At 70.9% G+C, this 50,759-nt stretch carries 43 protein-coding genes and 3 pseudogenes; 20 read left to right on the top strand and 26 right to left on the bottom strand.

Annotated features, from left to right (window positions below):
- From ABZ260_RS04525 to ABZ260_RS04440, 18 genes and pseudogenes are all read right to left on the bottom strand, one after another.
- Nucleotides 1–239: pseudogene (locus tag ABZ260_RS04525) on the bottom strand (hypothetical protein); the annotation flags it as partial.
- 3 nt (nt 240–242) lie between these two features.
- Nucleotides 243–1,916, bottom strand: coding sequence for a class I adenylate-forming enzyme family protein (locus tag ABZ260_RS04520; RefSeq protein WP_355612945.1), 1,674 nt, complete (start codon nt 1,914–1,916; stop codon nt 243–245).
- 14 nt (nt 1,917–1,930) lie between these two features.
- Nucleotides 1,931–3,694, bottom strand: coding sequence for a CoA transferase (locus ABZ260_RS04515; RefSeq protein ID WP_355612942.1), 1,764 nt, complete (start codon nt 3,692–3,694; stop codon nt 1,931–1,933).
- Nucleotides 3,685–5,292, bottom strand: coding sequence for a class I adenylate-forming enzyme family protein (locus ABZ260_RS04510; protein ID WP_355612939.1), 1,608 nt, complete (start codon nt 5,290–5,292; stop codon nt 3,685–3,687). The genes ABZ260_RS04515 and ABZ260_RS04510 overlap by 10 nt, the downstream gene beginning before the upstream one ends.
- 66 nt (nt 5,293–5,358) lie before the next feature.
- Nucleotides 5,359–6,693, bottom strand: coding sequence for an FAD-dependent oxidoreductase (locus tag ABZ260_RS04505; protein ID WP_355612936.1), 1,335 nt, complete (start codon nt 6,691–6,693; stop codon nt 5,359–5,361).
- Entirely contained in the window at nt 6,690–7,673 is a 984-nt protein-coding gene (locus ABZ260_RS04500) for a UbiA family prenyltransferase (RefSeq protein ID WP_355612933.1), read from the bottom strand. The genes ABZ260_RS04505 and ABZ260_RS04500 overlap by 4 nt, the downstream gene beginning before the upstream one ends.
- The gene (locus ABZ260_RS04495; protein WP_355612930.1) at nt 7,670–8,821 is read right to left on the bottom strand and encodes a DegT/DnrJ/EryC1/StrS family aminotransferase; all 1,152 of its coding nucleotides are present in this window, start codon (nt 8,819–8,821) and stop codon (nt 7,670–7,672) included. Before ABZ260_RS04495 ends, ABZ260_RS04500 begins: the two co-directional genes overlap by 4 nt.
- Nucleotides 8,818–10,023: a DegT/DnrJ/EryC1/StrS family aminotransferase gene (locus ABZ260_RS04490; RefSeq protein WP_355547461.1), complete on the bottom strand. Its 1,206-nt coding sequence runs from the start codon at nt 10,021–10,023 to the stop codon at nt 8,818–8,820. Before ABZ260_RS04490 ends, ABZ260_RS04495 begins: the two co-directional genes overlap by 4 nt.
- 162 nt (nt 10,024–10,185) lie before the next feature.
- Nucleotides 10,186–10,713 (bottom strand): EF-hand domain-containing protein, encoded by a 528-nt coding sequence (locus ABZ260_RS04485; protein WP_355612927.1) that lies wholly within the window; start codon nt 10,711–10,713, stop codon nt 10,186–10,188.
- A 247-nt stretch (nt 10,714–10,960) separates the two neighbouring features.
- Entirely contained in the window at nt 10,961–11,425 is a 465-nt protein-coding gene (locus tag ABZ260_RS04480; protein WP_355612924.1) for a hypothetical protein, read from the bottom strand.
- Entirely contained in the window at nt 11,422–12,342 is a 921-nt protein-coding gene (locus ABZ260_RS04475) for a Gfo/Idh/MocA family oxidoreductase (RefSeq protein WP_355612921.1), read from the bottom strand. Before ABZ260_RS04475 ends, ABZ260_RS04480 begins: the two co-directional genes overlap by 4 nt.
- Nucleotides 12,339–13,487: an Ldh family oxidoreductase gene (locus ABZ260_RS04470; protein WP_355612918.1), complete on the bottom strand. Its 1,149-nt coding sequence runs from the start codon at nt 13,485–13,487 to the stop codon at nt 12,339–12,341. The genes ABZ260_RS04475 and ABZ260_RS04470 overlap by 4 nt, the downstream gene beginning before the upstream one ends.
- Nucleotides 13,484–14,797: a M20/M25/M40 family metallo-hydrolase gene (locus ABZ260_RS04465; RefSeq protein WP_355612915.1), complete on the bottom strand. Its 1,314-nt coding sequence runs from the start codon at nt 14,795–14,797 to the stop codon at nt 13,484–13,486. Before ABZ260_RS04465 ends, ABZ260_RS04470 begins: the two co-directional genes overlap by 4 nt.
- On the bottom strand, nt 14,794–15,714 hold the full coding sequence (locus ABZ260_RS04460) for a TIM barrel protein (protein ID WP_355612912.1): 921 nt from the start codon (nt 15,712–15,714) through the stop codon (nt 14,794–14,796). The genes ABZ260_RS04465 and ABZ260_RS04460 overlap by 4 nt, the downstream gene beginning before the upstream one ends.
- Nucleotides 15,695–16,729, bottom strand: a complete 1,035-nt coding sequence (locus ABZ260_RS04455) for an oxidoreductase (RefSeq protein WP_355612909.1) — start codon at nt 16,727–16,729, stop codon at nt 15,695–15,697. The genes ABZ260_RS04460 and ABZ260_RS04455 overlap by 20 nt, the downstream gene beginning before the upstream one ends.
- A 430-nt stretch (nt 16,730–17,159) precedes the next feature.
- The gene (locus ABZ260_RS04450; protein WP_355547482.1) at nt 17,160–17,477 is read right to left on the bottom strand and encodes a hypothetical protein; all 318 of its coding nucleotides are present in this window, start codon (nt 17,475–17,477) and stop codon (nt 17,160–17,162) included.
- A 144-nt stretch (nt 17,478–17,621) separates the two neighbouring features.
- Entirely contained in the window at nt 17,622–19,910 is a 2,289-nt protein-coding gene (locus ABZ260_RS04445) for a polysaccharide lyase 8 family protein (protein ID WP_355612906.1), read from the bottom strand.
- Between the two features lie 165 nt (nt 19,911–20,075).
- The gene (locus ABZ260_RS04440; RefSeq protein ID WP_355612903.1) at nt 20,076–20,480 is read right to left on the bottom strand and encodes a hypothetical protein; all 405 of its coding nucleotides are present in this window, start codon (nt 20,478–20,480) and stop codon (nt 20,076–20,078) included.
- 463 nt (nt 20,481–20,943) lie between these two features.
- On the opposite strand from ABZ260_RS04440, the gene ABZ260_RS04435 reads away from it, so the two are divergent.
- Nucleotides 20,944–21,825: an NBR1-Ig-like domain-containing protein gene (locus ABZ260_RS04435; RefSeq protein WP_355612900.1), complete on the top strand. Its 882-nt coding sequence runs from the start codon at nt 20,944–20,946 to the stop codon at nt 21,823–21,825.
- 260 nt (nt 21,826–22,085) lie between these two features.
- Here the strand turns inward: ABZ260_RS04435 and ABZ260_RS04430 are convergent, their stop codons facing one another.
- On the bottom strand, nt 22,086–22,355 hold the full coding sequence (locus ABZ260_RS04430; protein ID WP_355612897.1) for a hypothetical protein: 270 nt from the start codon (nt 22,353–22,355) through the stop codon (nt 22,086–22,088).
- Between the two features lie 319 nt (nt 22,356–22,674).
- Here ABZ260_RS04430 and ABZ260_RS04425 point away from each other — a divergent pair, with 319 nt between their 5' ends.
- The 10 genes and pseudogenes from ABZ260_RS04425 to ABZ260_RS04380 all read left to right on the top strand — a co-directional run bounded on the left by ABZ260_RS04425 (nt 22,675) and on the right by ABZ260_RS04380 (nt 33,296).
- Nucleotides 22,675–22,920, top strand: coding sequence for a DUF6400 family protein (locus ABZ260_RS04425; protein WP_355547491.1), 246 nt, complete (start codon nt 22,675–22,677; stop codon nt 22,918–22,920).
- Nucleotides 22,910–23,140, top strand: a complete 231-nt coding sequence (locus tag ABZ260_RS04420) for a hypothetical protein (RefSeq protein WP_350913499.1) — start codon at nt 22,910–22,912, stop codon at nt 23,138–23,140. Before ABZ260_RS04425 ends, ABZ260_RS04420 begins: the two co-directional genes overlap by 11 nt.
- Before the next feature lie 28 nt (nt 23,141–23,168).
- On the top strand, nt 23,169–23,438 hold the full coding sequence (locus tag ABZ260_RS04415) for a DUF2795 domain-containing protein (RefSeq protein ID WP_355612894.1): 270 nt from the start codon (nt 23,169–23,171) through the stop codon (nt 23,436–23,438).
- 1,134 nt (nt 23,439–24,572) lie between these two features.
- Nucleotides 24,573–25,346 carry a hypothetical protein gene (locus ABZ260_RS04410; protein ID WP_355612891.1) on the top strand — a complete coding sequence of 258 codons (774 nt, stop codon included), beginning with the start codon at nt 24,573–24,575 and terminating at the stop codon, nt 25,344–25,346.
- Between the two features lie 63 nt (nt 25,347–25,409).
- Nucleotides 25,410–27,350 carry a hypothetical protein gene (locus ABZ260_RS04405; RefSeq protein WP_355612888.1) on the top strand — a complete coding sequence of 647 codons (1,941 nt, stop codon included), beginning with the start codon at nt 25,410–25,412 and terminating at the stop codon, nt 27,348–27,350.
- On the top strand, nt 27,347–29,278 hold the full coding sequence (locus ABZ260_RS04400; protein ID WP_355612885.1) for a hypothetical protein: 1,932 nt from the start codon (nt 27,347–27,349) through the stop codon (nt 29,276–29,278). Before ABZ260_RS04405 ends, ABZ260_RS04400 begins: the two co-directional genes overlap by 4 nt.
- Nucleotides 29,279–29,401: 123 nt before the next feature.
- Nucleotides 29,402–30,307: pseudogene (locus ABZ260_RS04395) on the top strand (MinD/ParA family protein); the annotation flags it as partial.
- Complete coding sequence (locus ABZ260_RS04390; RefSeq protein WP_355612882.1) at nt 30,307–31,068, top strand: hypothetical protein; 762 nt, start codon at nt 30,307–30,309, stop codon at nt 31,066–31,068. The pseudogene ABZ260_RS04395 and the gene ABZ260_RS04390, both read left to right, overlap by 1 nt.
- A gap of 138 nt (nt 31,069–31,206) precedes the next feature.
- Nucleotides 31,207–32,511, top strand: coding sequence for a hypothetical protein (locus tag ABZ260_RS04385; RefSeq protein ID WP_355612879.1), 1,305 nt, complete (start codon nt 31,207–31,209; stop codon nt 32,509–32,511).
- A gap of 2 nt (nt 32,512–32,513) precedes the next feature.
- Complete coding sequence (locus ABZ260_RS04380; protein ID WP_355547513.1) at nt 32,514–33,296, top strand: glycoside hydrolase family 16 protein; 783 nt, start codon at nt 32,514–32,516, stop codon at nt 33,294–33,296.
- Between the two features lie 100 nt (nt 33,297–33,396).
- On the opposite strand, the gene ABZ260_RS04375 is transcribed toward ABZ260_RS04380, so the two are convergent.
- Complete coding sequence (locus ABZ260_RS04375; RefSeq protein WP_355612876.1) at nt 33,397–35,094, bottom strand: ABC transporter ATP-binding protein; 1,698 nt, start codon at nt 35,092–35,094, stop codon at nt 33,397–33,399.
- Between the two features lie 144 nt (nt 35,095–35,238).
- Complete coding sequence (locus tag ABZ260_RS04370; RefSeq protein WP_355612873.1) at nt 35,239–35,751, bottom strand: GNAT family N-acetyltransferase; 513 nt, start codon at nt 35,749–35,751, stop codon at nt 35,239–35,241.
- Between the two features lie 149 nt (nt 35,752–35,900).
- Here ABZ260_RS04370 and ABZ260_RS04365 point away from each other — a divergent pair, with 149 nt between their 5' ends.
- Nucleotides 35,901–37,325 (top strand): LCP family protein, encoded by a 1,425-nt coding sequence (locus tag ABZ260_RS04365; RefSeq protein ID WP_355612870.1) that lies wholly within the window; start codon nt 35,901–35,903, stop codon nt 37,323–37,325.
- Nucleotides 37,326–37,334: 9 nt separating this feature from the next.
- Here ABZ260_RS04365 and ABZ260_RS04360 read toward each other — a convergent pair whose 3' ends face one another.
- Nucleotides 37,335–37,472 carry a hypothetical protein gene (locus ABZ260_RS04360; protein WP_355612867.1) on the bottom strand — a complete coding sequence of 46 codons (138 nt, stop codon included), beginning with the start codon at nt 37,470–37,472 and terminating at the stop codon, nt 37,335–37,337.
- Nucleotides 37,473–37,618: 146 nt separating this feature from the next.
- Here ABZ260_RS04360 and ABZ260_RS04355 point away from each other — a divergent pair, with 146 nt between their 5' ends.
- Together ABZ260_RS04355 and ABZ260_RS04350 are read left to right on the top strand one after the other, a co-directional pair.
- The gene (locus ABZ260_RS04355) at nt 37,619–38,953 is read left to right on the top strand and encodes an ATP-binding protein (protein WP_355612864.1); all 1,335 of its coding nucleotides are present in this window, start codon (nt 37,619–37,621) and stop codon (nt 38,951–38,953) included.
- A gap of 99 nt (nt 38,954–39,052) precedes the next feature.
- On the top strand, nt 39,053–40,048 hold the full coding sequence (locus ABZ260_RS04350; RefSeq protein ID WP_355612861.1) for a helix-turn-helix domain-containing protein: 996 nt from the start codon (nt 39,053–39,055) through the stop codon (nt 40,046–40,048).
- On the opposite strand, the gene ABZ260_RS04345 is transcribed toward ABZ260_RS04350, so the two are convergent.
- From ABZ260_RS04345 to ABZ260_RS04335, 3 genes are all read right to left on the bottom strand, one after another.
- Entirely contained in the window at nt 40,034–41,458 is a 1,425-nt protein-coding gene (locus ABZ260_RS04345; RefSeq protein WP_355612858.1) for an extracellular solute-binding protein, read from the bottom strand. The two genes, ABZ260_RS04350 and ABZ260_RS04345, sit on opposite strands and share 15 nt — an antisense overlap.
- A 128-nt stretch (nt 41,459–41,586) precedes the next feature.
- The gene (locus ABZ260_RS04340) at nt 41,587–41,967 is read right to left on the bottom strand and encodes a metalloregulator ArsR/SmtB family transcription factor (RefSeq protein WP_350913531.1); all 381 of its coding nucleotides are present in this window, start codon (nt 41,965–41,967) and stop codon (nt 41,587–41,589) included.
- Between the two features lie 73 nt (nt 41,968–42,040).
- The gene (locus ABZ260_RS04335) at nt 42,041–43,480 is read right to left on the bottom strand and encodes an MFS transporter (protein WP_355612855.1); all 1,440 of its coding nucleotides are present in this window, start codon (nt 43,478–43,480) and stop codon (nt 42,041–42,043) included.
- Nucleotides 43,481–43,636: 156 nt separating this feature from the next.
- Between ABZ260_RS04335 and ABZ260_RS04330 the strand changes: the two genes are divergently transcribed.
- From ABZ260_RS04330 to ABZ260_RS04310, 5 genes are read left to right on the top strand one after another with little or no spacing between them, the layout of a single operon-like run.
- The gene (locus ABZ260_RS04330; protein ID WP_355612852.1) at nt 43,637–44,596 is read left to right on the top strand and encodes a ketoacyl-ACP synthase III; all 960 of its coding nucleotides are present in this window, start codon (nt 43,637–43,639) and stop codon (nt 44,594–44,596) included.
- Nucleotides 44,596–45,327, top strand: coding sequence for a glycosyltransferase (locus ABZ260_RS04325; RefSeq protein WP_355612849.1), 732 nt, complete (start codon nt 44,596–44,598; stop codon nt 45,325–45,327). Before ABZ260_RS04330 ends, ABZ260_RS04325 begins: the two co-directional genes overlap by 1 nt.
- Nucleotides 45,324–46,445 (top strand): cytochrome P450, encoded by a 1,122-nt coding sequence (locus ABZ260_RS04320; protein WP_355612846.1) that lies wholly within the window; start codon nt 45,324–45,326, stop codon nt 46,443–46,445. The genes ABZ260_RS04325 and ABZ260_RS04320 overlap by 4 nt, the downstream gene beginning before the upstream one ends.
- Entirely contained in the window at nt 46,442–47,947 is a 1,506-nt protein-coding gene (locus ABZ260_RS04315; protein WP_355612843.1) for a class I adenylate-forming enzyme family protein, read from the top strand. The genes ABZ260_RS04320 and ABZ260_RS04315 overlap by 4 nt, the downstream gene beginning before the upstream one ends.
- Nucleotides 47,940–48,920 (top strand): NAD(P)-dependent oxidoreductase, encoded by a 981-nt coding sequence (locus ABZ260_RS04310; RefSeq protein ID WP_355612840.1) that lies wholly within the window; start codon nt 47,940–47,942, stop codon nt 48,918–48,920. The genes ABZ260_RS04315 and ABZ260_RS04310 overlap by 8 nt, the downstream gene beginning before the upstream one ends.
- On the opposite strand, the gene ABZ260_RS04305 is transcribed toward ABZ260_RS04310, so the two are convergent.
- A complete protein-coding gene (locus ABZ260_RS04305) occupies nt 48,875–49,783 on the bottom strand; it encodes a hypothetical protein (protein WP_355612837.1) in 909 nt (302 codons plus the stop codon). The two genes, ABZ260_RS04310 and ABZ260_RS04305, sit on opposite strands and share 46 nt — an antisense overlap.
- Nucleotides 49,784–50,011: 228 nt before the next feature.
- Here ABZ260_RS04305 and ABZ260_RS04300 point away from each other — a divergent pair.
- A pseudogene (locus ABZ260_RS04300) lies at nt 50,012–50,759 on the top strand (LytR family transcriptional regulator); the annotation flags it as partial.

The raw sequence follows: 50,759 nt of genomic DNA, 5'->3' as shown, positions 1-50,759 counted from the left end.
GCCACCACGCTCCCGGTGGGACTCACCCGCCGAGCCAGCCACACCGCCACACTGCCGCCGCCCGCCCCCACCTCCAGACACCGCCACCCCGGAGCGACCCCGGCCTGGGCGAGGCGGTCCGTGGTCATCGGGTCGTAGGCGCGGGCCAGGCAGCGGTGCTGGTCGAGGGCGTGCTCACCGTGATTGTCGAAGACGTAGCGCGACGCGCTCGTCCCGGCGGCGGTGACGGTTGGGTGCATGGGTCACTCCTCGGTCGGTATGAGAGAGCCGGGGACGGCGGACTCGGCCGCGATGCGGGCGAGGGTGGCGGCGCAGACCTTGCCGGTCGGGCCGAGCGGCAGTTCGGGCAGCACCACGAACCGTTCGGGCAGTTTGCGCGGCTCCAGGCCACGCTCGTCGCGCAGGTAGGCGGTCAGTACGGCCGGGGACGGCGACGGGACGCCGTTCTTCGGGGCCACACACGCGCACAGGCGCTCACCCAGGTCCGGGTCGGGGATCGGCACACAGCACACGTCCGCGACATCGGGGTGGGTGCCGAGCTCGCGCTCCACTTCGAGCGGAGAGATGTTGAGCCCGCCCCTGACCACCACGCGCCGGATCCGGCCGACGACCCACAGCGTGTCGTCGGCTTCCAACCGGCCCAGGTCGCCGGTGCGTACCCACCCGCCCGCGGCCCGGTAACGGTCGTCCAGTTCGGGTGCCGCCACGTGGCACAGCGGGCTCATCGGTCCCAGCGCCCAGATCTCCCCGATCTCCCCGGCGGGCACCGGTCGCCCTTCGCGGTCCCGAACGGTCACCTCGGTCACGTCGGGGTCGGGGCGACCGGCCAGCCCGGGACGCCACCGGCCGGGGTCGCCTCCGGTATGGCAGTTGACACCGTCGGTGGACCCGTAGACGTTGACGACGGGCCGGTCGAACCGCCGTACGCAGGCGTCCCACGCCTCCTGATGCAGCGGCGCCCCGCTGGCGATCACGGCCCGCAGGGACGACAGGTCCGCGTCGGCGTGACCGTCGAGATCGGCCATGCGGCGCAGCATCGTGGGTACGCCGAGCAGGTGGCTGGGGCGGTGCCGCTCGATCGCGCGCAGCGCGGCGGCGGGGTCGTAGCGGGACAGCAGCACGAGGGTGCCGCCGTGCCTGGCCAGGGTCACCGAGGTCCCGCAGGACCCGAACGAGGACGCCAGGGAGACCAGCAGCAGATTGCGCATCGGCTCCGGGCCGAACCGCAGCGCCGCCAGGTAGTTGCCCCGCCCGCCCGCCATCGCGTTGTGCGAGTAGGCGACCATCTTGGGCTCGGCCTCCGAGCCCGAGGAGACCAGGATGCGTGCGGGCGCCTCCGGGTCGGGGCGGGTGGGACGCCAGCGCCGGACCTCGTTCGCTGCGGGACGGTCCAGGCCGCGCGCCCCTGTCACGGGCCGGCCGAACGTCCACAGTTCGCGAAGGTGCGGCATCTCGCACCGCCGGTCGCGGGTCGCCTCGACCGTGGCCGGGACGGTGATGAGGGCTCCGGCCCGGGACCTGGCGAGCAGGGCGACGACGTCGCGAAGCCCCCGGGCGTCGGGAATGGGCAATGCCACGGCGCCGATCGCCGCGACCGCGAGCTCGGCCACCACCGCGTCGCGTCCGTTGGGCAGCAGGACGCCGATGATGTCAGCCGAGCCCCAGCCCGCCCCGGACAGGGCGGCGGCGGCGCGGCGGACCCGGATATCCAGCGCGGCGTAATCGAGGGTGCCCGCCTCGTCGATGACCGCGGGGCGGCCGGGCGCCGTCCGGACATGCTCACCGAACAGGGTGTACAGATCCCGGCCGGGGCACAGTCCACCCGCGGTCCACTCCGCGCGCAGCCGTCCGGGAACACGATCGGTCAGGACGATGCCGTTGGCGGAGGTCCAGGGCGGCGCATTGACGGGTCTCATCGGGCGTTCTCCAACTAAAGGGGCGCGGTTGCCGGGACGAACGTCCACGGCGCGCGGCTGTAGACGGCCTCGCCGCCGATGTCGAGCGCGGCCGAGAACGCGGGGTCGGCGGCCATCTCGGCCAGCTCGGTCACCACGGTGACGGCGCCGGTCCTGCCCGGCCACCGGGCGGGTGAGCAGGCGGGCACGGCGCCGATCTCGGTGCCGGTGCGCGTGGCATCCCCCCTACCGTGCGGGACGGTGGTGTCGCGGATGAGGCGGGCCGCGTCGACCAGGGCCGTCTCGGCGCGCACCCCCGCGCCGGTGCGGGCGCGGGCCAGCAGCGCGGCGACGATCCCCTCCGCGCTGATGAGCCCGCCCAGCACATCGGTGAGGGTCAGCAGGGACGGCGCGGGCGGCTCGCCGGGGCCACCGACCAGGGCCGCCACTCCGCAGTACGCCTGCACCAGGTAGTCGGTGCCCAACGGCTGGGGGTCGGGCAGGAGGTCCGCCCACCCCCCCGCGTGCGCGTGAACCAGGCAGGGCCGCACGACGGCGAGGGCCTCATGGTCCAGGCCGAGCCGGGCCGCACGGCCCGGCGGCCAGTTGTGCAGGAACACGTCCGCGGCGGCGACGAGCCGCAGGGCGGCACGACGGCCAGGCGCGGACTTCAGATCGGCCTCGACCACCCGCTTTCCCCGGTTCAGCGCCTGGAACCTGGCCGAGCACTCTCCCGCCATGGGCGGAACTCCCCGCATGGGGTCACCTCCTGGCGGTTCGAGCCGGACGACCTCGGCGCCGAGCAGGCCGAGCAGGTGTCCCGCGAGCGGACCCTGCACCCTGCTGGTGGCCTCCACGACCCGCAGCCCGGCCAGCGGGGCGTGGTCATGCGGACCGAGTGGCGGAAGGGCGGACGCCGGGGCGGTGACGGCCCGCCCGCGCAGCCGCCACGGCGACGCCGGTGCGGGGGGAAGAAGACCGGGGGCGTCGGCGGCCCGCACCGGCAGCACGCTGACGCCGCTGCGCTCGGCCACGGCTCGCACGGCCCGGTAGTCCAGCGCGGCCGCCGCCGTCCCGAGCGCGGCGGGCAGTGGGCACGTCGCGGTGGCGAAGCGCTGCTGGAACGGTGGCCAGCCCGCCGCGACCGCGGCGGGGCCGGCACCCAGTTCCGTCCAGAAGCGCCTCCAGTCCTCGGCGTCGAGCGTCTCGATCTCGAAACGCACGCCGTCCGCCGAGCGGAAGGGCGGGGCACCGTACCCCGCCGGCCCGGCCGGGCCGGGTGAGCCGAGACCGAGCTCGGCGGTGGCCGCCGCGACGTACTGGGTGAGGGCCAGCAGCGCCGCCTGGGCGGCCGAGGTGGCCGCCGCCAGGGCCGGCCCACCGCGCAGCAGGGCCAGCACACCCGCGCTGACCGCCTGGACCGCGAGCACCCCGGCGCACACGGAGACGTAGTCCACGCACAGCGGTCGTGGCCCGCCGGCGGCCCGCCCGTGGACCTGCATGATCCCGCAGGCGGCCTGCACGTCGCGTTCGCCGGCCATGGGCACGGCCACGGGTCCTGACCAGCCGATCCGGCACTCGGGCAGCGCACCGCCCATCGCCGCGAACGGAAGGCGGGTGACGCCCAGCCACCCCGCGGGTGCCCCGTCCGGCGGCGACTCGTTCCCCGTCTCGACGGCGCAGCCCAGCGCGCGCAGCCGCCGTACGGCGACCCGCAGCGCGGGTGAGTCGCCGAGCGCGCGCACGGCCGTCCCCGCCAGCGGCCGGCCTGCCGCCACCCCGGACCGGATTACGTCCACCGGCCCGTCCCGTGGGTCTCCCGCATCTCGCCGAGCCGGTCGCGCAGAGCCATCCGGCGGACCTTGCCGGTGCCGGTGCGCGGTATCTCATCCCAGGTCAGCACCACGGGGTCGGCCAGCCGCGGCAGATCGGCGGTGGCGCGCCGCCACGATCCGAGATCGAGTGCACCGTTCTCGGTGACCACGACGGGCAGGGAGGGGCGCTCGGGAACGCTCAGGATGACGCACTCCAGCACCTCGGGGATACGGTCGTCGATGACGTCCTCCAACTCGACACAGCTTCCCTCGGGGATGGCGTCCACCTCCCGATCCACGAAACGCATGCCGCCGCTGCGGGTGAGGGCGCCGACGTCGCCGGTGTTCCACCACTCGCCCGCCCGCTTGTCCTGCCAGCGGCTCTGTTCGCCGACGTATCCGAGGCACAGTGCCTTGGTCCGGCAGTACACCAGGCCGGTGGTGCCTCGCGGCACCGGTCGCAGCGTCTCGGGATCCACGACGCGCAGCCGGGTGCGGGTGGGGATCGGATGACCGAGGTCGCGGGTGGTGGGATGCCGGTCGTGCGCGGTGGCCATGGCGCGCCGGGTGAGGAACCGGAAGGTCAGCGGACCGGTCTCGCTCTGCCCCCACCCCTGCAACCACACCGGGCGACGGTGCCGCGTGGTGTGCAGGAAGGCGCGCACGGTGGGCGGGTGCATGGCGTCGAAGGTGCTGATGTAGAGGCGGACGCGCTCGAACGGACCGCCCTGCTCCTCGGCGTGGCGCTGCCAGCGCACATAGGTCGCGGGCAGTGCTTCGAGGGTGGTGGGCCGATGCCGGTGCAGGAACGGGCCGGCCTCGGCCCAGTCGGGGGCGCAGACCGCCAGGAGTTTGGCGGGGGCCAGCCACAGCACGCTCGCGGCCTGGGCCAGCGCGCGGCCGTGCGCGAAGGAGATCGCACTGGCCACGGTGTCGCCGGGACGGCTGCCGAGCACCGGCCAGCGGTGCGCCTCGAACCCGGCCAGGCGACGCATGATCGTACGGGTGGAGTGGACGACGAGTTTGGGCACGCCGGTGGTGCCGGAGGTGTGCATGATGGCCAGCGGGTCGTCGGCGGGCGGGCGGTACGCGGGCGGTGCGGCATGGCCGCGTACATCGTCGATGGACAGGGTGCCCTCGGCCGCGCCGTCGACGAGCAGGGTCCTGGTGGCGAAACAGGTCAGGTCGGTGCCGGCCTCGCGGCTCGACGCCAGCAGCGCGGAATCGGTGATCAGGAGGGCCGGCTCCAGTCGCTTCAGCAGCGTCTCCAGCACGTCGGGGGCCAGGTTCGCGGAGAGCGACGCGGGCACCGCGCCGATGCGCGCCGCCGCGCAGTTCAGCAGCACGTAGTCCCAGTGGTTGCGCTTGGCGATGGCGACCCGGTCTCCGCGCCGCACCCCGGCGGCTGCGAGCCACCCGGCGACATCGCGGACGAGCCCGGCCAGGCCGGGAATGTTCAGCGCGGAACCCAGCGCGGGCGCGATGTCCAGCGGCCGGCTCAGGTGCACGGACGTGGCGTGGCCTCGGTCGGCCAGATCGTCGAACAGGGTGCCCAACTCGATGGGCTTGGTGAGGAGTGCCATCTGCTCGCCTTCCGGTTCGGGGATGGGGACGGGAAGCCGCGGCGCGGCCACGGCGGACGACCCCGGTCAGCCGGCGGGCGACAGGTGGGCGAGCACCCGCGCGGCGGCCCGCGCGGCGGAGGCGACCGCCCCCTCGCTGCACGGGCGTAGCGCCGTCCAGTCGCCCGCGTACTCCACCGCCGAGGCCGGACGGGCCTCGAACGCGGCGCGCAGTTCGAGGGCACGCGGTGTCGCCTCGGGCAGGCCGTACCGGAACCGATGCACATGGGCGGAGGTGACGCACGCGGCCATCCCGGGCACGAAGTGTTCGGCACGGGCGGTGAGACGGTCCTTCACCTCCTCGTCGGGGGCGTCGATCAGTTCGGCGGTACCCCGGGGTGAGGCGACGAGCGACACCAGGCCACGCCCTGCGGGCACCCGCCCGGGATGCTTGTGATGATCCACGGTGATCACGTTGACCAGGGGGTCCTCGGCGGCGGGGACAAGGGTGGCGAAGCCGCGCCGTACGCCCGTGGGGGCCATCGGCCGGTCCAGGACCAGGGTGAGACGGAGCATGGGCGCGTAGCCGCACGCATCCCGGTAGGCGCGTTCGACCGGCGGGGCGTCCGTGTGCAGGCGTGCCGCGACGGGGGCGGGCACGGCCAGTACCGCCGAGCGCGCGGTGACGGTGCCGCCGGGCGACTCCAGCCGGACCTCGCCGGAGTCCGCGACCACCCGGGTCACGGTGTGCCCGGTGACCACGTCGAGCCGCGCGGCCAGCGCGCGAGCGAGGGTGTCCATGCCGTCGCGGTAGGTGTGCCAGCCGTTCGTGCTGCCCGAAGCCACCAGATGCGCGGCGAACGGGGCCGCCGCGGCGCGCTCGGGATCCCATCCGAAGAATCCGGCGACCAGCGGTTGGATGAGGTAGTCGCGAAGGTCGGGGTGATAGCGCCTGACGAGGTCGGCGACGGTGGCGGAGCCCAGTGGGCCGCGCTCCGGGCGGTCAGGGTCGAGGTCGCCGAGCCGGGCCAGGCGCGTCTGGAGGCGGAGCAGGTCCACTCGCGCGCGTGGCGGCAGCCCCGCCCCGGTGAGCAGTCCCAGCAGGCGGCCGGCGTGTGGCCTGGATCGGCCGCCACGCCACACGGCGAGCGCGTCGCGCACCCGGGGCACGGCCTCGGGGTCGGCGTCGAGACCGAGGGCGGCGATGAGCCTCCAGGTGGCCGGGTAGCCCGCGGCCGAGGGGAGCATCTCGGCCCCGGTGTCGATCAGACAGCCGTGGGCGCGCAGGGTGCGCATCCGCCCGCCGACCGCGTCGGCGGCCTCGAAGACTCTTACCGAGCACCCCGCCTCGGCGAGCGCGTAGGCGGCGGCCAGCCCTGCGGGACCCGCGCCGACCACCGCGACGTCCAGTGCGGAGGTCATGTGGCGGTGCCGGCGAGCAGGGGAGCGGCCAGGTTCGCGATGACCAGCAGGATCACCGTGACACGGTGGGCGCGAATGGCGATCCGCCGGGCGCGCAGGATGTCACCTTGCACGGAGCCGATTACCAGGTGGGTCGCGCGCATGGCGAGAACCGGCACCAAGACGATCGGTAACCACCAGGGCGCGGCGCCGAGGAGGGGGCCGACGACGATGAGCAGGCCCGCGGCGGCGGTCATCACGGTGATGAACGCCGTGTTGACCCCGGCGGGCACCAGGGCCGCGACGGTGACGCGCCCGGCGCGACGGTCGCCGTCGATGTCGTGGGTGTTGGAGTAGAGCCCGAACAGCATCGGCCCGAATCCGAACAGCAGGGCCTGCACGAGAACCAGCTCGGTCACCTCGCCGGTGAGCAGGCCGTACGGCACCAGCACCCAGCCGACGCCCAGACCGATCAGGAAGATCTCCTGAAATCCTCGGTAGCTGATCTTCAGTCCCCAGGAGTACTGCACCGACGCCACGACGCACACCGCCGCCAGAACGACCGCCCACGGCGGGCGGTGTGGCGCGGCGGCCACCGCCAGCGCCCACAGCAGCACGCCGAGCGCGGTCGCCGCCCAGGCGAAACGGAGCGCCTGCGCCTCGGTGAGGGTGCCGGCGACCAGCGGTTTCCTGGCCAGGCGTCGCTTGGCGGCATCGGCGCCGTAGTTGGCCGCGTCGCTGCCGTCGCGGTAGCCGGTGATGTCGTCGAAGCCGACCATGGCGGCCACCACGGTGACCTCGGCGAGGCAGATCAGCACCAGCAGGCCGATGACGCCCGGCTCCCACCGGTCGGCGGGGGCGAGCAGCGTCCACACCAGTGGCAGGCCGATGTAGTAGTCGTAGACGTCGAGCTTGGCCAGGCGCGCGTAGGCCCCGAGAGTGCCGCGTGCGGTCGTGGCCGGAGCGGACTCCGCTTCCCTGCCGGTGAACTGATCGGTCATCGTGCTCCCCGGGTTTCGTGGGCGAAGGCGCAGACGGTGTCGGCGATGTGTTCCAGCTGGATGTCACTGAGGTGCGGATACAACGGCAGGGCGAGGTTGCGCCAGGCGGCCGAGGCCGCGTTGGGCCAATGTGTGTCGCGAGGCGCGTGCGGCGCGAACGCGGGCTGGGCGGGAAGGGTGCGCGGGTAGTAGACGTGCGAGTCGACGCCATGTGCGGCCAGGTGGGTTCTGAGCGCTTCGCGGTGGGTGGCCAGCACCGCGTAGACGTAGTGGCAGCGGCCGTCACCGCCGACGGGAGGTGCCGACACCCCGAGGGCGGCCAGGGAGGCGAACCGGGTGGAGTAGTAGTCGGCGATATCCGCCCGGCGTGCCAGCCGTCGGCCCAGACCGGCCAGCCGATGTGTCTGGAAGGCGGCCATCACCTCGTCGAAGCGGCTGTTGTGCCCGATGCGGTGGTGGACGAATCGGCGCGTGCCGTCCTGGCCGTGATTGCGCAGCATCCGCACGCGCGTGGCCAGGTCGGCGTCGTCGGTGACCACCACACCGCCCTCACCCGGCATCCCGAATGTCTTGACCTGTACGAACGAGTAAACGCCCGCGTCACCCCAGCGACCCGCGGGACGTCCCAGCAGCGTGCCGCCCTGCGCGACCGCCGAGTCCTCCAGCAGGCGTAGGTCGTACCGGTCGGCCAGCTCACGGAAGCGGGGCATGTCCGCCATCGTCGAGAACATGTGCGCCGGCATCAGCGCCTTGGTACGCGGGGTGATGAGTGCCTCGGCGGCGGCGGGGTCCATGGTCAGCCGTACCGGGTCGACGTCGGCGAAGACCGGCCGGGCACCGATGTTGACGACGGTCGCGGCCAGTGGCGCGCAGCCGAAGGCGGGCACCACCACCTCGTCGCCGGGGCCGACCCCCATGGCGTTCAGCACCAGGGTGAGGGCGGCCGTGCCGCTGGAGCAGGCGACGACGTCGCCGGCACCCAGCCGATCGCGCAGTTCCCGCTCGAACCGGGCCGTGTGCTCGCCCAGGATGAATCTTTGGGGGGCGGCGGTGCCGATGGTGCGCACCGTCTCCAGCAGTGCGTCGCGGTCCTCCTCGAACAGGTCGGGTGGGAAGAAGGGGATGGTCGTGGTGGTCGGGGCGGTCACCGTCGTCCTCCCGCGTAGAAGTTCTCGATCTCGTCGCACACCCGGTCCACCTGCCACTCGGCCAGGTCTGGATAGAGCGGTAGCGCGAGGGCTCTCGCGCAGGCCGCCTCGGCGCGTGGGAAGTCGCCGGGGGCGTGTCCCAGATGCGCGAAGCACGGCTGGAGATGCATCGGAACCGGGTAGTAGGTTTCGGACTCGATCCCCTTGGCGGCCAGATGCGCGACGAGGGCGTCGCGGTCCCCGGCCTCGATGAGATGGACGTAACAGACCCGGTTGCCGCCGGGGTGCGGCGGGACGGCGCCGGGAACCGCGTACACCCCCGGGACACCGCGCAGCCGGTCGTCGTAGCGCGCCGAGAGCTCGTCTCGGCGGACGATGTCGGCGTCGAGGCGAGCGAGTTTGGCGAGCAGGACGGCGGCCTGGATATCGTCCATCTTGCTGTTGAGGCCGGAGAGCACCGTGGGGTTGGCGATACCGGGAAAGTGGTCCAGGGTGTGTCCACCGCGACCGTGGTGGCGTAGCGCCCGCGCGGTCTCGGCGACGGCGTCGTCGTCGGTGAGCAGCGCCCCGGCGTCGCCGATGGCGCCGAGGGTCTTGGTCGGGAAGAACGACAGCACCCCGCCGACGCCGAGCAGCCCGGCGTGCGTGCCGTCCAGACGCATGCCGATGGCTTCGGCGCTGTCCTCCAGGACGGTCAGCCCGTGTCTTCGCGCCACCTCGTGCACGCCCCGCATGTCCGCGAGGCGGTCGAACAGGTGTACCGGCATCACCATCCGGCTGCGGGGGGTCACCACGGCGTCCACGGACCGCGGATCGATCCCGTACCCGTGCTCCTCGATGTCCGCGAAGACGGGCACGCCTCCGGCGAGCACCACCGAGCCGGCCGTGGCGATGAAGGTGTAGGCGGGGACGATGACCTCGTCTCCGGGGCGCAGCCCGGCCGCGCGCAGCAGCAACACCAGTGCGTCGGTGCCGGAGTTGACACCGACGACGTGTCTCGCGCCGGTCCACCGGGCGAGCGCCCCCTCGAACTCCGCGACCTTGGCGCCGTGCGAGAACTTGCCCCGGTCCAGGATGTCGACGCAGTGAGCGCGGATCTCGGGCCACAGCTCATCGAACGATGCGGCCTGGGTGAAGAAGGGGATGGGCGCGGACTCGGTTCGCGCCGGGGATGTCGCGGGAGGAGGGAGGGGTCTCTCCATGGCTCTCTTCCTGTGCGGCATGGTCGGGGAGATCAGGTCCAGAGAGCACAGCGGCATGGCGCGGGAGGCCATGTGTCGGTTTCGCGCGTCCGGTCGCACCAGCCGTGGGCTGTCCGGGGCGCCTCCGGGCAGCCGCACGGCGGGCGCGCGGCGGACGCTGGGTCAGCGGCCCAGCAGGGGGATGTCGTTCTTGCCGAGGTGGTAGTCGCGAACCGCGTCGATCAGCTCCGTCACGGAGAGCCGGCCGGTGCCGTCGGTGTCCAGCTCCCGGAACGCCTGGTCGGCCACGTCCGGCTCAAGGCCGATGGCCTCGAACCACTTGGTCATCTCCGTCTGGCTGACCTCGCCGTCGCCGTCGCTGTCCAGAACGTTGACGATGGCCTGGATGGTGGGGCCGACCACGCTGGCGAATCCGGCGTCGCCCTTGCTGATGATCTCCTGGTTGGCGGCCTGGATGAACTGGCCCTTGTCCATCTGGGGGGTGCCCGCGGCCCTGGACAGGCGGTCGAACATGGCCAGGTAGACCTGCCTGAGCTCGGCGCCCTTCGGGGTGCCCTGAGCGCCCAGGCCGGTGATGATGTCGTCGGCCTCGGTTTCGAAGTCCGAGCGCTCGATCACACCGTCGCCGTCCGAATCCCAGAGACGGAAGCGCTCTTCCAGACGGCTGCTCTCCTTGGTACCTGCGGCCATTCCAGTCCTTTCCCGAGAATTTTGGGCAGCTCAATGAATGAGCGCCCGGGATGAGCAGAGTCGGCAGCAGAATTCCATTCTTTGGAATTCGCCACTCTCCGCAACGGAGATATAGCCATGCGTGACGACTTGTAAACACAGGATCAAGAAAGTCCCATGGCTCTACCTGGTGGGGGAACCAAAAAGGAAACAGCTGGACATAAATCTGTTGTCCGCTGATATCTGAATATCGAGGATCGGCCAATTCTCATAGCCCGATCACCGTGAAATCACGCACGCCGGCACCGGACTCATCCATGCCCCCGGGCTCGCCCTGCCGGAACACCAGCGACATCTCAGGTGCCAGATTCAGGTCCCGGCCGGTGACCATCGGATCGGCGTGGATGAGCACGTTGTAGTGATTGGGGAAGTGGCAGCCGTCGAACCCGAGCAGCACGCCGATCCGGCGCCGGCCGATCCAGACCTCGTCACCACGGTCGAGCACACCCGCCGTGTCGATCTCGACGAAGCCGAGAAAACCGACACGGTCGATCCTGGCTCCGGCTGCGGTCTCGGTGTGGTCGGTGACGACCAACTCGTGTACCTCCCCGGCTCGCACGCACCGGCTTGCGTACGGTTCGAGTCGCATGCCCCGGTCCGTCCGACGGTGGACCAGCAGCTTCACCAGGGTCGCGGTGACCTCGCGCTTGGGACCGTCCTCGTCCGGGTTCACACCGTCTCCTTTCCGGTGGCCGCCAGCCGATAGACGTCCTCGACGAGACGTAGGGCGGGCAGCCCGCCGTCACCGTCCCCCGCACCGTTCCGGATCCGCCCTTCGAACGCGCGCAGCACCCCCACGTATTCGTGCCACAGGGAGTTCTTGAACCCCGGATGGCCCGTCAGCATGTCGGCGTAGAGCGTTCGGCCGTCGGCCAGCAGGACCTCGATGTCCTTGCGCTCGCCCGGATAGGACCAGTCGAGCAGCACCCGCACCGACGCCGCCCCGGCGCGCAGCCCGATGTCGGCCCGCCGATCGGTGTCCGCCGCGTCACGGGTGATCCGCGCGGACACCACCTCGGCCGGCCCCAGCAGCAACTCGACCAGATCGAACGCGTTGGGGCCGTTGTCGGCGACACATCCGCCGCCGCACCGCCGCGCGTCCAGGTACCAGGTGTCCGCACCCGCGTGCTCCTCGATGCGTTCCAGGTAGCGCACCGTCAGCTTCTCGACCCGTGCCCCGGCGAGCCCGGCTCGCAACCGCCCGACCGCGTGGTTGTACCTGCGGTGGAAGGCGGTGAACAACGGGGCGTCCCCGCGCGCGGCCAGCCGCGTCAGCGAGGCGCCCTGCTCCGTGTCCAACGCGAGCGGCTTCTCCACGCACACGGCCACTCCGCGCTCCAGCGCGTCCGCGCACACCCGCGCGTGCGCGTCGTTCGGCACGGTGACCACCACCGCGTCCGGACGTGCCTCGTCCAGCAGCCGCAGATGGTCGGTGTAGACGGGCACCGAGCCGGTCCGCGCGGCCAGCACCGCCGGATCGCGGTCGCACACCGCGCTCAGCCGCAGCGTCACCGAGCCGCGCAGCGCCGCGAGGTAGAAGCGGGAGATCACGCCGAGACCGACGACCCCGATCCGCAGCGGGACCGTCATCGCTCCGCCAGGACGTCCGGTACGGCAAGACCGGTATGTGCTGCGACCTCCGCCAGCTCGGCGTATACCGTCGCGTCCAGCGGGACTCCCGTACTCAGGTGCTCCTCGGCACGCCGGTGTTCGTGCCATCCGGGGTAGCGCACCGGCTTCGCCCGGTCGACGGGCGGGCAGGCCAGCAACGCGCCGAACAGGGCGTTCGCGTCGGCCTCGGCCCCCTCGCGCAACGCACCCGGCGCGACGGCCGCCACGAAGAAGCCGATGTCGTCGTCGCGCCCGCCCGGTCCGCCGTCACCCGCGAGCGCGTCGGGATGCGCGCCCAGCCCCGCGCCGGGCACCAGCGCGGCCAGCACCTCCACCGCGATGCCCAGCCCGAACCCCTTGTACTGCCCGGCCTCGCCCCCCAGCCACATCAGGTGTGCCCGCCCGGCGTCGAAGGCGGCGGGGTCGGTGACGGAGTCGCCCCCGTCGTCGCGGAGCAGTCCTTCGGGGACGGGTCGCCCGGCGCGGGCGGCCTGGCGGATGCGGCCGGTGGGGGCCGCGGTGGTGCTCATGTCGAGTACGAACGGGGGATGGTCGCCCGCCGGGGCGGCCACGCTGAGCGGGTTGGTACCCAGCATCGTCACCGCACCGCCGGGTGGCCTGGCGATGCGCTGGCCGCCACAGTTGCTGGCGACCAGTCCGATCATGCCGCGGCTGACCGCGCGCAGCGCGTGGTGCCCGGCGCAACCCAGATGGGTGGCCCCACGCACGGCCGCCACACCGATCCCGTACTCGGCGGCGCGTTCGGCCGCCACGTCCATCGCGACCCCGGCGACCCACAGGCCAAGCGCCCGGTCGGCGTCGATGAGCACGGCCGCGCCGCGGTCGGCGACCGTACGGGGCTCGGCATGGGGGTTGACCCGCCCCTCGTCGAACAACGGCAGATAGAGCCGGGTCAGGTTGACCAGGCCGTGCGAGTTCAGGCCGGTGAGGTCGCCGTAGCAGAGCGCCCGCGCGGCCTCGTGCGCCCGCTCGGGTGCCAGGCCCCGGGCGGCGAACACCGCCGAGGTGAAACCGAGCAGGTCGGCGTGGCGCACCCGTACGGTCCCCGGCACCGACGACGCGGGCTCGGGGTGCGGTCGCGCGGCTGACAGGGTTTGGTTCACGGTCGTCCGTTCGTGTCGTCGGTGAAGGCCAGCAGCAGTCGGGCCACCGCGGCGGCGAACTCCGCGAGCTCGTCGACTCGCGCGAACTCGCCGTCGGCGTGGGCGTTGTTGGCGGCGAGGTCACCGGGTCCCAGCACCACGGTGCAGGCCCCGGCGACCTCCGACATCCAGATGGCGTCGCAGGTGAAGGCGGGCTCGTCGGACGGCCACGGCACGATCCCTGCCGCGTCACGCAGGAGCGCGTGCATCCGGGGGTCACGATCGTCCAGGACGGGCAGGCCGCGCTTGAGCCACTCCAGCCGGGTGATGACGTGCGCCTCGGCGGCGGTTCTGGCGAACAGCGTCGTGCCGGCGAAGGCCGTGACGAACGCGTCGAGACCGTCGTCCAGGGCGGTTCGCAGGTCCCGCTCCAGCCGCCGCCCGGCGGCGGCCGAGGCGTAGGCGAGGTTGAGCAGTAGCGACCCGCCGCCATAGACCTTGTTGTGCAGGGTGCCCGTGTGCAGGCCCGCCACGCACACCGCGCCCTCGGCGGTGTGCCGGTCGAGCGCCCGGCCCAGGTGCTGGGCGAGAAAGCCCAGCAGGACGCTGGCGTTGTGCCCGTGGGCGGGGTGGTCGTCGATGGCGTCCATCCCGTCGACGACCACCCGTGCGGTCATCGCCGCCGTGCCGCGCGGCAGGAACCGCAGCCGGGTGGGCTCGCAGAAGACGTTCAGTCGCCCGGTGTAGCCGCGCTCCACCAACGGCCTGGTGCCGAAGACGCCCATGGCACCGCCCTCCTCCCCCGCCACGGCCTGGATCAGAATCCCGATGTCGCGGCCGATGGCAGGGCGCAGCGCCCGCGCGGCGCGCACCCCGGCGAGCAGTGCCACTGCGGGCCCCTTGGCGTCGATCGCGCCGCGACCGTAGAAGCACTCGCCGTCGAAACGGACGGGTTGCCATCCGGCGACGGTGTCCAGGTGCACGTTGAACATCACGGTGCGGGCGACCGGCAGGGCGGGCCCCAGCAGCAGCACCAGGCTGGGCTGGTGTTCGAGGAAACCGGGGATGTCCAGCGCCGCGCGCACGGGTGCCGGGACATCGGGGCGGTCAAGCTCGGCCCTCTCGGCGGGCGCATGGTGTACGCCGCGAAAGCCGATCGCGGCGGCGGCGCGGAGATAGTCGGCCTGCGCCTCGCGCAGCCTGGGCACGGGCGCCTCCGGGCCGGTCTCCAGCGGACCGGCGGTGGGCAGCCGCAGCAGTCGCAGCAGCAGGTCGCGGTCGGCCGGGATGAGCGGGATCGGGGGCACGGCGCGGGCGGGCGGAGCGGTCATCGGAGCTCTCCGGCCGGTGCGGTGACCTGGGCCACAAGCCGTTCCAGCGCACGCCCGTACGCCACGAATGCGGCGTGGTCGCCACGACCGGGGTCACCGGGCGCCGCGTCGGTGCTCGCCGCGGCGAGGTGCGGGCGCAGGTGCAGGTGCGGTTCGATGGAGAGCGCCCCGGTGTAGCCATGGGCGAACAGCAGGCGAAGGCATTTCGCGACCTGGGCCTCACCGGTGCCCGGCGGGACGAAGCCGACTCTGCCCTCCGGGCCGGTCACCGCGTCCTTGACGTGCACGTGCACCACGTGCTGGACGACGGCGGCCAGCATCGGTGCCGACGGGTATCCATGCGCGACGCCGTTGCCGACGTCGAACAGCAGCCGCAGCGCCGGACTGCCGACGCCGGTCACCAGGTCCAGCATTCGTTCGGCGCGATCGCCCGCCCAGCCCGTGCAGTTCTCGTGCGCCAGCAGCAGCCCGGCGTCCTCGGCGCGCCGCGCCAGCTCACGCAGCCGCCGATGGGCGCGACGGCCCCATTCGGCCTCGGGCAGACCGCCCGAGGGGTAGGACATGACGCGCACCAGGCGGGTTCCCAGAACGACGCAGCGTCGGGCAAGGACGTCCAGTTCGGCCAGGTCGAGGGCGAAGTCGCCGGTCACGGGTCGGGACCAGTCACCGATCTTGGAGGCGACGCAGACCACGGTGACGCCGGCCGCCCGGATGCGCTCCGCCGAGTGGGCGAAGGTGGCCTCGTCCAGCCTCGCGATGGGAAGGCCGCCGATCGTGCGCAACTCCAGGTGCTTCCAGCCCAACTCGTCCAGAGCGGCGAGTTGGCCGGGCAGGTCGGGAGCCGCCTCGTCTCCGATCCCGGCCGGCACGACTCCGCCCGGTGGGGCGGGCGTGTGCTCAGCGGACGCCGTGGACACGCCGGACCTCCTTGTGCCGGCCGGTGTCCGGCTCGTGCGCGGCGCACAGATCCTTGGCCTCGTTGAGTAGCCGGACGGCGTCGATCTGCACCGGCAGTGCCCCCGGCGCGGAGGGAAACCGGGCGTAGCGCGTGTAGGCGCTGCGGACGAAGGCGGACAGGGCGTCGTCGGCGAACGCCGAGCAGGTCTGATCTCGGCCCTCGATCACCACCCGGAGCTGGGCGGTGTGGTCCGCGTCGCTGCACGGATAGTGACCGATGAGCGTCGCCCCCTCGAAGTCCAGGGTGATACGGCGCTCGCGCACGGGCGAGGTCAGGTCCGAGTCGATCTCGGTGCGCACGCCGGAATGGTGGTCCAACCGGAGCCTGGCGCGGCCCAGGCGTGGCAACCGAAGCTGGTCGGTCACCATGTCCGTCCAGGAGGCATCGGCGATCCGGGCACCGCCGGCCAGGGTGAGCACCACGGCGAGCGCGTGCGGCATCTCGACGTCGAAGGCGGTGGGGTGGCCGGGGACCCTCGCGCTGCGGGTGAACCGGGGCTTGTTCTGCACCACACGGATGCCGCGCAGCCTGCCGAACTCCTCCGAGTCCACCGCCGCACGCAGGCGGTGGGTCAGGGAGCTGTGCAGCCAGTGGGTGGCGACGGTGATGTCCAGGCCCCAGCGTCGCCTCGTGCGTGCGATGGCCGCCAGGCCCATCAGGTCCAGGGCCAGGGGCTTCTCGATGATGATCTTTCGGTAGCCGAGTTCGGCCAGCCGCTCCAGCATGCCCGAACGAATATGCGGCGGGGTGCACAGGTGGACCACGGTGCGGTGGGGTGGAGTGCGCCCGGCAGCCTCCTCCAGGGTGCCGACCGTGACCACGCCGGCGACATCGGGGGGAGGCCGGAACGGGTCGTGGACGATGACCCGCCCGGGGGCGAGCAGGCCCGGGATCGCGGCGCGCACCCTGGACAGTGCCGGCAGATGCAGTCCTTCTCCGGCCCTGCCCATTCCAAGGATGAAGGTATGCAGCATGATGCATCAGCGCCTTTCCGAGTTGCCTGTCACATAACTCCGGAACATGTTTTCCCGGGTACATGTCAGGCGTTCGGCGGAATCTTCATTCGCATGGTTCGACGCCACCGCGAGCACCCCGCAAACCGTGCTGCTCCACTCACCGCGTCGGGCTGGATGCCATCGAGCGTCAGATATCGAATATCGGGTGTCGGGTGCCAGGTGGAGAAACGTGCGTGATGGGGGCATGAATAAAGAGCCGGCCGGCACCCCTGAACCCGAAAACCTGGAATTTCGCGCGATCGGGCCGCCGGCCTGTGCGGGCGGGAATTTTCCGGGTGACCTCCGCCCCCGATCACCGGTGGTCATGATTTTGACGGTCGGGTCGGCAGCGAGCCGGACGTGCCTACCGGGCGAACCCGGACCACGTCACACCGTTCACCTGTCGCGATCAGGCTGTGGAGAAGCTCGACTGTCCGCCGGGCGGGGCGTGCCAGCCGTGATTCGGCTCGACCGGAACACCGGGGCCAAGGCAGAGCGGACCCGCGTGGATGAAGACCTTGGAATCGGTCAGGTTGATCAGCAGATGCGCGGTCGGCGGGAGCCGTCTGCATCCACCGGCGGGCAGGTCCCGGTACCTGCCGAGCTCCTCCAACTCGGTGGTGAAGACGATGACCTCGCCCTCGGCGGCCGCACCCGGCCCCGCCCAGGCGAGAACGGCCGTGGCCGACACCACGATCACCCCCAGAACAGCACCGAACAGCTTCATTCGCCCCTCCTGGATGGTCTTGAAGCATGCCCCGAAAGATCTCGGTGCCCCGGCGTCGTCCATACGGAACCACCGACATCGGCCATCATCAGGTAATGGAAAGTGATGTGTCAATCACTCTGGGTAATGAAAATCCGAAGCCGGTCAACCCGGCGAACGTTCCAGCCCCGCGCGCCGGTCGAGCCGTACGGTGACCGTCTGCGAGCCGCCGCCCCGGTCCGCCAGTCGTCCGAAGGCGAGGGTGAGACTCGCGCCGGTCGTGGCACTCGTCAGGAGCGGGTGTTCGCCGAGCACCTCGGCCACCGGCCGGTCCCAGGTCACGATCAGCTCGTCCAGGTCGCGCCGGGGATCCGACACGGTCAACGTGGCCGTACCGTCGCCGCGCTCCCTGACCAGGACCGCGCACGGGGCGGAGGCGGCCAGGCCGCCGACGGCTCCGTCGTTCCAGAAGTTGACCGCGGTGATTCCGAGAGACGGGACCCGGACGCCCTGCTGCCGGGCGGTGTTGGCGAGCACCCGTGCCCAGCCGGGGTCGGCGGCACGGGCCCGGGTCTCCGCCCGGCTCGCCCCCGGCAGGAGAAGGTAGACGTAACCGGCCGAGTCCGGGTCGACGCCGTGGTCCAGCCAGAGCGTCACGTAGCTCCGGGTCACCTGGCCTGCCGTGCGTTCCTCGCGCAGCGTGCGCAGCCGGGTGGGACAGGGCAGGACGTAGCCGCCGTGCCCGGCCAGATGCGCCCAGCCCTCCCGGTCGTCCACGGTGAGGGGCGCGCCGGTCCTGCGGTTGTCCACGACGGTCTCGACCACCGCGCCGTCCTCGCTCGTGATCCCGGCCCCCAGGCAGAGCACCGCGTCGTCGAGGAAGAACCACGACTTGAAAGCCTCCATCGTGCTCTCGAAGCCGTTCAGGTGCTGGCCGACCGTCGCGTAGGTGCCGTCGGTGGCGCCGCCCACCCAGCGGGCGGGCGGGCAGGTGTCGCCCCAGGCGTTACCGGCGCCGTCGGCCAGCCGCCTGGTGGAGACGGTCGTGCCCGGCAGGCGGTAGGGGTCGACGGTGGGCCAGAAGGAGTCCGAGTACTGGTCGCCGTGCCCCTCGCCCCACCAGTAGAGCATCCCCGAGCCGGTGTGCCAGCCGCGCCGGTTCTCGCCGTTGCCGTGCTCGTAGTGGCCGATCCGGTACGAGGCCATGCTGAGCCCCGCGCACCAGGCCGGCCTGCGGTGGACGGCGCGGGCGCTCATCGCCGTCAGCCGGTGCCCGAGCGGTTCCTCGGCCGCCGGGATCGCGTCGTCGTCCAGGACCGCGGCGAGGCGGGCGTGGAACCCCAGGTCGCTCCTCTCTGCCGCGTCGAGCATGGGTCTGGAGGTGTCGCGCAGCGCCCACCCCTTGACCATGCCCTGCCAGCGGACCCGCTCGGCGGCAGAGGCCGCCTCCCCCAGCAGCAGGATCGCCGCGGTGATGTCGCGTCCCCTGCGGTGGTCGCCGTACGGTTCCCTGCCGATCCCCCGGCCGCTGACCAGGTCCATGCAGAAGCCGTCGTGGACGAACGGCGCGAACGACCTCTCGACGCCGTCGAAGACAACCTGCCTGTTCGGATCGGTGATCTCCCATGGCGAGCCGCGCAGCACCGCGAACAGTGTGGCGAGCCCGGACAGCAGCACCACCCCGTACCCGCCCTGGTAGGGGACGGAGGTGTGCTGGATGAACGAGCCGTCCCGATAGAACCCGTCGCCCTCGAAGACGTGGCGGAAGACCGGGGAGAGCGCGGAGGCGGCCGACGCGGCCTTCCCGGAGTCGGAGCCGAGGGTGGCGCGGAGCAGCATCACCGTGCACAGGTCCACCCGGTTGGCCCCGGTGCTGGTGCCCTCGTAGTCGTTCAGGCGGCACTCGGGGAGAAAGTGGTCCACCGCCTCCTGGAGCGCCCCGCTTCGTGGGTCTGTCAGGTGCGGACCGATCAGCACGGCCGCGTCGAGGAGCTTTCTGGGAACGCCGATCTGCCAGTTCCACCAGTTGCCCGCCGGGTCGGCGCCCGCGGCGTACACCCGCCGCCGGTAGTGGTCGATGCCTTCCGCGACGCCGGCGGCCAGGTTCGCGTCGCCGGTCAGCCCGGTGCCCGGCAGCGCGTACGCGCGGGCCATGGTCCGCAACCGCGCCGGAGTGTCGGTGAAGGAGGGGAACGCCAGCCCTGGCCAGAGCGAGGTGCCGGCCGGTGCCATGGTGTCCCGGTACAGGGCGGCAGTCGTCCCCAGCCTCGCCAGCCGGGTGCGGTACGGCTCGGCGGTCGGGTCGAATCCCGCCCCCGTCGTCACCTCACACCAGCGGCGGCGCAGCAGGGCGAAGGAGTCGTCCTCCGCGGGCGCGGTACGCGCCGGAACCAGCGCTCCAGCTGCGGCGGCACCGCCGAGCTGGAGAAATAATCGCCTGGAATATCCGCTCATATATAGATTGTGAGGCGACGGTCACCGCCGCTCCGGATGCTAAGCCGTACCGCCTCACGCGCTCGGGCACTCCGGACCTCCGCCGGAGGCCGCCCCACCCGGGCATGAGGGCGCCTCGCTCGCTGCCTGTCCCGAGCGAGGCGCCCTGCCCTGGCCGACGGGCTGTCAGCAGCCCTTGGTGATCTTCTTCAGGTGGTAGCGGGTGACCCAGAACTTCTTCTTGCCGCTCGTCTTACCGTTGGTGATCAGGCACTTCGTGGTGGTCTGGCCGCCGCCGGCCCTGAAGTGGAGCTTCGCCTTCACCTTGTGCGAGCAGTGGTTGTTGAAGTAGACAGTCGTGGAGTCGTTACTACCCGTACCCCAGGAATAGTTGGCCTTCTTTCCCGCGGGCTTGGAGCAGGCGATACTCGCCCTCTTGACGTCCAGGGTTCCGGCCGTGTCCGCGGACTTCGCCGCCACCTTGGCGGCGGGCGCCGCGGCCTGGGCCGTGGCGGACATGGCGGGCGTGACCATCATCGCGAGCGCGACACCGGTCGCGGCCACCGCAGAGGTCAGTTTCCGGTGGTTCATGTTCTCTCCTTCTCGTCGGAACGCGGTTTTCCGGGGTGCGGTCAGTGGGACGGAGATGTTTTCCGATGCGGGCGCGTTTCCATCCACGGATGACGCCCGTGGATGGAAACGCGGCCCCGAGTCCTCGCGGCCCCCGTAGGCCCCGCTTCCTGCGTGGATCGCGAACACTGCGGGAATCCACGGAAGCGGTAAGGCGAGGAGTGGCCCCGACTATGCCGGTGTGCCGCGACCGGCGACAAGGAGGATCCACCGGATATGCGGCCAAACATTGTCCAGACCCCTCTGGACAATTGACGGCGCAGGTCACAGCCGTGCGCTCTGCGGATCAGATCCGGACCGCACGGCGGCGGACGGCCGGCAAGGGTGACTTCCGGTAATCTCCTCAGGTTTTGGGCGTACTGCCGAAGAGGCCGCGTCTGGGGCGTGCGGATGTCCGTACGGCGGTGTCGAGCAGGGGGTGGATATGGCGGAGTCAGCGAATCCACGGGACGGTGAGCCGGGGACACGGCGGGGGCGGAAACCGGTCCGGCCCGATCCTGAGTCCGGCCCTGTCTCGCTGCTCGCGCACCGGCTCTGGAAACTCAAGGAGGAGGCGGGCGCCCCCTCCTTCGCCGAGATGTCGTCCCGTCTGGGCGCGGCCGCCTCGAAGTCGTCGCTGGCCGCCGCCGCCCGGGGACAGGTGCTGCCGAGCTGGGAGACGACGTGGGAGTTCGTTCGGGTCCTGGCGGTCGACCGGCTGGGACAGGACCCGGCCGAGGCCGAGCGCGAGTGGCGGGAGCACTGGGAGCGGGCCAGGAGCACCGGCCAGGAGCCCATCCCGGCCGGAGCCGGGGCCGAGACCGGATCCCGGGGGGTTCGACGGTCGCACGTCAGGAAGCCGGTCGTCCTCACCGTGCTGTCCGCCGTGGTCGCCGGTGGCGCGGGTGCCCTCATCGCCTTCGTCGCGTCGTCCGACGGCGGGGAGGAGAAGCCCGTTCCGCAGGCCCCCCTGACGCAGGCCGCCTCACCGCGCGACGACTCCGCCTTCGAGGGGGACGTCACGCATCCGGACGGGACCGTGGTGCGGGGCGGGACGCACTTCACGAAGGTGTGGAGGCTCCGCAACTCGGGGACCATCCCGTGGCACAGGCGCTACCTCGACCGGATGAACGAGACCCCGTGCCATGCTCCCGAACGGGTCGCGATCGAGACGACCGCCCCCGGCGAGACCGTCGACATAGCGGTGCGCGTCCGCGCCGCCGACAGCCCGGGCAGGTGCAAGATCTACTGGAAGATGACCAACGAGGACGGGGCCCCACTGTTCGCCGGGAAAAATCCGATATTTCTGGATGTCACGGTGAAGTGATCGTCCACCTCGGAGAGCTTCACGGGTCGGACCCGGTGCCGGAGAGGGGTCGCGGCGGGCAAGGCACCGGATCTTCGGGGAGCAGCACGAGCCCGTCCGGCGGCTGCGGTCAGTCCGGCCAAGGCCGGGGGTGCCGCCCGGTGAGGCGCCGCCTGCCGCGCGGCACCCGGTTCCGCCGGGCCGCCCAACCATGATCGGGTACGCCCCCGGTGGCGCCAGGGAATCGGATACGGCGCCCGGGGAGCCGTATCCGACGGGAGTCAGAGGTCCACGTCGTGGGAGGCGATCACGTGGACCCCCTCGGGATGCCGGCCCGCGGGAGTGACCAGGACCCGCCTGCCCTGCTCCCGGTAACCGTGCTCGGTCAGCCACATCAGGGCATACGGGCCGAGGTCGCTGAAATCGATCGGAGAGTCGGGCGAAAAGAGGTCCTTGCCCGACGAGATACCGCCGGTGTCGCCTTCGACGATCGACAGGGTGTAGGTGGTCATGGCAGCCCCCGAGCCGTAGTTGTCCTCGGGGTGCTCCATACCCGGTCCCCCGGGTTCTGCTCTCGGCTCCCGGTTTCCCCGTCCCGGACGCCGACCCCGGATGCCGGATGCCGGACATCAGGCGGCGCCCGCGGCCCGGCTGCCGCGCATCACCCGAAGCACCACTAAAGGCAATATAAAGGATATATAGGTATATAGTGGACAGAAATTTCCCTCCAGGAGGAGCCCCTCCCCGCAGCACATGTGGTTGATCGCGAAGAGCGGCCCGGCCCAGGCCGAACCAGGTCATATCTCCGGCGCCGCCGCCCTTCCCGATCGCTCCTCCGACACGCTCACCAGCAGACCCGGAAGCCATGTCATGAGTCAGGACAGCGCCAGCCCGTATGTCGACTTCGAGATCGACCTCACCCTTGAGGAGACTCGCCGCCGCGCCGCCGTCATGGCGGCGCTGGAGCCGGACTGGGATCCGCCGGGGGTGCTGCGGGCCGAGGAGGAGGCGTACGACCTCCTCTACTCCGGCCTCGACAGCCGGCAGCAGGAGATCTACGACATGCTCGTGGCCGCCGGCGTGCTTCCCCCCAGGGAGTCCGGCCGTGCCGCTTGACCCACACGCCGACTTCGGACGCAGGGCGTGGGTGCCCTGCCCCGGCTGCCAGGACCACCGCGACTGCGACGACTGCCTAGGCGGCCGCAACTGCGGGGAGCACTGGCGCTACCTCATCGGCAACACCGGAAGCCTGCTGCACCTGCAGTGCCCGGGATGCACCCACCTGTGGAACCACGAGACGGGCTTCGGCGCGGGCGGCCGGACCACCTCCGGCTGACCTGGCCAAAGGTGTCAACGTCACCCACGTGCGCGACGAATGCGAGCGGGTCAACGGCATCCTGCGACAGCTCCCCGACCGGAACCATCACTCGCCGACCGAGGTCGGCAAGGCGTTCGGCGAGGTCGCCCGGCGTTATCTGGAGGGGGTCTCCTACCCGGCCCAGCGCGAGCACCTGGTCGCGGAGGCCAGGACCCGGGGAGCCCACCAGGTGGTGGTCGACTCGCTGCTGATGATCCCGGAACGGGAGCACCCCGGGGCGGACACGGTTCTGGTGGAGCTCATCGAGTTGGAGTAGATGGCTCCCCTGCCCGGATGGAACGTTTCGCGTCGACACCGGGCCTCCCCACCCGCGCTCGCCGCGGGTCGATCGCATGCCCGACGGGCCGTTCGGGGCGCCCCTCCTGAGGCGGGAGACCGTCGTCCCCCGGCGGGCACGGAAAAGACGGAGCTCCAATTCCCGGAACGGGGTCCGAGGCCGAACAGCCGAACCCGGGAAACGCATTCATATCAAGTTGTTATGGAGCTTGTACCAATCCGGAGTGTGAAAGGTTTTCGCGATCACTTGCCCCCTGCGGGACGCCTGGCCGGAGACCGGAAAGACCAACGGAAGGTGAACGACAGGCTTGCTCTGGAAAAAGGGCAGTTCACCAAGGGGTACGGAAGGTCACCCGAAACCCAGAGATGACGGCACATCTCTAGAGAACTACTGGTACGGTCCATCGACAGGATGCCAGCAGGTGGGGGCCGTCCGTGTTTCGGACAGACCATATGTCGACTTAAGTGTTATTTATAATCAAATAGCCATAAGTGTCAATTACTAAGCCCTTTACCTTCCCAATAGATCACGGTCAGTCTAATATTTGGACCTATGTCATGGCGTGCATCAGATTTCCCAGATGGACAGGCTGGGTCCTCTGGCCGTGGCAGTGCTTCCTCCAGGCATGATTCCGAACAGGGATCCGACTGGCATCCCGAACGCCTCCTGTCATTCGATTGGCGGAAGGTCATTCTGTTCACGGCGGTTTTAGCGATCATCGCCGCCTCCGCGATCTGGCTCGCGACCAGAGAGCCCTCCGGTCCGTCCCTCGCGGCGAACCCCACCCCCGACTCCTCGGACGCCGGCTGGGAGAAGGCCGTTTCCTCGCCCTCACCGACGCCGTCCTCCTCACCCCCCACCCCCGGACCAACCCCGAAACCCGCAAAGAGCGGTAGGTCCTCTCCTCGCCCCGAGGCGACCGGTACGGAGAAACCCCCCACGGAGAAGCCCCGTACGGAGAAACCCCGGAGCGAGACGGAAACCCCCCCGCCCGACACCGACTCGCCGGCCGCGTCCCGCCCGCCTCAGCTCACCGTCAAGGAGGCGTACGGCATCCACGGCCGCTACCAGCGAGGGCTGTCGGCCGCCCAGAGCAGGAAGGACCAGGCCGCCATGGCGAAGCTGGAGCACGGGCTCGCGCTGGAGATGACGCGGGCCGGCTTCAAGACCGCCGAGATGGAGAAGAAGTCGCTGGCCTCGGGGATATGGCCCAACCCGCAGATGTGGATCCCGCGCCACGTGAACGGCACCGCCGACTGGTTCGTGGCGGTCTCGTACGAACCCGGTGTCGCCCGGATCGTCGACGTGATGAGCTCGGCCCCCGGTGGCTGGCGGCTCGTCGCCTCGGCCGCCGACACGCGTGCCACCCCGGCGCGGTTCCCCAAGATAGCGACCGACGCCGAAGGCTACGCGACGAGCCTGCCGGAGAACGCCACCGGGCTGAGCGCGACCCCTCGCCAGATCGCCCGCGCACACCTGGCGAGCCTGGAGAACGCCGAGGTCGACGCGCGGTTCGACGAGGGGCCGTGGACCAGCGAGGCCGCACTGTTCTGGCAGCAGGAGCGGGCGCAGCTGGGACAGGCCGACTGGAAGCTCACGCTGTCGTACCGGCTTGAGGGACCGGTACGCGCGCTCAGGACCAGTGACGGGGGCGCCCTGGTCTGGTATGGAGCCCGATCCACCGAGGTCCGCGAAGCGGAGCGGGAGGGCGCGACGGTCAAGCTGAAGGGCTCGGCCGCCGTCCGCACCCGCGGTAAGGCCTTCGCCCACTCGGTGAGCGCCACATACGGACGCATGTATGTGACATATGTCCCCCCTGCCGGCTCGAACGAGCCCGCTCGCGTGCTGGGCGAGTGGAGCGACGTCCTGGAGAGCCACGGCGACTGACGTTTCACCGGAAGAAAAGGAACATTCATAATGACACCCTCACGTAAGCCATCACGCGCGACGGTGCTCACTGCGAGTGTCGCGATCGGCGTCTTCAGCGCCGGCGCCGGGCTGGGAACCGTCATCGCCGTCCGCCCCGACCCCGGCGGGGGGCAGGTGATGCGGCTGGCCGCGGGCACGTATCTCCTCGATGACCAGGCCAAGGCCTGGTCATCGAGCGCGTCTTCCGGCAGTGATCAACCGGTCCCGCTCTCCGGCGCCGACGCGGGCAGCACCATCGCGGGCGGTGCACGCAGGGGTGACTCCACGGACCCGCGGGTCTGCCTGACCACCACCACCGATGGGCACGCGGTCGAGGCATCGGGGGAAGGCTGTGTCGCCCTCCCGGTCCTGGCCCTGGCCGCCGCCGCAGCCCCTCTCGCACAGCGGCCCGGAAACCCCAAGAGCACGCCGACCCCGCCACCGCCCAAGACGACCACGGCGGCGAAACCCTCGACCCCCACGACGAGCGCCCCGGCCCCCAAGGCCACCTCGGCGCCGGTGCAGCCCGCCCCCAACCCGGGGCCGGTGCAACCTCCGGCTGCACCACCGGTGGCGAATCCCCAGCCCGTCAAGCCCCCGGCCCCTCCGGCGCCGACGCCGACGGAGAGGGTCAGCGGAAACATCTCGCAGAGCGAGAGCGAGAGCGGCAGCGTCATCGAGCACCCGGCAGAGAAGAAGATCGAGGTGGTCTCGCCGCCCAAGCCTGCTCCTGAGGCCGGCAGGACGAAGTCCTCGGGCCCCTCACTGTCATCGCAGCCCCAGCCCCCCGGCGGGAACAAGCCCTCCCAGCCCCCCGGCGGGAACCGAACCTCACAACCGCAACCCCCCGGCGGGAACAAGCCCTCCCAGCCTCCCGGCGGGAACCGAACCTCCCAGCCACAGCCCACCGGCGACAACAAGTCACAACCCCAGCCTCCCGGCGGCAACCGAACCTCCCAGCCAGGGGAGACGGCACCGCACACCCGGCCGACGGGCACCCTGCGGCCGGCGATCCGGTCGGGTACGGGCCAGCCGATCGTGCCCTCCGGCGATGTCAGGCCCCCCACGGCGCCCGTCGTCGTGCCCCCCGCGACCAGGCCGACGGACGACGCGGGCGCGCCTTCGCCGAGGAAGCAGCCGTCGGCCCCGCCGAGAACGGTGACGCCGACAGCGGCACCGACGGCGCCCGGTGGCAGCCTGAAGCCTGTCCAGCCGCAGCCGCAGCCGTCCGCCGGTCCCGGCGAGAACGCGTCGCAGGGTCCCGACGGAACCGTGCTCATGCCGGCCACGCCGCAACTCCCCGGCGGCCAGAACGGTGTCTCGCTGCCGGTCTTCGAGGACCCTGAGCTCCTGCGGCGAGCCTACGAGGCCCTCGGGCTGGACAGGGGCATGCGCTACACGGACGAGAACGGCGTGTGGGATCTCAACATCGCCCCGCCGGGCACGCCACCATGCCGCAACTACACCACCGAGGAGCTCCAGGCGCTGAGCACGTCCCAGGGGCCGAGCCCGGCCCAGAGCGGCCAGACGATCCCCCGCGACTCGTGCCTGTGGCCCGCGTTCATCCGCTGGCTCTACGCGGAGCCCGCATCCGGTGAGGTCAGCAACTGGACCAAGTTCACCGGCCTGCCCCAGCGGAACCTGGAACTCGTGGTGACCGACCCCGCTCCCGCGCCGCTTCCCCAGCCGGTGCCCGACCAGGTCCAGCCCGATCCCGGCCAGCCCGATCCCGGCCAGCCCGATCCCGGCCAGCCCGATCCCGGCCAGTCCCTTCCCGGCCAGAACCTTCCCGATCAGCCCGACCAGGGCCGGCAGGTTCCCGCACAGCCCGATCCCGGCCGGTTGAGCCCGGCGCAGCCGGGCACCGGAGACGGTACCCCCGCACAGTGGGGGCGCGGCGAGAACGACCGAAACCGGACCTCCCCCTTCCAGCCTGACCAAGGCCAGGTCGAGCCGGACCCGGTCGGATACGACGGCCAATGAGCACACCCACCGGAACCGGGCGTTTCGCGCCCGGCCCCGGCCAGGGGGCGGCCTGGGTGCGCGAGCACGGCGCGCACCTGATGGACTACGCCGCCTCCCGCCTCGAATCCGGCCGGGCACGCGCGGCGGTCGTCGCCGCGCTGGCGGCCGGCCGGACCGAGGCCGCCCCCGAGGGCGTCACGGTCCGGGGACGGTTGCTGGCCGCGCTGCGACGTGACTGCCGCACCTCCACCGGCCACCGGGAGCGGTACGTGCCGGGTTCGGGGCCTGGCATGCCCGATGCCCTGCTGATCGAACGGGTGTGGACGATCGTCGACCCCCTGGGCACGGAGACGCTCAGGTTGATGTACCGCCACGCGCTCGGCATGGAGGATCTCCCCCACGTGCTGGGAATGCCCGCCGACGAGATCGGCAGGCTCGCCACCCGTACCCAGGATCTGATCGAGACCCTGGTGAGCGGGCTGGACGCGCTCGCCAACGGGCGGCGTACCTGTCCGGAGCTCGCCCCGCTGGTGGAGGCGGTCTTTCCCGGCGTCTTCCCCACCGGTAGGCCCGGTGGGCAGGCATCCGCCGCCATCGATCCCGACGACGCCCGGACGACCCTGCTCTCCCACATGATCAGGTGTTCCGTGTGCACGCGGCCGATCAACATCCGCTACACGGTCCCACAGATGATCTCCCACCCGCCGGTCGCGCCGCTCTCCGTCGAGGAGCGGCAGCGGCTCACGGACTCGCTGCCTCCGGAGGCGGTCCCGCCCGCGCACCCGGCCCGCGGCGGGTCCGCGCTCCTGCCCGCACCTCCCGCCGAGGGCCGGTCCTCCGTCCTCCCCGCTCCTACGGCCGGGAGCGGTGTCCCCGCCGCTCCGGTACCGCCGGCCGTGGCACTGCCCGCGCCCAGGGTCGGCACACCTCCCTATCCGCCGGTGGCCTCGAAACCGCCGGCGAAACCATCGACGAAACCACCGGCCACGACGTCAACGGGCACGGGGTCGGCGAGTACGGGGTCGGCGAGTACGGGGTCGGCGAGTACGGTCACGCCACCGGCCGGCGGGCCGGCGGCGGGCGCCTCCGATCCCTCCGGCCTGCCCCCGCTGCCCGCCCTGCCACCCCGCAGGACCCGGCCGGTCCGCCCACCGTCCACACCCCCCGTACCCGGGCACGACACCCCGCTGTACGACGCCCTGCTCACCCAGGCATGGGCGCGCGAGGTCCTCGCCCAGAGCGAGGAGATCACCGGCACCATCCCCAGGCAGGCGCCGCCCGCCTCTCAACCCGTCGCCAGGGCCGAGCCCGTTGTCATCGCGGGGCAGGCGTCCGTCGAGATGCGCGACGACACCCAGGTTCCCGTGCTGCGCTTCCACACCGAACCCGACGACCGCCCCGACGAGGAGCGGATCGAGATGGGGATCCGCGTGCTGGAGGCGCTCAGCTGGGCCGGTACCCGGATCAGGAACATGACGATCAAGATCGTCATCATCGTCGTGGCGGGCGCGGCCGGCACCCTGACCGGAATGAACCTTCTCGGCCCCGCGATCGAGTCAAAGGAGCCGGCCAGGTCGCTGCAGGCGTCCACCAGCCAGACCACCCAGGCTCCCCCCAATTCTGGCCCCACCGCGGGCGCGCCGGCGCGACGAGACGGACTCGCCTCTCGCCTGCGGGTCCCGCCCGTGGTGACGCTGGACGAGTTCGGCCAGGGAAGCATGATCCTCACCATCTCGGGAGAGCCGTTGAAGTGGCGGATATCGGCTCCCGGCCTGGCCGTGAGCCCTTCCGACGGCACGTTGCGGGAAGGGGTCACGCAGGTGATCAACCTGCGGGCCCACCGGATCCGCAACTGGTGTGGTGCCCCCGCCTCCGTCACCACTCCGCTGACCGTTCACGGCCTCGACGACTCGATCAGTACGACGGTGCGCTGGCGGACCTGCTGACAGCCCCGTACCCCTCCCTGCGAAAGGAACTTGGCAATGACGGATACCTCCCCCCATATCCAGACATCACCGCCCGCTCCGGCCGAGCAGTTCCATGAAACGGTCCCGCTCACCGCGGAACACCTGCTCACCAACCGCCGTCCTGAGCCCGCCGGAGGATGGCGCCGCCTCGTCTGGCAACTCTCCGGCAGGCGCATCATCCCCGCGGAGTCGGCGGCGGAGCTGGAACGGCGCACGCTGATGGCGCAGGCACAGACCCCCGTCGCGAGCGGGCACCACCGGATCGCGGTCATGAGCCTCAAGGGCGGGGTGGGCAAGACCACGACGACCGTCGCCCTCGGCAACACCCTGGCCTCCCTGCGCGGCGACCGGGTGATCGCGATCGACGCCAACCCCGACCGCGGGACCCTGGGCCTCAAGGTCAAGTCCGAGACGGCCGCGACCATCCGCACCATGCTGGCCGAGGCCCCCCACATCCTGCGCTACGCCGACGCGCGTGCCTTCACCTCACAGTCCCCCGCCCGGCTTGAGGTCCTCGCCTCCGACACCGATCCGGCCGTGAGCGAGGCCTTCAACGCCGAGGACTACCGCACCGTCGCCGGTCTCATCGAGCGCTACTACTCCATCTGCATCACCGACTGCGGTACCGGCCTGCTCCACGGGGCCATGGGCGCGACGCTGGAGCTGGCCGACCAGATCGTGCTGGTCAGCCTGGTCGCGGTGGACGGGGCGAGCTCTGCCGCCGCGACGCTGGACTGGCTGACCGCCCACGGCCACGCCGACCTGGTCAGGAACGCCATCGTCGTGTTGAACGCCGTGGAGGCCAAGTCCGACGTGGACCTGGACCTGCTGGAGCGCCACTTCACCTCCCGCTGCCGCGCGGTGATCCGTATCCCCTACGACCCGCACCTCAAGGAGGGTGCCGAGGTTGACCTGGTCCGCCTGCGGCCCACGACCCGGGGCGCGTACCTCCGCCTGGCGGCGGCGGCCGGGCAGACGTTCAACCAGCGCACCGATCGGAGCCACTAGTGCGGCCTGTCGCCGACGATCCCGGGCTGAACTGGGATCTGGGCCCGCCGCCGAACGCTCGGCGCCGGATGATCATCGTGGTCGTCTCGATCGTGGGGGCGATCCTGCTGGCGGCCGCGGCATGGCAGCTCCTGCGATCCGAACCCGAAACCGTGAGCGCCTCCGTACCCGTCGGGAACGCCGGGGACACCGTCATACTCGCCCCGCCCTCCGGTTACGAGGGCGCGGCCGGCTACCCCGTCGGATTCCCTCGCAGCGAGGTGGGCGCGATCTCGGCCGCCGCCGCCGCGCTGGAGGCGGCGTGGACCCTGGACTCCGCACAGGCCGAGCAGGCGGCGCTGCTGTACGCGGCACCCGAGCAGCACGACGCGGCACGGGCCGGCGCCCGCGAGGCCGTCGCCGGATGGCGCGAGATCCTCGGCCTTCCCAAGGACGGGGCGCTACCCGACGGCGCCGCCATGCGGACACGGACGGTCGGCGTCCAGTGGAAACCCCGCGGCCAGGATCAGATGCAGGTCTCGGTCCTGGTCCAGGTGACCGCCACCCGGGGCGTCGGGGACACCGAACCGACCTTCTCCAACTCGTACGCCATCAGCCTGCTCATGCGCTGGCAGCCCGGCATGCGCGGCGCGAACCAGGGGGACTGGGTCAACATCCCCGACCCCCTGGCAACCTCCGTGCCGCCGGTCGCCCTGCCGGGCACCCCCGAATTCACCACCGCCGGCTGGAGACCCATCTCCGGCCCAAAGCCCACCTCATAGATCCAGGAAGAGCCATCAATGCCCCCACGTAGCTCGTCCCGGCGAGTCAGCTTACTCTCCGGCCTACTGCTGGCCGCGGTATCCGCGACTACAAGCGCGGTCATCGCCCAGCCGTGGGCCGCCGTGGCGGATCCCGGCGTGAGCACCACCTCAGGCCCGATCCAGGAGGCGCTCCCCCAGCAGGAGGCCGTCTCCGAGATCGTGATCCCCTCCGTCCAGCGGGAGAGTTCCCCGCCCACCCAGACGAGACAATCCCGCGCCACCGAGGCCCCCGTGGCCCAGAGGGAGAGCCCTCCACCCACCCAGACGAGACAATCCCGCGCCACCGAGGCCCCCGTGGCCCAGAGGGAGAGCCCTCCACCCACCCAGACGGGACAATCCCGCACCACCGAGGAGAAGCCGGCGGAGGAGCCCAAGAGTTCCACCGCCGAGACCGCGCCGGTCTCCCGTAACAGCCCCGGTACGAGGAACGCCGCGCCCGCCCCACAGGAGGAGGTCCCCGCCGAGGAGACCACGGCGGCTCGGCAACCCACACAGACCAGGACCACCGCATCGGCGGACCCGGCACTCTCCAGGACGCGTCCGACCGAGCAACCATCCGCGAACACCACCACCAAGCGCACCACCGAGCCGACGACGCCCCCGAAGCCCACCCAGACGCCGCCGAAGAGCACCCAGCCCACCAGGCCTCCTGGGGGCACCGAGCCGTCGGCCACCACGCCGAAGCCGAGCGAGACGGCCACCGGCCCGGCCGCGACCCCGCCGGCCACCACGGCACCGGCCGCCACCCCCAGTCCCACGAGGCCGACACTCCCGACGTTCCCGAAGCCGACGTCGATCCCGAAGCCGACGCTCCCGAAGCCGACGCTCCCGAAGCCGACGTTCCCGAAGCCAACGTCGATCCCGAAGCCGACGCTCCCGAAGCCGACGTTCCCGAAGCCGACGTCGATCCCGCCGAAGGCGACGCCGATGCCCTCGGCGAGCCAGCCCACCATCCCCACCACACCGCCGCGCACCGGCGCGCCGAGCCAGGCGTCGCACACACCACAGCCCGCCCCCGCGCAGACCGGCGTCTACGAGCCCACCCTGCTGAGCGAGTGGGTCCGTGACAACCAGCCCCAGGCGGTGGACTCCTCCCCACGGACCGTCGTGCCGCCGCCCTCGTTCAAGCGCTCCGCCTCGGAGGTGTGCGACCCCGCCGACGTCGCCTCGTGCTGGAGCCTCGCGCCCTGGCGGAGCCGTACCGCGGAGTCTCCTGACGCCCTGCCGGTCTCGAACCAGGGATCCTCGTCGTCGAACACGCCCCGCTGGGTGTTCGCACCGCCGCCCCAGTCCGCCCAGCCGCTGTCAAGCCCGAGGAGAACGGCGGCCCCCAGCCCGACGACCGTCGGCTGCTGGAGCTTCAGTCCCTCCAAACTCTGCGCCAGATCCTGGGAGGAGTAATCATGATCACCAGATCCCACGTGCGGGTAGCCGTACTCAGCATGGTGGCCGCGCTGGCGGTGAGCACTCTCAGCGCGGCCCAGGGAGAGGTGGTCACGGCGGCGCCCTGCGCCCCCGCCACGACCGGCGAGGCCAGCGCCGCGCAAGCCCTCAACTGGGGCACGCCGTCCTGGTGCGCGGAGTTCGACGACTACCTCAACGAGTCCGACTGGGTGTTCTACGACTCGGCCGGGCACGCGGGTAACGGCCGCCGCTCTCCGCAGCAGCTCTACCTCGGCAACGGGGCGCTCTACCTGTACGGCCGTGAGGACGGGACCACGGCCGGGCTGGCCGCCCGTCACGACCAGGCCTACGGGCGCTGGGAGACCCGCATCCGCCTGTACCCGGGCGCCGGGTCGTACCATCCCGTCGCCCTGCTGTGGCCGAAGGACGGCGGCGGCAACGTGCAGAGCTCCACCGGCGAGGAGGTGGACTTCCTGGAGGTCATCGACGACCCGAACAGGCAGCGGCCGAACTTCTTCCTGCACACCCCGCAGGGACAGGAGCAGGCCCACGCCAACATCGACATGACCACCTGGCACACCTACGCGGTGGAGATCACCCCCAACAGCGTCGTCGGCTACATCGACGGGCAGGAGTGGTTCCGCTCCGGCAACGCCACCCGCAGCTCGATGTCGGTCTGCCTGCAGCTGGACTGGTTCCCGGGCCAGGGCAGTTCGGGAGAGGCGTGGATGGAGGTGGACTGGCTCCGCATCTACCCGTCCGGGACGGGCGTCGCGGGCTGACCCCGTCTCGGTAGGGCAGGAGGGTGCGGGACATGGGTCCCGCACCCTCCTCACGTTCCCGGGCAGGCTGGTCCACGGGGAAACGGGCGGCCGGAGGTGCTCAGGCGAGCTGGGCGCCCTGCAACCCGGCGTAGGCGCCGCGCAACCGCATCAGCTCGTCGTGGGTGCCCACCTCCTGGATCCCGCCTTCGCGCATGACCACGATGCGGTCGGCGCCGCGGATGGTCGACAGCCGGTGAGCGACGACAAGGACCGTGCGCCCGGCGACCAGTCGGGTCAACGCCTCCTGGATGAGCGCCTCCGAGCGGGTGTCCAGGGCGGAGGTGGCCTCGTCCAGGATCAGCACACGCGGGTCGCGGATCAGGGCGCGGGCGATGGCCAGACGCTGGCGCTGGCCGCCCGACAGACGGGCGCCCCGCTCTCCGACGACCGTGTCGAGGCCGGCGGGGAGCCGGTCGATGAACTCCAGCGCGTTGGCGTCCTGGAGCGCCTGCCGCACCCTGTCGGAGGGGACGTCGGCCATGCCGTAGGTGATGTTCTCCCTGATGCTGCCCTCGAACAGGATCGACTCCTGCGGTACGACGGACAGGAACCTGCGGTAGGTCCGCAGATCCAGCGTCTCCATGTCACGCCCGTCCAGCAGGATCCGGCCGGAGGTGGGACGCACGAAGCCGATGACGAGGTTGAGCACCGTCGACTTGCCCGCTCCCGAGGGGCCGACCAGCGCGATCGTCTCTCCGGGGGCCACCGTGAGGTTGAACCCGGTGACCGCGGTGCCCTCTCCGTAGGAGAACTCGACGTCGCGGAACTCGATCTCGCCGCCGACGGAGACGACCTGCTCCTTGCCCGCGTTGTGCTCCAGGTCGGGCGCCTGGAGCACCTCGCCGATGGATCGTACGGAGGCCAGCCCCTTGCTGATCACCGGGGTGAGGCTGAGCAGGGAGGTGACGGCGGAGGTGAGGGTGGCGAAGAAGGTGGTGAGCATGACCACGTCGCCCGCGGTGATGGGGATGACCTGGTAGTAGGCGACGAGCGCGGAGCCGGCGAGGAAGGCGACACCGAGCGTGTTGAGCAGGATCCAGGCCAGCGCGCCGAAACTGCCGTTGAGCAGGTCCAGCCGGAGCCCCTTGCGCAGCACCTTGGTCAGCGTGCCGTCGACGCGGTGCAGGGCGTCCTGTTCCAGGCCGTGCGCGCGGGTGATCGGGATGAGCGTGGTCATCTCGCTGACCCGGGTGGACAGCTGCTCGACCTCGCGGCGGAAGCTCTCGTTGTCGTCGCGCAGCCGCATCACGAGCAGCGCGGCGGCGGGTACCACCACCAGGAAGACCGGCATCGCGGCGGGCACCCGCACCGCGATCACCACCAGGCCCCCGGCCAGCATGGTGAGCGCGGACAGGCCCATGTCCGCCGCCTGCTGGCTGGTCTGCTCCACGCTCTCGACGTCCCGGATGACCTTGGTCTGGAGTACGGCGGCGCTGACCCGCGAGTGGTAGCCGATGGAGAGCTGCTGCATGCGGCGGCAGAGCGCGGAGCGCAGATCCGTCCCCATCCGGCGGATGGCTCCGTGCAGGCAGCGGACGTAGAGCAGGTGGAGGGGATAGTTGAGGAGCAGCAGGACGAGCAGCACGCCCGCGTTGACCCACAGGTGCGCGATCGGGCCGTGACCGACCACGATGTCGACGACATTGGCCGTGATCAGCGGCAGCAGCCAGGTGGGGCTGTGCTTGAAGAGGAAGGCGAAGACCGCCACGAGCAGCCTGAGGCGGTCCTCCCGGAAGAGATAGGCGAGCGTACGCATTGGATGCTCACCGCGGTAGCGGTGATCGAGAGCGCCAACCACAAATCCCCTAAATAGTGGTAGATCTCCGGTCAATCCTCTCGTATCGAAATTTCGCCCGCGTGACAAGCCCGCCGCCGGACCACCCCGCCCGTCGCGAGCCGTTCAGTCCCTCGCCGAGGGAAGCCTCATCTCCAGGAGCTGGCCGGGCCAGTCGCCGACCTTGAAACTCTCGGTCCTGGTGAAGCCCTGGCTCTCGTAGTACGCCACCAGGCGGCCGTCGTCGCCGCCGTAGCAGTCGACCCGCAGCAGCGCGACCTCCCGCTCGACGGCCTCGGCCCTGGCACGCTCCAGCAGGGCCGAGCCGACCCCGCGACCGTGGAACCGCTGGTCGATGACCAGCCCCTGGACGTACAGCTCGGGCTCGGAGGCGGGGGTGACGTAGGGCATCGCGGACCCCACGACCAGACATCCCGCGGGCCGGTCGTCGAGTTCGGCGACGCGCATCCCGCCGGACGTCGCCCATGAGGTGACACTCTCCACACGGGCCGCGTCAGTCGAGAACGGTTCGCTGCCCCACTGGCCGGTGCGCCCCTGGGAGGTCAGCCACGCCACCGCGCTGTCGAACATCGCCAGAACAGCCGGTACGTCGCCGAGGTGCCCGTCACGGATAATCACCGGCGGATCGTAACAGGACATGCACCCCTATACGGGATATGCCGCGTAAAGGATCTCACCGCGCCGGAAGATCAGTACACTCGGCGACGGCCGGAACACGGCTCCTCGTCACGGCCGCGTGCCGTGGCCCCTTCCCCCCCGGGAGTCACGTGAGCAACGGAGTGATCGGCGCGTTCCCCGAGCCGCCCCCGGTTCCACCCGGCCGGCGCTCGCTCCGCCCTGGTCGCAGGTGGCTGTGGTGGCTGGTGGCCGCCGTCACCGCCGTGCTGCTCGTGGCGGGCGGGACCGTGGCCGGCGCGTACGTCAGGCTGACCGGCAACGTCAAGCACGTCGAGGTCACCGCGGAGGACCTCGGACGCCGGCCGGCCAAGGTCGCGACCAGTGCGATGAATGTCCTGATCGTCGGCTCGGACCAGCGAAACGGCAAGAACGCGAGGTACGGCCGGGTGGCGGGCGAGCGGACTGACACGATCATGCTCGCGCACATCTCGCCGAAGCGGGACAACGCGATGGTCATCAGCTTCCCACGCGACTCGATGGTCCAGCTCCCCGCCTGCCGGGCCAGGCAGGGGCTGCCAGGGCAGCGGCCGCACCTGGGCATGATCAACGAGTCGTTCAACTCCGGCGGCATCACCTGCACCTGGAAGACCGTCGAATCGCTCACCGGCATCCACATCGACCACTTCGTGAAGGTCGACTTCACCGGTTTCAAGGACATGGTCGACGCGGTCGGTGGCGTGGAGATCTGCGTGCCCGAGGCGATCGACGACAAGAAGGCCCTGCTCCACCTGTCCGCCGGACGCCAGAACCTCGGGGGCGAGCAGGCCCTGGGCTACGTACGGGCCCGCTACAGCCTGGGCGACGGATCGGACATCGGGCGCATCCAGCGCCAGCAGATGTTCATCGCCTCCATGGTCAAGAAGGTCATGAGCGGTGAGACGCTCACCGACCCGGCCCGGCTCTTCGGCTTCCTGGACGCGGCGACGAAATCGGTCACCACCGACCCCGGCCTCACCCCGGGCGTCATGAAGGACCTGGCCACCAGCGCCGAGGGGCTCGCCGCCGGGCAGATCCACTTCATCACCACCCCGTGGCGCTACTCGCTGGTCCACCCGGGCCGGGTGGAGTGGGTCGAGCCGCAGAGCGGCAGGCTGTTCCGTATCGTCGCGACGGACCGGGCGATCGCCGGCTCCGGGGTCAGGGGCGGCCAGTCCAGGGTGCCCCGATCGAAGATCCAGCTAGAGGTGCGCAACGGAACCATGCGGTCCGGTCTGGCCACCCTGGTAGCGGTCCAGTTGGAGGAGCGGGGCTATCACGTCGCCAGGATCGGCGACGCCCTGCGCAAGCCGTACCCGGCGACCACGATCGCCTACTCGCCGAACGGCACCGCCAAGGCGCCCACCCTCAGCCGGGACCTGATCGTCTCCACCCCCAAGCCCGTCTCCTGGGCGACCACGGGAAGGCTCATCCTGACGATCGGTGACGACTGGAAAGGCCTGAAGCCGCTTCCCCGCAACGACAACGAGAGCCTGAAGGGTTTCGACGCGACCCACGACTCGTGCACCGGCGCCTGACCGTTCCCGTCAGATGGACTTCGAGACGAGCCGTACGGGAGGGACGCCGAGCAGGCCATGATCGACCGGCTGCCATCGGGATGCCGCGAAGGTCCCGGCGGCTTCCTCTCGATCCCGTCTGACCTGGAAGCCATTTCCCTTCACCATCAAATGAGCATAAAAACTTGACCTGGCTTTGCTGTCTGATTAATACCAATAACCTATAAATAGTCCTAAGTATGCATTTATAGGAGTAAAGACCCTTTCGAGGGGGAATGTCAGCATTGCGATATCCACGTTCGATCCAGGGCCGCATGACCCTCACCGCGCTCGTCCTGTTCATGCTGGTGCTGGGGATCGGTATGTTCGCCATACAGGATGTCGTGCGGGACAAAGTGTTGACCGACGCCACCGACGCGGTGGCCGAGGCCGCCGGGAAGGCGGTCCAGAGCGTCGAGAACGGGCCCGCGAACGCCGTCGTCCTTCCCACCAGCCACATCTCCCTCATCCAGGTCGTCGCGGCCGACGGCCGGGTGGTCGCCGCCAGCCCCGCCATGAAGGGGAAGCCCAGGATCAGCGAAACACTCCCTACCGACGGCGACCTCCGGGTGAACGGGACGTCCTGCATAACCTTCCCCACGGGGCGACAGACGTGCTACATCATCGTGGGCTTCCGGATCGATCACTCCCCCTACGGCAAGGTGATGGTCTACGCGGCGGCACCGCAACCCCAACTGCTCCGTACCAACGTCCTGGAGATCTCACTGGCGCTTTTCGGCTCCGTGCTCCTCGCGCTGCTCGGCTGGGGCACCTGGCAGCTCGCCGGTCGCACCCTGAAACCGGTGGCGCGGATCCGCGCCAAGATGGCCGAGATCACCGCCACCGACCTCAGCCGCCGGATGCCCGTCCCCGATTCCGAGGACGAGGTGGCGCAGCTCACCAAGACCGTCAACGCGACCCTCGAAAGACTGGAGCGGGCTGTGGAGGACCAGCGCCGCTTCGCCTCCGACGCCTCCCACGAGCTGCGCACCCCGCTGACCGGGCTGCGCACCAAACTCGAACTGGCGATCTCCGATCCCGGCGCGGAGGATTCGCGCACGACCATGTGCTCCGTGCTGGCGGACGCAGAACGGCTCCAGGCCATCATCGACGACCTTCTGCTGCTCACCCGCCTCGACGCCGGCGTGCAGAGTACATCGGAGCAGATCAACCTCTCCGAGCTGGTCATCGCCGAGGTGGAGCGGTGGCCCCACCGGCACGAGGTGCTGTTGAAGCTCGCTCCCGACGTCGTGGTGCGAGGCAACCGGCTCCAGCTGACCCGGCTGCTGACCAATCTGCTCGCCAACGCCGACCGGCACGCGACGAAGGAGATACAGGTCCGGGTCGGGAACGAACGGGGCGAGGCCGTGATGGAGGTCATCGACGACGGGCTCGGCATCCCGGTCGGGGAGCATGAGCGGATCTTCCAGCGGTTCACCCGCCTGGATTCGGCGCGCAGCCGCGACGCCGGGGGAACCGGCCTGGGCCTGCCCATAGCCAGGGACATCGCCCTGGCGCACCAGGGCAGGCTCTATGCCACCGACCGCGCCACCGGCAACGGCGCCCGAATCGTCCTCTGCCTCCCGCTGTCGACCGCCACACGCCGCTGAGGGATCCCTCCGACGGGCTGGCGGAGAGACCACCCTGGTGATCACGAGATGTGGTCCCTGCGGAGATGGCCCGTATCCGCCATATGTGAGAATCAGGCCATGCACAGGGTCGTCATGTTCGCCATGGACGGTGTGATCCCCTTCGAGCTGGGCATCCCGCCGCGCATCTTCGGTATCGCCAGGAGCCCCGAGGGCGAGCGGCTCTACGAGGTGCTCACCTGCACCGCCGACGGCGCCCCGGTACGCACCGACGCCGACTTCTCGATCGCGGTGGACCACGGAGCCGAGGCCCTGGCCGACGCGGACACCGTGGTGATCCCCGCCACCCACGCGCTCGGCCCCGTCTCCACCGAGGGACGGCTCACCAGGCCCATGGCCGACGCGATCGCGCTCATCCGGCCGGGCACCCGCCTGGTCTCGATCTGCACCGCCGCCTACGTGCTCGCGGCGGCCGGACTGCTCGACGGCCGCCCCGCGACCACCCACTGGAGCCACGCCGAGCACTTCCAGAAGCTGTTTCCCCAGGTCAGGGTCAACCCGGACGTACTGTTCGTGGACGACGGGGATGTGCTCACCTCCGCCGGAGTGGCCGCGGGGATCGACCTCTGCCTGCACATCGTCCGGCGCGACCACGGCACCGAGGTGGCCAACCGGGTGGCCAGGCGATGCGTCGTGCCGCCGTGGCGCGACGGCGGCCAGGCCCAGTTCATCGAGCGCCCGCTTCCCGCGCCGACCGTCACGACCACCGCGGCGACCAGGGCCTGGGCGCTGGAACGGCTGCACAAGCCGCTCCCCCTCAGCGAGCTGGCCGCCCACGCCCGGATGAGCCGCCGTACCTTCACCCGGCGCTTCCGCGACGAGGTGGGCCTCAGCCCCGGGCAGTGGCTCATCCTGCAGCGGGTGGAGCTGGCCCGGCAGCTCCTGGAGAGCAGCGACCTGCCGGTGGACGGCATCGCCCTGCGGGCCGGGTTCGGCACCGCGGCCTCGCTCCGTCAGCACCTGCAGGTGGTCGTCGGCGTCTCGCCGTTGGCCTACCGCCGCACGTTCCGGCCCGTGGAGGCCGCACCGGGTCCGGAGCCGTCACCGGCTGCGTGACCACTCCTCCTGCAGGCGGGCCGCCGCCTTCTCCGGGGTGATCCTGCCGTGGGCGACATCGAGGATCACATCGCCCTCCGCGCGCTCCAGGAACACCTCGTCGGGGACGTTCAGCGAGCCGCCGCCCCGGATGAGTTCCTGGAGCGCGGCGTAGCCGTCCTTACCCTCCGGGGTGGCGAAGACCGACGATTCCACCTTGAAGTCCGCAGCCGCGGGGGCCATCGTCAGGTCTCCGGCCCAGCTGGAGACGCCGTCGCCCACGGTCAGGAATTCGATCAGCGTGGCCGCCTCGGCCACGTGCCCGGACTTCCTGGGGACGGCCAGACCCACCTCGGCCGTGCTACGGACGGCCGGCCTGGCGTCCGGCAGGATGGTGGGGAAGGGGCCGGCGCCGATCTTCTTGACGGAGAACTTGCCGGTCCTGCGGTAGGACGTGGACAGCATCGAGCTCTGGCCTGAGCCGTCCACCAGGAACAGCGCCTTGCCGGAGCGGAAGAGCTCGGCCGGGCCGTCGCCCCTGAGGGCCAGCGTGGACCTCGCCAGCATGCCCCTGTCGAACATCGCCCCATAGCCGGTCAGGGCCGAGACCATCTCGGCGCTCTTCCACGACTTTCCGCCGGCCAGCAGGTCGTCGGAGAGGGTCGGGTCGGTCTGGCCGGCGATGGTGAACAGCAGTTCCTCCTGCCGGCGCGGCTCGCCGGAGAAGACGATCGGCTGGAGGTCGGGGATCTCCTTCCTGACCCGCATGACGATGGATTCGAGATCGGCGACCGTCTTGGGGAAGGACTCCCCGAGCTCGGACAGGAGAGCCGCGTCGTAGTACATGACCGCGCCGGCGGTGGATCCCATCGGGACCGAGTAGAGCGTGCCGTCCTTGGCGACCTGCTCCGTCTGCTTGACCGCGACCGGGTCGAGTTTCCCGAGCAGGTCGCCGGAGACCTCGTCCTTCCAGTCGGCGACCGGACGGAGCCGGTTCTTGACCGCGCCGGTCATGGTCGGGATGTGGATGCCGACGACGTCGAGCGCCTCGCCGCCGTCGAGTGCCTTGGACAGCCGCTTGCGGTAGTCGGCCTCACCGAAGGTGCGCAGGTCGACCTTGATACCGGGATTCGCCTCCTCGAAGGCGGCGAGCGCCGCCTTCAGCCCGGCCTCGGGCGGGGAGAAGGTCCAGTACTTCAGGGTGACGGGCCCCGCGGGCTTCTCTGTCGGCTTCTCGGTCGGCTTCTCCGTGGGCTTGGAAACGGACTGCTCGGCCGGTTTCCCGCCCTCGGCCGCCCCGCCGGCGCCGCAGGCGGTCAGCCCCAGGGCGAGGGCGGCGGTCATGGCGAACACGCGAGCTGTACCACGCATGCATACCTCCAAAAGGATCACGGTGCGGGTGACGGTGTTCAGCCCGGCGAGTCCGATCACGATGTAGATCGTGAAAAAAGATCTTATGTGCTCCTCTGCCGCGACGACGGCCGCTAAAACCCCGCTGCGCCCCTCAACCCTGCCGTGAACCGCGCGGCGAACCCCGGCGACAACCGGACGGGCGGCTCTCAGCCCTCGACGATCTCGTGACGGAGGTGCTCGCGACTGAGGTCGAGGAGCATCCTGACGTGGGCGTCGGCAAGACGGTAGTAGATCATTCGGCCGGACCGGCGATTGGCCACGATGCCCGCCGTCCGCAGCAGCCTCAGGGCGTGCGACACGGCGGTGTCGCTGACCTCGACGGTCTCGGCGAGATCGCAGACGCACAGCTCACCGGCCTCGAGCAGCGCGTACAGCAGCTGCGCACGGGTCTGGTCGCCCAGCAGCCTGAACAGGTCGGCGAGCCGGGCCGCCTCGCTCGGGGTGACAAGGCGATCCCGTGTCGCCGCCACCCTGGCCTCGTCGGGCTCCACGGTCACGCACGCGTCCAGACCGGCGACGACTTCCATGGGCGAACTCCTGAACAGATACTCAAATGATAACGACTATCGTACCAAGTCGCCCGCGAGCCCGGCGGGACGGTCAGTCCTGCTTGGCGCTCAGTGGCCGGGCGATGTCCTCCAGGCTCCTGCCCTCGGCCTTGACCCCGAGGAAGAGCTCCACCAGCCCTGCGATGATCATGAGGGTCGCGCCGATACAGAAGGCCAGCGCCGTGTCACCGGGTCTGCCGCTCTTGACCAGGTTGGCGAAGACCAGCGGTCCGGACACGCCACCGGCGAAGGTGCCGATCGCGTAGAAGAACGCGATCGCCATGGCCCGGGTCTCCATCGGGAAGATCTCGCTGACCGTCAGGTAGGCCGCGCTCGCCCCGGCGGAGGCGAAGAAGAGCACGACGCACCAGCAGGCGGTGAGCGTGACCGCAGTCAGCACCCCCTGGTCGAACAGCCAGGCCGTGCCGAGGAGGAGCACCCCGGACCCGATGTAGGTGCCGGAGATCATGGGGATGCGGCCGACCGTGTCGAACAACCGCCCGAGCAGGAGCGGGCCGAGGAAGTTGCCGACCGCGATGACCGCGAAGTAGTAGCCGGTGTGGGTGACGATGCCGAAGAAGGTCGACAGGATCTGTGCGTACCCGAAGGTGATGGCGTTGTAGAGGAACGCCTGACCGATGAAGAGCGCCAGGCCGAGGACCGTGCGCTTGGGGTAGCGGGCGACCATGGTGTGTGCGATCCGCCCGAAGCCGATCGACGTGCGCTGGTGGATGGTCATCGACCGCGAGGGCTCGTCGAGCGGGATGCCCTCCTCGCGCTCGATCCGCTTCTCCACCTCGTCGACCAGCCTCTCGGCCTCCCGGTCGCGACCGTGGATGAACAGCCAGCGAGGGCTCTCCGGCACGTGTCTGCGGACCAGCAGGATGGCCAGGCCGAGCACCACCCCCATCCCGAAGGCGACACGCCAGCCGATGTTCAGCGGGAGGTTGTCGAGCAGCGGCACGGTCAGCAGCGCGCCTCCGGCGGCGCCGAGCCAGTAGCTGCCGTTGATGATGATGTCGATCCTGCCGCGATGGCGGCTCGGGATGAGCTCGTCGATGGCCGAGTTGACGGCCGCGTACTCGCCGCCGATGCCGAAACCGGTCAGGAACCGGAACAGGAAGAACCACCAGACGGAGAAGGAGAACGCCGTCGCGGCGGTGGCGACCAGGTAGACGGCCATCGTGATGATGAACATCTTCTTCCGGCCGAACCTGTCGGTGAGCCAGCCGAAGAACAGCGCCCCGAGACACGCCCCCGCCACGTAGAGGGCCGCGGCCTGCCCTGCGACCTGGGCCTGGGTGATCGCCAGGCCGCTGCCCTCCTTGGCCAGCTGGGCGGAGAGGTTTCCGATGATCGTCACTTCGAGGCCGTCGAGGATCCAGACGGTGCCGAGGCCGACGACGATCATCCAGTGCCATCGTGACCACGGCAGCCGGTCCAACCTCGCGGGGACCTTCGTGGTCACGGTCCCCGTCTGAACGTCGCTCACGACAGGAGCGGTTACCCCCGCATAACCGGCTTATGCCGGTGTGAGACGCGCCGTTTCATCGGTCCTCAGCTGCACGATCAGGACAAATCCCCACCTTTTCGATACATTGCGCGAGCATGGGGACATGGGGAGACTTAATCCTGTTTAGGGAGATCAATGAAAGCCCGGATCACGGGCGTCGCGACGTATCTGCCGGAACGGACCATGTCCAGCGCGGATGTGGAGCGGCGGATCGAGGGCTACGTGCCCTACGGAGGCGTCGTCGAGAGGCTGACGGGAATCCGACGGCGCCATGTGGCCCGCGATGACCAGCAGGCCTCGGACCTGGCCGCCGAGGCGGCCCGCGGCCTCGACCACTCAGGCGTCGACCTGCTCGTCTTCGCGTCGGCCTCGCAGGACATGGTCGAGCCCGCCACCGCACACATCGTGGCGGCCAAGCTGGGACTCTCCTGCCCGGTGTTCGACATCAAGAACGCCTGCAACAGCATGCTCAACGGGATCCAGATCGCCGAGGCGCTGATCCTGTCCGGGGCGCACCGCAAGGTACTGGTCTGCTCGGGCGAGATCCCCTCACGGGCGATCCGCTGGCGGGTCAGGGATCGCGCGCAGTTCGTCGACTCCTTCGCGGGCTACACGATGTCGGACACCGGAGCCGCGGTCATAGTCGCCGCCGATATGGAACGCGGCATTTTCTACCGCGACTTCGCGGCCGACTCCACGGCGTGGGCGATCGGCACCCTGCCGGGAGGCGGTTCGGCGCATCCTCGCGACCCCGAATACTCCTACTTCCGCGGCGACGGGCGCAGGTTGAAGGAGGCGTTCGAGATGATCGGCCCGGACATCTTCCTCAACGCGCTCAAGCGCACCGGCCTGACCTGGGACGACTTCGCCATCGTGGCGGTACACCAGGTGGCGCTGCCCTACCTGCGCTTCCTGGCCCAGGTGCTCGGCATCCCCGCCGACAGGCTCGTGGTCAGCCTGCCCGAGCACGGCAACTGCGCCTCGACCACGCTGCCGCTCCAGCTCGCGCTGGGCGGCTGGCGGCCCGGCGACCGGGTGGCGCTGCTCGGGCTGGGCGGCGGGATCAGCACCGGCGTGATCCTGGCGGAGATGTGATGGACCTCTGGGTGATCATCCCTGCCTACAACGAGGCCCACGGCATCGAGGCGACGCTGAGGGCGCTGGCCGAGCAGGACGACCGGGACTTCACGCTGCTCGTGGTGGACAACGCGAGCACCGACGGCACCGCCGAGATCGTCCGGCGGCACGGTGTCCAGGTGATCGTCGAGACCCGGAAGGGCACGGGCGCCGCCTCCGACACCGGCATGCGCCACGCCATCGCGCACGGGGCGACCCATCTGGCCAGGACCGACGCCGACTGCCTGCCCCGCCCCGACTGGGTGCGCAACATCCGGCGGGCCTTCGGCAACGGGCTGGAGATGGTCGGCGGCCGGCTGCGCCCCCGGACCGACGAGTTCCGGCTGAAGTTCTGGGAGCGGCACCTCATCCCGTTCGTGGTGGAGGTGGCGGCCACCTTCGGGCGCTTTCGGCCCGGCAACAGGGACCCGCGCTACCTGGGGCCGTACGTGATGATGCCCGGCGCCACCCTGGCCATCACCGCGGAGCTCTACGACCGCGCGGGCGGTTTCCCCAGGACCGCGATCGAGGAGGTCCATGAGGACCGCGCCCTGGTCAACCGGGTGCGCATGCTCACCGCCGCGTACGGCTCGCGCCGCGACGTGGTGGTCTTCGGCTCCGTGCGCAGGCTCAGGGCGTACGGCCTCGCGGGCACCCTCGCCTGGTATGCCGACCACCACTACCGCCCAGAAGTGATCGACGTCCGGTGAACCACGAGACGCGGCTCCACCTGGCCGCGCATCCCTTCGCCTACCCGCTCCTGCGGCTGCTGGCCAGACTCGGGCCGGTGGTGCGGGTTCCCGGGCTGGGCGTCGTGGTCAACGACGCCACCGTCGCGCGGGCCGTGCTGATGGACGAGCGGTTCCGCAAGGACGGTCCCGGATCGCCCGGCGACCTGTGGACGCCCGTGCTCGGCCCCTCCGTGCTGCTCAACATGGAGGGAGCGGGCCACCTCGCGCTGCGCAGGAAGCTGATGCCGCTGTTCACCCCCGGGTACGTCTCGGCGCTGGTGGACGACGTGCTCCGCGGGCCGCTCGACGACCTCTCGGCGCGGCTGGGACGCGGCGAGGCGGTCGACCTGGTGGACGCCATGCGGCTGATGGCCGGAGCGGTGATCTGCCGGGTGATCGGGCTGGGCGAGGTCTCCGAGGCTCGGGCCAGGGAGCTGTTCGCGGACGGGGAGCGGGTCGTCTCGATGGTCTCGCTCCGCTCGCGGCGGCTGTCGGATCGGCAGGTGGCGGCCGCCCGGCAGGTGCTGGACCGGATCGGGGACATCGCGCAGGCCGCCTATGAGGCCGCCGACGAGTCCACGGTGATGGGCCGGATGCGGGCCCAGGGGCTCTCGCCCGCCGAGGCCAGGGGAGCGGCCGGAGCGTTCTTCCTGACCGGTACCGAGACGGTCGCCACGTTCGTCCCCCGGCTCTTCGCCCTCCTGCACGACCACCGGACCCCGGTGGACGACCTGGACCGGATCATCGAGGAGGCCATGCGGGTCACCACGCCGACCCCGCTGATGCTCCGCTCGGTGTCCACCGCCGCGCGCGTCGGCAAGGCCGCGGTGCGCCCCGGTGACCGGGTGCTGATCGTCACCCACAACTGCGCCAGGGCGTACGGCCCGTTCGATCCCTCCCGCCCCCACCCGCCCGAGCTGCGCAGGCTCTGGTTCGGCGCGGGCCCGCACTTCTGCATCGGCTACCCGCTGGCCCTGGCGGAGATCCGGGCGGTGGCCTCCGTCCTGCTCTCCCACCGGGTACGCGTCCTGCGACGGCGCGCGGCCAGAGGGGTCCTCATTCCCACCTACGAGCACCTGTGGGTCAGTGCCACATGAACGACATCATCAACGGGATCATGTCCATCGCCGGGCGGGAGCCGGGACGGACCGCCATCGTCGACGGCCGAGGCCGCGAGATCACCTACGGCGAGCTCGCCCGCCGGGTGTCGGCGGTCCGCGACGCGATGGGCGGACCGTCACCTGAGGACGGGATGCGGCCCGGGGACGGGGTGCTGTTCGCGGTGCGGCCCGGGGTGGACGCGGTGACGCTGGCGCTGGGGGCGGTCGCGGCGGGCGGGACGCTCCTCCTCGCGGACCCCGGGCTGGCGCCCGACGTGCTCGCGGCCCGCATGGCCGCGACCCGGCCCGCGTGGGTGATCAGCGAGTCCCTGCTCTACACGCTGAGCGGCCCGCTCAGGAGCCTGGCCCGCCGCCGCGGCCTGCTCCTGCCGAACCTCGCCGATCCGCTTCCCGGCCGGCCCGTCCGCCACCTGTACACCGGCCCGTGGCTGCCGGGGGTTCCCCGAGGGGCGCTGCGGCTGCCTGGGATCCTCCGATCGCCGTCCGGCCCGTCCGGGCCGCGGGCGTACCGATCCGACCCGGACCAGCCGGCGGCGGTGATCTTCACCTCCGGGACCACGGCGCGCCCGCGAGGGGTGGTGCACACCCGAAGATCGCTCGCGACCGGGCTGGAGATGTTCAGAAGCGTGTTCCCGCTCGGCCCCGGCGACATCGTGCACACCGACCAGCTGATGCTCGGCCTCCCCGCCCTGCTGGCCGGGGCGACCTGGTCACTGCCCGGAGGCGGGGACCTCGCCGCCGAGCTGGCCGCGAGGCGGGCCACCCACACCTTCGCCGTGCCGGTGCACCTGGACAGGCTGCTGCGCCAGACCCCCAGACTTCCCGGAACCCTCCGCTACCTCCTGCTCGGCGCCGCCCCCGCCCCGCCGGGCGTGCTCCGGCGCGCGATCGAGGCCGGCCCCGAGGTGCTGTCCGTCTACGCGATGACCGAGGCGCTCCCCATCGCCATCGCGTCGGCGCGGGAGAAGCTGGCCCAGGCCGAGGGGGACCTGCTCGGCGCACCGCTGCCCGGTGTCGGCGTCCGGATCGCCGAGGACGGTGAGCTGTTCGTCTCGGGGCCCCACCTCGCGCGGTGCTACCTCGGTGAGGAGCCGTTGCGCGAGATCGCCACCGGCGACCTGGTCCGGCTCGACGCCGGTCGGCTGGTACTGCTCGGCCGGAAGAAGGACATGATCCTCCGCGACGGCGTCAACATCTATCCGGGCCTGTACGAGTCCGGCATCGCGGCGCTGCCCGGGGTGGCCGAGGCCGCGATCGTCGGACTCGCCGACCCCGACACCGGGGACGAGGAGGTCGTGCTGGCCGTCGTGCCCACCGGCGGCTACGACGAGGGCCGGCTGCGCGGGGCACTCCCCGAAATCGTGGACTCGGCGGCCCTGCCCGACCGGATCGAGCCACTCGACGCCTTTCCCCGCTCGGGGCGGGCCGACAAGCTCGACCGGGCCGCCCTGCGGGATCTGGTCGCCCGCCGTGACTGAGCATCGAAACCGCCCGCATCGGGCCGGCACCGATCCCGGGCCGGGCGGCAGGGCGTTTCGGGTCGCGGTGACGGGGGCCTCGGGGTTCGTGGGAGGCGCGGTCTGCCGGGCGGCCGTGGCGGAGGGCTGGACGGTGTTCGCCTTCGGCAGGCGGTCCGGAGTGGAGGGCGGGCATGTCGGCCACGCGCCGTACACACCGTGGGATCTCCTCGGCGGGCGACCGGAGCCGCGGGAGGTGGACGCGGTGATCCACTGTGCCGGGAGCGTCACGGACTGGGGGCCGGCGCGCGACATCTGGGCGGCCAATGTCGACGGCACCCGCAACGCGGCCGCGGCCTTCCCCGGCGCCAGGTTCGTGCACGTCAGCACGGCGAGCGTCTACGACCCGTTCCTGCCGACCGTGATGGCCACCGAGGAGGCCGCCCCGGTCGGGCGGTACGCGAGCGCCTACGGCGCCTCGAAGGCCGCCGCGGAGAGGTGTCTGGAGCGGGCGGTCATCCTACGACCGCACGCGGTCTACGGCAGGGGGGACACCACGCTGCTTCCCCGGGTCCTCGGCGCGGTCAGGGGTGGCAGGCTTCTCGCGGTGGGTGACGGACGCCAGCGGATCAGCCTGACCTCGGTGGACAATCTGGTCCTGGCCTGTCTGCTCGCCGCCGCGGGACCCGTCGACCACGGTGTCTTCAACGTGACCGACGCCGAACCCGTCATGCTCGACGACGCCCTGCGCTCGATCCTCGCGGAGCGCGGCATCGACGCCGAACCGTACTATCTGCCCCTGAAGCTGGTCGACCCCGTCGCGGCCGTCGCCGAGGCCGCCTTCCGGCTGCTCCGACGCCCGCACCCGCCCCGGCTGACGCGCTACGCCGCGGGCCACCTGGCCGTCGAGCGGACCCTCGACATCACCGCGGCGCGCGCCCGCCTCGGCTACCGGCCGTCGGCGACGTCGTTCGTCGGCTCCTCCGACTGGTGAGCGCGGGATTCGAACATGGCGGCGGCGGCCTGGTAACGGATGAGCCCGTTCCTGGCGACGAAGACCACCCCCGCCATGAGCAGGCCGAGCGTGAAGAGCACGCGCAGGCCGTTTCTCAGGAAGGCGGTCAGCGCGTCGAATATCACGAGCACGGCGGCGACCGGCAGGCCGCCGGGGCCGGTGGAGTCCGGCAGGTAGATGTTACGTAGCGCGGACATGGCGATCGCCAGCGTGAACATGCTCCCGGCCATGCCGATACCGGCACCGATCAGTGCGGTGCACCGGTCGCGGGCCAGGAAGACCCCGGCGGCGATCAGGGCCGGTGACGTACCCGCCAGGACCCACCTCAGTGAGATCAGCCTGTCGTGGATGTGGTCCATCTTGGCCACGGCGGAGGCGGAGAGCACCTCGGCGACGGGATGGGTCCTGGGCAGGCGGGAGGCGGCTTCCAGACCGCCGCTCCGCAGCCGGTGTTTGACCAGTTCGTACATCGGGGCGAGGTCGTAGCCGATGCTGCTTGGTATGCCGGAATCCGCGCTCAGGACCGCGACGAACCTGCGGTGCGCCAGCCTGTTGATCTCCACCCAGGCGATGACGAAGTCATCGTCGACCTGATCCCCCACCGCGTTGTGGACAAGCCCCTCCTCGGCCGCGACACCCCGCTCGCGCAACCTCAGGGTGATCTCGTCGGCGACGCGACCGGTGACCGCGTCCCGTACGTCCGGGTGGCGGGCCAGCGGCGCCATGTTCCTGAGGTAGCCGCCGGGGTCCGCCACCTCGTTCGCCGTCCAGAACGCCACGAGGGTAAGGGGCGCGAGAAGGCAGCCGAGCGCGATCAAAATCGAGCTGATCATTTTACGCACGGGAACCTCCTAACCGCTTTACCTGGAAATCCCCGCGTTTGCCAGTCAAAATCGATTACGTGTCCTTTTTGACCATAACTTGGAGGTCAGCGTCATCCCGACGGCGCGATCTGGTTTACAAACCTTGACCGACCACCCTCAGCGCGTCGAACAACCACATAGCCCATTCAACTGGAAACCGTTACTAACCTGCGACGTATTGGGGTGACGGACAGGAGATGTAGGGCTATGGCCGATAACACGGGGCGGACAGGCGTCGGATCGAGTCTGGCACTGACACTGGGCTCGGCCGTTCTGTGGGGCCTGGCCCATGTCTGGGCGGGCCGCCGCCTGACGGGCGCCTTTCTGATGGGCATCGAGCTGACCCTCGCCGGAGCCGCCGCGATCGCCGTGCTGACCGCGGGGCCCGCCCTGCTCGCCCTCGCCGTACAGCCCGCCTGGCTCTGGGCCTTCGCGCTCGCCGCGATGTTGCTGGCCGCCGTGGCGGTGGCCGTGGTCATACACTCCTACCTGCTGGTGCGGCCGGAGTCGTCATCGCCCGCGGCCCAGTACCTCTCAACCGCCGCCGTCGGCCTGCTGTGCGTGCTGGTGACCGCTCCGATGATCTATGTGGCTCGGCTGGCCTACGTCTCCCAGAGCGTGGTGACCTCGGTGTTCGCGGAGAGCATCACGCCGATGCCGACGGACCCGTGGAAGGGCATGGAGCGGATCAACATCCTGCTCATCGGCGCGGACGCGGCGGCCAACCGGGTCGGCGTGCGCACCGACAGCATGACCGTGGCCAGCGTCGACACCCGGACCGGCGAAACCGTGCTTTTCGGCCTGCCGAGGAATCTGGAGAAAGTCCCGATGCCGCCGGGCCCGGCCCGCGAGCGATTCCCCTTCGGCTTCGAAGGCGAGCCGCCCTACACACCGGGCCTGCTCAACGAGGTCTACCAGTACGCCGAGGACTACCCGGAAATGGCCCCGAGGCTGG

This window comes from Streptosporangium sp. NPDC006013, assembly GCF_040614275.1.
In the GTDB taxonomy this organism is placed as follows: Bacteria; Actinomycetota; Actinomycetes; order Streptosporangiales; family Streptosporangiaceae; genus Streptosporangium.
Note: the sequence above shows the minus strand (reverse complement) of the source record. Positions and strands in the feature narration are given on the sequence as shown.

Bases quoted from the DNA above. Each gene is read 5' to 3' on its own strand.
- ABZ260_RS04435 (WP_355612900.1), top strand. From the start codon at position 20,944: ATGGCGGAGTCAGCGAATCCACGGGACGGTGAGCCGGGGACACGGCGG.
- ABZ260_RS04375 (WP_355612876.1), bottom strand. From the start codon at position 35,094: ATGCGTACGCTCGCCTATCTCTTCCGGGAGGACCGCCTCAGGCTGCTC.
- ABZ260_RS04410 (WP_355612891.1), top strand. From the start codon at position 24,573: ATGGCGAAGCTGGAGCACGGGCTCGCGCTGGAGATGACGCGGGCCGGC.
- ABZ260_RS04350 (WP_355612861.1), top strand. From the start codon at position 39,053: ATGCACAGGGTCGTCATGTTCGCCATGGACGGTGTGATCCCCTTCGAG.
- ABZ260_RS04490 (WP_355547461.1), bottom strand. From the start codon at position 10,023: ATGGAGAGACCCCTCCCTCCTCCCGCGACATCCCCGGCGCGAACCGAG.
- ABZ260_RS04425 (WP_355547491.1), top strand. From the start codon at position 22,675: ATGAGTCAGGACAGCGCCAGCCCGTATGTCGACTTCGAGATCGACCTC.
- ABZ260_RS04360 (WP_355612867.1), bottom strand. From the start codon at position 37,472: ATGGTGAAGGGAAATGGCTTCCAGGTCAGACGGGATCGAGAGGAAGCC.
- ABZ260_RS04430 (WP_355612897.1), bottom strand. From the start codon at position 22,355: ATGGAGCACCCCGAGGACAACTACGGCTCGGGGGCTGCCATGACCACC.
- ABZ260_RS04485 (WP_355612927.1), bottom strand. From the start codon at position 10,713: ATGGCCGCAGGTACCAAGGAGAGCAGCCGTCTGGAAGAGCGCTTCCGT.
- ABZ260_RS04505 (WP_355612936.1), bottom strand. From the start codon at position 6,693: ATGACCTCCGCACTGGACGTCGCGGTGGTCGGCGCGGGTCCCGCAGGG.
- ABZ260_RS04465 (WP_355612915.1), bottom strand. From the start codon at position 14,797: ATGACCGCTCCGCCCGCCCGCGCCGTGCCCCCGATCCCGCTCATCCCG.
- ABZ260_RS04380 (WP_355547513.1), top strand. From the start codon at position 32,514: ATGATCACCAGATCCCACGTGCGGGTAGCCGTACTCAGCATGGTGGCC.
- ABZ260_RS04475 (WP_355612921.1), bottom strand. From the start codon at position 12,342: ATGACGGTCCCGCTGCGGATCGGGGTCGTCGGTCTCGGCGTGATCTCC.
- ABZ260_RS04355 (WP_355612864.1), top strand. From the start codon at position 37,619: ATGACCCTCACCGCGCTCGTCCTGTTCATGCTGGTGCTGGGGATCGGT.
- ABZ260_RS04400 (WP_355612885.1), top strand. From the start codon at position 27,347: ATGAGCACACCCACCGGAACCGGGCGTTTCGCGCCCGGCCCCGGCCAG.
- ABZ260_RS04445 (WP_355612906.1), bottom strand. From the start codon at position 19,910: ATGAGCGGATATTCCAGGCGATTATTTCTCCAGCTCGGCGGTGCCGCC.
- ABZ260_RS04330 (WP_355612852.1), top strand. From the start codon at position 43,637: ATGAAAGCCCGGATCACGGGCGTCGCGACGTATCTGCCGGAACGGACC.
- ABZ260_RS04450 (WP_355547482.1), bottom strand. From the start codon at position 17,477: ATGAAGCTGTTCGGTGCTGTTCTGGGGGTGATCGTGGTGTCGGCCACG.
- ABZ260_RS04510 (WP_355612939.1), bottom strand. From the start codon at position 5,292: ATGGCACTCCTCACCAAGCCCATCGAGTTGGGCACCCTGTTCGACGAT.
- ABZ260_RS04455 (WP_355612909.1), bottom strand. From the start codon at position 16,729: ATGCTGCATACCTTCATCCTTGGAATGGGCAGGGCCGGAGAAGGACTG.
- ABZ260_RS04440 (WP_355612903.1), bottom strand. From the start codon at position 20,480: ATGAACCACCGGAAACTGACCTCTGCGGTGGCCGCGACCGGTGTCGCG.
- ABZ260_RS04500 (WP_355612933.1), bottom strand. From the start codon at position 7,673: ATGACCGATCAGTTCACCGGCAGGGAAGCGGAGTCCGCTCCGGCCACG.
- ABZ260_RS04325 (WP_355612849.1), top strand. From the start codon at position 44,596: ATGGACCTCTGGGTGATCATCCCTGCCTACAACGAGGCCCACGGCATC.
- ABZ260_RS04340 (WP_350913531.1), bottom strand. From the start codon at position 41,967: ATGGAAGTCGTCGCCGGTCTGGACGCGTGCGTGACCGTGGAGCCCGAC.
- ABZ260_RS04520 (WP_355612945.1), bottom strand. From the start codon at position 1,916: ATGAGACCCGTCAATGCGCCGCCCTGGACCTCCGCCAACGGCATCGTC.
- ABZ260_RS04315 (WP_355612843.1), top strand. From the start codon at position 46,442: ATGAACGACATCATCAACGGGATCATGTCCATCGCCGGGCGGGAGCCG.